General features: G+C 65.7%; 52 protein-coding genes and 4 pseudogenes (2 of these 56 cut by a window edge). 27 read left to right on the top strand and 29 right to left on the bottom strand.

Annotation, left to right across the window (positions count from 1 at the left end; all coding sequences use genetic code 11):
- Positions 1 to 782, bottom strand: partial view of a UDP-glucose/GDP-mannose dehydrogenase family protein gene (locus tag AB0L53_RS12110; RefSeq protein ID WP_363992948.1) — the 5' portion only. 532 nt of this gene lie to the left of the window's left edge; only the first 782 of its 1,314 coding nucleotides appear in the window; its start codon is at positions 780 to 782; its stop codon lies off the left edge, out of view.
- A gap of 124 nt (positions 783 to 906) precedes the next feature.
- On the opposite strand from AB0L53_RS12110, the gene AB0L53_RS12105 reads away from it, so the two are divergent.
- Positions 907 to 2,070: an acyl-CoA dehydrogenase family protein gene (locus AB0L53_RS12105; protein ID WP_363992947.1), complete on the top strand. Its 1,164-nt coding sequence runs from the start codon at positions 907 to 909 to the stop codon at positions 2,068 to 2,070.
- Positions 2,071 to 2,365: 295 nt separating this feature from the next.
- Here the strand turns inward: AB0L53_RS12105 and AB0L53_RS12100 are convergent, their stop codons facing one another.
- The 9 genes from AB0L53_RS12100 to AB0L53_RS12060 all read right to left on the bottom strand — a co-directional run bounded on the left by AB0L53_RS12100 (position 2,366) and on the right by AB0L53_RS12060 (position 8,945).
- Positions 2,366 to 2,872, bottom strand: a complete 507-nt coding sequence (locus AB0L53_RS12100) for a hypothetical protein (RefSeq protein WP_363992946.1) — start codon at positions 2,870 to 2,872, stop codon at positions 2,366 to 2,368.
- 104 nt (positions 2,873 to 2,976) lie between these two features.
- Positions 2,977 to 4,296: a site-specific integrase gene (locus AB0L53_RS12095; protein ID WP_363992945.1), complete on the bottom strand. Its 1,320-nt coding sequence runs from the start codon at positions 4,294 to 4,296 to the stop codon at positions 2,977 to 2,979.
- A gap of 3 nt (positions 4,297 to 4,299) precedes the next feature.
- A complete protein-coding gene (locus AB0L53_RS12090) occupies positions 4,300 to 4,476 on the bottom strand; it encodes a helix-turn-helix domain-containing protein (protein ID WP_358548455.1) in 177 nt (58 codons plus the stop codon).
- Positions 4,473 to 5,780 carry a replication initiator gene (locus AB0L53_RS12085; RefSeq protein WP_363993203.1) on the bottom strand — a complete coding sequence of 436 codons (1,308 nt, stop codon included), beginning with the start codon at positions 5,778 to 5,780 and terminating at the stop codon, positions 4,473 to 4,475. Before AB0L53_RS12085 ends, AB0L53_RS12090 begins: the two co-directional genes overlap by 4 nt.
- 247 nt (positions 5,781 to 6,027) lie before the next feature.
- On the bottom strand, positions 6,028 to 6,189 hold the full coding sequence (locus AB0L53_RS12080; RefSeq protein ID WP_363992944.1) for a hypothetical protein: 162 nt from the start codon (positions 6,187 to 6,189) through the stop codon (positions 6,028 to 6,030).
- An 18-nt stretch (positions 6,190 to 6,207) separates the two neighbouring features.
- On the bottom strand, positions 6,208 to 6,534 hold the full coding sequence (locus tag AB0L53_RS12075; protein WP_363992943.1) for a hypothetical protein: 327 nt from the start codon (positions 6,532 to 6,534) through the stop codon (positions 6,208 to 6,210).
- A 13-nt stretch (positions 6,535 to 6,547) separates the two neighbouring features.
- Entirely contained in the window at positions 6,548 to 7,261 is a 714-nt protein-coding gene (locus tag AB0L53_RS12070) for a DUF2637 domain-containing protein (RefSeq protein ID WP_363992942.1), read from the bottom strand.
- 27 nt (positions 7,262 to 7,288) lie between these two features.
- Positions 7,289 to 8,623: an FtsK/SpoIIIE domain-containing protein gene (locus AB0L53_RS12065; RefSeq protein ID WP_363992941.1), complete on the bottom strand. Its 1,335-nt coding sequence runs from the start codon at positions 8,621 to 8,623 to the stop codon at positions 7,289 to 7,291.
- Entirely contained in the window at positions 8,616 to 8,945 is a 330-nt protein-coding gene (locus AB0L53_RS12060) for a hypothetical protein (protein ID WP_363992940.1), read from the bottom strand. Before AB0L53_RS12060 ends, AB0L53_RS12065 begins: the two co-directional genes overlap by 8 nt.
- A gap of 152 nt (positions 8,946 to 9,097) precedes the next feature.
- Here AB0L53_RS12060 and AB0L53_RS12055 point away from each other — a divergent pair, with 152 nt between their 5' ends.
- From AB0L53_RS12055 to AB0L53_RS12045, 3 genes are all read left to right on the top strand, one after another.
- The gene (locus tag AB0L53_RS12055; RefSeq protein ID WP_363992939.1) at positions 9,098 to 9,490 is read left to right on the top strand and encodes a winged helix-turn-helix domain-containing protein; all 393 of its coding nucleotides are present in this window, start codon (positions 9,098 to 9,100) and stop codon (positions 9,488 to 9,490) included.
- 280 nt (positions 9,491 to 9,770) lie between these two features.
- On the top strand, positions 9,771 to 10,766 hold the full coding sequence (locus tag AB0L53_RS12050) for an AAA family ATPase (RefSeq protein ID WP_363992938.1): 996 nt from the start codon (positions 9,771 to 9,773) through the stop codon (positions 10,764 to 10,766).
- Positions 10,763 to 11,329: a guanylate kinase gene (locus AB0L53_RS12045; RefSeq protein ID WP_363992937.1), complete on the top strand. Its 567-nt coding sequence runs from the start codon at positions 10,763 to 10,765 to the stop codon at positions 11,327 to 11,329. Before AB0L53_RS12050 ends, AB0L53_RS12045 begins: the two co-directional genes overlap by 4 nt.
- Before the next feature lie 285 nt (positions 11,330 to 11,614).
- Here AB0L53_RS12045 and AB0L53_RS12040 read toward each other — a convergent pair whose 3' ends face one another.
- Entirely contained in the window at positions 11,615 to 11,824 is a 210-nt protein-coding gene (locus AB0L53_RS12040) for a hypothetical protein (protein ID WP_358548431.1), read from the bottom strand.
- Positions 11,825 to 11,964: 140 nt separating this feature from the next.
- Here AB0L53_RS12040 and AB0L53_RS12035 point away from each other — a divergent pair, with 140 nt between their 5' ends.
- From AB0L53_RS12035 to AB0L53_RS12020, 4 genes and pseudogenes are all read left to right on the top strand, one after another.
- The gene (locus AB0L53_RS12035) at positions 11,965 to 12,204 is read left to right on the top strand and encodes a winged helix-turn-helix domain-containing protein (protein WP_363992936.1); all 240 of its coding nucleotides are present in this window, start codon (positions 11,965 to 11,967) and stop codon (positions 12,202 to 12,204) included.
- A gap of 29 nt (positions 12,205 to 12,233) precedes the next feature.
- A pseudogene (locus tag AB0L53_RS12030) lies at positions 12,234 to 12,708 on the top strand (NUDIX domain-containing protein).
- An 828-nt stretch (positions 12,709 to 13,536) separates the two neighbouring features.
- Positions 13,537 to 14,181 (top strand): hypothetical protein, encoded by a 645-nt coding sequence (locus AB0L53_RS12025; RefSeq protein ID WP_363992935.1) that lies wholly within the window; start codon positions 13,537 to 13,539, stop codon positions 14,179 to 14,181.
- Positions 14,181 to 19,229: a type IV secretory system conjugative DNA transfer family protein gene (locus AB0L53_RS12020; protein ID WP_363992934.1), complete on the top strand. Its 5,049-nt coding sequence runs from the start codon at positions 14,181 to 14,183 to the stop codon at positions 19,227 to 19,229. Before AB0L53_RS12025 ends, AB0L53_RS12020 begins: the two co-directional genes overlap by 1 nt.
- 7 nt (positions 19,230 to 19,236) lie before the next feature.
- Here AB0L53_RS12020 and AB0L53_RS12015 read toward each other — a convergent pair whose 3' ends face one another.
- Positions 19,237 to 19,539, bottom strand: a complete 303-nt coding sequence (locus AB0L53_RS12015; RefSeq protein ID WP_363992933.1) for a trypco2 family protein — start codon at positions 19,537 to 19,539, stop codon at positions 19,237 to 19,239.
- Positions 19,540 to 20,204: 665 nt separating this feature from the next.
- On the opposite strand from AB0L53_RS12015, the gene AB0L53_RS12010 reads away from it, so the two are divergent.
- From AB0L53_RS12010 to AB0L53_RS12000, 3 genes and pseudogenes are all read left to right on the top strand, one after another.
- A complete protein-coding gene (locus tag AB0L53_RS12010) occupies positions 20,205 to 20,516 on the top strand; it encodes a hypothetical protein (RefSeq protein ID WP_363992932.1) in 312 nt (103 codons plus the stop codon).
- A 256-nt stretch (positions 20,517 to 20,772) separates the two neighbouring features.
- Entirely contained in the window at positions 20,773 to 23,670 is a 2,898-nt protein-coding gene (locus AB0L53_RS12005) for a tetratricopeptide repeat protein (protein ID WP_363992931.1), read from the top strand.
- A gap of 566 nt (positions 23,671 to 24,236) precedes the next feature.
- Positions 24,237 to 24,308, top strand: a pseudogene (locus tag AB0L53_RS12000) (hypothetical protein); the annotation flags it as partial.
- 100 nt (positions 24,309 to 24,408) lie between these two features.
- Here AB0L53_RS12000 and AB0L53_RS11995 read toward each other — a convergent pair.
- Positions 24,409 to 25,605 carry a helix-turn-helix transcriptional regulator gene (locus AB0L53_RS11995; RefSeq protein WP_363993202.1) on the bottom strand — a complete coding sequence of 399 codons (1,197 nt, stop codon included), beginning with the start codon at positions 25,603 to 25,605 and terminating at the stop codon, positions 24,409 to 24,411.
- 2 nt (positions 25,606 to 25,607) lie between these two features.
- Positions 25,608 to 25,904, bottom strand: coding sequence for an antibiotic biosynthesis monooxygenase (locus AB0L53_RS11990; RefSeq protein ID WP_363992930.1), 297 nt, complete (start codon positions 25,902 to 25,904; stop codon positions 25,608 to 25,610).
- Positions 25,905 to 26,091: 187 nt separating this feature from the next.
- Between AB0L53_RS11990 and AB0L53_RS11985 the strand changes: the two genes are divergently transcribed.
- Positions 26,092 to 26,520: an ATP-binding protein gene (locus tag AB0L53_RS11985; protein ID WP_363992929.1), complete on the top strand. Its 429-nt coding sequence runs from the start codon at positions 26,092 to 26,094 to the stop codon at positions 26,518 to 26,520.
- Positions 26,521 to 26,842: 322 nt separating this feature from the next.
- Entirely contained in the window at positions 26,843 to 27,379 is a 537-nt protein-coding gene (locus AB0L53_RS11980; RefSeq protein ID WP_363992928.1) for a hypothetical protein, read from the top strand.
- Between the two features lie 130 nt (positions 27,380 to 27,509).
- Here AB0L53_RS11980 and AB0L53_RS11975 read toward each other — a convergent pair whose 3' ends face one another.
- Positions 27,510 to 28,034 carry a hypothetical protein gene (locus AB0L53_RS11975; protein WP_363992927.1) on the bottom strand — a complete coding sequence of 175 codons (525 nt, stop codon included), beginning with the start codon at positions 28,032 to 28,034 and terminating at the stop codon, positions 27,510 to 27,512.
- A 390-nt stretch (positions 28,035 to 28,424) separates the two neighbouring features.
- Between AB0L53_RS11975 and AB0L53_RS11970 the strand changes: the two genes are divergently transcribed.
- The 5 genes from AB0L53_RS11970 (at position 28,425) to AB0L53_RS11950 (ending at position 33,432) form a co-directional block, all read left to right on the top strand.
- The gene (locus AB0L53_RS11970) at positions 28,425 to 28,694 is read left to right on the top strand and encodes a winged helix-turn-helix domain-containing protein (RefSeq protein WP_363992926.1); all 270 of its coding nucleotides are present in this window, start codon (positions 28,425 to 28,427) and stop codon (positions 28,692 to 28,694) included.
- Positions 28,695 to 28,871: 177 nt separating this feature from the next.
- Entirely contained in the window at positions 28,872 to 29,138 is a 267-nt protein-coding gene (locus AB0L53_RS11965) for a type II toxin-antitoxin system prevent-host-death family antitoxin (protein ID WP_363992925.1), read from the top strand.
- Entirely contained in the window at positions 29,135 to 29,395 is a 261-nt protein-coding gene (locus AB0L53_RS11960; RefSeq protein ID WP_363992924.1) for a Txe/YoeB family addiction module toxin, read from the top strand. Before AB0L53_RS11965 ends, AB0L53_RS11960 begins: the two co-directional genes overlap by 4 nt.
- 1,002 nt (positions 29,396 to 30,397) lie before the next feature.
- Positions 30,398 to 31,009: a DUF6879 family protein gene (locus tag AB0L53_RS11955; protein ID WP_363992923.1), complete on the top strand. Its 612-nt coding sequence runs from the start codon at positions 30,398 to 30,400 to the stop codon at positions 31,007 to 31,009.
- A 29-nt stretch (positions 31,010 to 31,038) separates the two neighbouring features.
- Complete coding sequence (locus tag AB0L53_RS11950) at positions 31,039 to 33,432, top strand: tetratricopeptide repeat protein (RefSeq protein WP_363992922.1); 2,394 nt, start codon at positions 31,039 to 31,041, stop codon at positions 33,430 to 33,432.
- On the opposite strand, the gene AB0L53_RS11945 is transcribed toward AB0L53_RS11950, so the two are convergent.
- Complete coding sequence (locus tag AB0L53_RS11945; RefSeq protein ID WP_363992921.1) at positions 33,419 to 34,411, bottom strand: formyltransferase family protein; 993 nt, start codon at positions 34,409 to 34,411, stop codon at positions 33,419 to 33,421. The two genes, AB0L53_RS11950 and AB0L53_RS11945, sit on opposite strands and share 14 nt — an antisense overlap.
- Positions 34,412 to 34,551: 140 nt before the next feature.
- Here AB0L53_RS11945 and AB0L53_RS11940 point away from each other — a divergent pair, with 140 nt between their 5' ends.
- Entirely contained in the window at positions 34,552 to 35,397 is an 846-nt protein-coding gene (locus tag AB0L53_RS11940; protein WP_363992920.1) for a permease-like cell division protein FtsX, read from the top strand.
- On the opposite strand, the gene AB0L53_RS11935 is transcribed toward AB0L53_RS11940, so the two are convergent.
- Positions 35,370 to 36,242 carry a LysR substrate-binding domain-containing protein gene (locus AB0L53_RS11935; RefSeq protein WP_363992919.1) on the bottom strand — a complete coding sequence of 291 codons (873 nt, stop codon included), beginning with the start codon at positions 36,240 to 36,242 and terminating at the stop codon, positions 35,370 to 35,372. The two genes, AB0L53_RS11940 and AB0L53_RS11935, sit on opposite strands and share 28 nt — an antisense overlap.
- A gap of 111 nt (positions 36,243 to 36,353) precedes the next feature.
- On the opposite strand from AB0L53_RS11935, the gene AB0L53_RS11930 reads away from it, so the two are divergent.
- Positions 36,354 to 37,247, top strand: a complete 894-nt coding sequence (locus AB0L53_RS11930; protein WP_363992918.1) for an MBL fold metallo-hydrolase — start codon at positions 36,354 to 36,356, stop codon at positions 37,245 to 37,247.
- A 28-nt stretch (positions 37,248 to 37,275) separates the two neighbouring features.
- On the opposite strand, the pseudogene AB0L53_RS11925 reads toward AB0L53_RS11930, so the two are convergent.
- Together AB0L53_RS11925 and AB0L53_RS11920 are read right to left on the bottom strand one after the other, a co-directional pair.
- Positions 37,276 to 37,386 (bottom strand): annotated as a pseudogene (locus AB0L53_RS11925) (IS982 family transposase); the annotation flags it as partial.
- Between the two features lie 36 nt (positions 37,387 to 37,422).
- The gene (locus tag AB0L53_RS11920; protein ID WP_363992917.1) at positions 37,423 to 37,719 is read right to left on the bottom strand and encodes a hypothetical protein; all 297 of its coding nucleotides are present in this window, start codon (positions 37,717 to 37,719) and stop codon (positions 37,423 to 37,425) included.
- Between the two features lie 97 nt (positions 37,720 to 37,816).
- Between AB0L53_RS11920 and AB0L53_RS11915 the strand changes: the two genes are divergently transcribed.
- From AB0L53_RS11915 to AB0L53_RS11905, 3 genes are read left to right on the top strand one after another with little or no spacing between them, the layout of a single operon-like run.
- The gene (locus AB0L53_RS11915) at positions 37,817 to 38,185 is read left to right on the top strand and encodes a YbaB/EbfC family nucleoid-associated protein (protein ID WP_363992916.1); all 369 of its coding nucleotides are present in this window, start codon (positions 37,817 to 37,819) and stop codon (positions 38,183 to 38,185) included.
- A 19-nt stretch (positions 38,186 to 38,204) separates the two neighbouring features.
- Positions 38,205 to 43,421, top strand: a complete 5,217-nt coding sequence (locus tag AB0L53_RS11910) for an amidoligase family protein (RefSeq protein ID WP_363992915.1) — start codon at positions 38,205 to 38,207, stop codon at positions 43,419 to 43,421.
- Positions 43,418 to 43,954 carry a hypothetical protein gene (locus AB0L53_RS11905; RefSeq protein ID WP_363992914.1) on the top strand — a complete coding sequence of 179 codons (537 nt, stop codon included), beginning with the start codon at positions 43,418 to 43,420 and terminating at the stop codon, positions 43,952 to 43,954. Before AB0L53_RS11910 ends, AB0L53_RS11905 begins: the two co-directional genes overlap by 4 nt.
- On the opposite strand, the gene AB0L53_RS11900 is transcribed toward AB0L53_RS11905, so the two are convergent.
- From AB0L53_RS11900 to AB0L53_RS11885, 4 genes are all read right to left on the bottom strand, one after another.
- Positions 43,951 to 44,844: a TIGR03620 family F420-dependent LLM class oxidoreductase gene (locus AB0L53_RS11900; protein ID WP_363992913.1), complete on the bottom strand. Its 894-nt coding sequence runs from the start codon at positions 44,842 to 44,844 to the stop codon at positions 43,951 to 43,953. The two genes, AB0L53_RS11905 and AB0L53_RS11900, sit on opposite strands and share 4 nt — an antisense overlap.
- A gap of 122 nt (positions 44,845 to 44,966) precedes the next feature.
- A complete protein-coding gene (locus AB0L53_RS11895) occupies positions 44,967 to 45,308 on the bottom strand; it encodes a metalloregulator ArsR/SmtB family transcription factor (RefSeq protein ID WP_363992912.1) in 342 nt (113 codons plus the stop codon).
- Between the two features lie 81 nt (positions 45,309 to 45,389).
- On the bottom strand, positions 45,390 to 46,349 hold the full coding sequence (locus AB0L53_RS11890; RefSeq protein WP_363992911.1) for a hypothetical protein: 960 nt from the start codon (positions 46,347 to 46,349) through the stop codon (positions 45,390 to 45,392).
- The gene (locus AB0L53_RS11885; protein WP_363992910.1) at positions 46,346 to 46,894 is read right to left on the bottom strand and encodes an RNA polymerase sigma factor; all 549 of its coding nucleotides are present in this window, start codon (positions 46,892 to 46,894) and stop codon (positions 46,346 to 46,348) included. Before AB0L53_RS11885 ends, AB0L53_RS11890 begins: the two co-directional genes overlap by 4 nt.
- A 107-nt stretch (positions 46,895 to 47,001) precedes the next feature.
- On the opposite strand from AB0L53_RS11885, the pseudogene AB0L53_RS11880 reads away from it, so the two are divergent.
- Positions 47,002 to 47,073, top strand: a pseudogene (locus tag AB0L53_RS11880) (hypothetical protein); the annotation flags it as partial.
- 20 nt (positions 47,074 to 47,093) lie between these two features.
- Positions 47,094 to 47,279 (top strand): hypothetical protein, encoded by a 186-nt coding sequence (locus AB0L53_RS11875; protein ID WP_363992909.1) that lies wholly within the window; start codon positions 47,094 to 47,096, stop codon positions 47,277 to 47,279.
- 36 nt (positions 47,280 to 47,315) lie between these two features.
- Here AB0L53_RS11875 and AB0L53_RS11870 read toward each other — a convergent pair whose 3' ends face one another.
- The 4 genes from AB0L53_RS11870 to AB0L53_RS11855 all read right to left on the bottom strand — a co-directional run bounded on the left by AB0L53_RS11870 (position 47,316) and on the right by AB0L53_RS11855 (position 51,131).
- A complete protein-coding gene (locus tag AB0L53_RS11870; RefSeq protein ID WP_363992908.1) occupies positions 47,316 to 48,479 on the bottom strand; it encodes a serpin family protein in 1,164 nt (387 codons plus the stop codon).
- Positions 48,480 to 48,613: 134 nt separating this feature from the next.
- Positions 48,614 to 49,054 (bottom strand): hypothetical protein, encoded by a 441-nt coding sequence (locus AB0L53_RS11865; protein WP_363992907.1) that lies wholly within the window; start codon positions 49,052 to 49,054, stop codon positions 48,614 to 48,616.
- 214 nt (positions 49,055 to 49,268) lie between these two features.
- Positions 49,269 to 50,417 carry an NAD(P)/FAD-dependent oxidoreductase gene (locus AB0L53_RS11860; protein WP_363992906.1) on the bottom strand — a complete coding sequence of 383 codons (1,149 nt, stop codon included), beginning with the start codon at positions 50,415 to 50,417 and terminating at the stop codon, positions 49,269 to 49,271.
- 9 nt (positions 50,418 to 50,426) lie between these two features.
- A complete protein-coding gene (locus tag AB0L53_RS11855; RefSeq protein WP_363992905.1) occupies positions 50,427 to 51,131 on the bottom strand; it encodes a TetR/AcrR family transcriptional regulator in 705 nt (234 codons plus the stop codon).
- A gap of 36 nt (positions 51,132 to 51,167) precedes the next feature.
- Between AB0L53_RS11855 and AB0L53_RS11850 the strand changes: the two genes are divergently transcribed.
- Positions 51,168 to 52,742, top strand: coding sequence for an ATP-binding protein (locus AB0L53_RS11850; RefSeq protein ID WP_363992904.1), 1,575 nt, complete (start codon positions 51,168 to 51,170; stop codon positions 52,740 to 52,742).
- A gap of 21 nt (positions 52,743 to 52,763) precedes the next feature.
- On the opposite strand, the gene AB0L53_RS11845 is transcribed toward AB0L53_RS11850, so the two are convergent.
- On the bottom strand, positions 52,764 to 53,522 hold the full coding sequence (locus AB0L53_RS11845) for a hypothetical protein (RefSeq protein WP_363992903.1): 759 nt from the start codon (positions 53,520 to 53,522) through the stop codon (positions 52,764 to 52,766).
- 114 nt (positions 53,523 to 53,636) lie between these two features.
- Between AB0L53_RS11845 and AB0L53_RS11840 the strand changes: the two genes are divergently transcribed.
- Complete coding sequence (locus AB0L53_RS11840; RefSeq protein WP_363992902.1) at positions 53,637 to 54,509, top strand: hypothetical protein; 873 nt, start codon at positions 53,637 to 53,639, stop codon at positions 54,507 to 54,509.
- Positions 54,510 to 54,550: 41 nt separating this feature from the next.
- Here the strand turns inward: AB0L53_RS11840 and AB0L53_RS11835 are convergent, their stop codons facing one another.
- Positions 54,551 to 55,174, bottom strand: the 3' portion of a protein-coding gene (locus AB0L53_RS11835) for an LLM class flavin-dependent oxidoreductase (protein WP_363992901.1). 201 nt of this gene lie beyond the right edge of the window; the window shows 624 of its 825 coding nt (coding positions 202-825); its start codon lies off the right edge, out of view — the gene reads right to left on this strand; its stop codon occupies positions 54,551 to 54,553.

The following is a 55,174-nucleotide window of genomic DNA, read 5'->3' as shown; positions in this document are numbered from 1 at the left end:
CCGAACCCGAGCCCGGCGTTGAGGTACCGGCCGCCGATGCGGTCGTCGTACGACAGCGCCTCCGACAGCTTTGTGACGTCGGCGTGGGCGGCCTCGCAGACCTCGGCCATCGCGTTGATGAAGGAGATCTTGGTGGCGAGGAACGCGTTGGCGGCCGTCTTGACCAGCTCGGACGTCGCGAAGTCGGTGACCACCATCGGGATCTCCCCGAGCGGTTGGTAGACGTCGCGCAGCACCTTCTCCGCCCGCTCGGAACGCACGCCGATCACGATGCGGTCGGGCTTGAGCGTGTCCTCTACGGCAAAACCCTCACGCAGGAACTCGGGGTTCCAGGCGAGCTCGACCTCGGCTCCGGCCGGGGCGAGCCGGGCCAGCTTGTCGGCGAGCCGCTCCGCGGTGCCCACCGGCACCGTCGACTTGCCCACCACCAGGCACTCGCGGTCGAGGTGCGGGGCCAGCGACTCGATGGCGCTGTCCATGTAGGAGACGTCGGCGGCGTACTCGCCGCGCTTCTGTGGCGTGCCCACACAGACGAAGTGCACGTCGCCGAAGGCCGCCGCCTCCTCGTAGGAGGTGGTGAAGCGAAGGCGGCCGGAGTCGAGTCCACGGCGGAGAACGGGTTCGAGCCCCGGTTCGTGGATCGGGAGCTCACCGCTGTTGAGCCGGCGAACCTTGTCGGCGTCTATATCGAGGCCCAGGACGTCGAATCCTAGATCCGCCATGCAGGACGCATGCGTGATGCCCAGGTATCCGGTCCCGATCACCGTGAGGCGATATGGCACGAGAGAGCTCCTTTCGAGTGCCAGGCATGTTACCGGCCCGCGCTACCTCGTTCTGTGCCACCTGGGCATTTCCGCAAACTGTACCGCCTAGTAACAAGATGGTCGGACGTCCTAGTATTTCGCCATGGACTTCCCTTTGTACGCGCCCGCCGAAGAGCACGACATGCTCCGGGAGACGATCCGAGCCCTCGCTGACGAGAAGATCGCCCCGCGCGCCGCCGAGACGGACGAGACCGAGGAGTTCCCCTGGGACGTCTACAAGGCGCTCGTGGCGGCCGACCTGCACGCCGTTCACGTACCGGAGGAGTACGGGGGCGCTGGGGCGGACGCGCTGGCCACGGTGATCGTGATCGAGGAGGTGGCCCGCGCCTGCGCGTCGTCCTCGCTCATCCCGGCGGTGAACAAACTCGGCACGGTGCCCCTGCTGCTGTCGGCCTCGGCCGACCTCAAGGCCCGTTACCTGGCGCCGGTGGCGCGGGGGGACGCGATGTTCTCGTACGCGCTCTCTGAGGGGGAGGCCGGCTCGGACGCCGCGGCCATGCGCACCCGGGCGGTGCTGGACGGCGACCACTATGTGCTCAACGGCACAAAAATGTGGATCACGAACGCGGGCGTCTCGGAGTACTACACGCTGATGGCGGTCACGGACCCGACAGCCGGCCCTCGCGGCATTTCCGCATTTATCGTGGAAAAATCCGACGAAGGCGTCTCTTTCGGGCCAAAGGAGAAGAAGCTGGGGATCAAGGGCTCGCCCACCCGCCAGGTGATCCTGGAGAACGTCCGCATCCCCACCTCCCGCATGATCGGCGACCCGGGCACCGGCTTCAAGACCGCCCTGGCGACCCTCGACCACACCCGCATCACCATCGCCGCCCAGGCCCTGGGAATCGCGCAGGGGGCGCTGGACTACGCCATCGGGTACATCAAGGAACGCAAGCAGTTCGGCCGGCCGATCGCGGACTTCCAGGGACTGCAGTTCATGGTCGCGGACATGGCGATGAAACTGGAGGCGGCGCGGCAGCTGACGTACCACGCGGCGGCCAAGTCCGAACTGGCCATGCACGGCCGGCCCCAGAAGGACCTCACGTTCCTGTCGAGCGCCGCGAAGTGCGCGGCATCGGACGCGGCAATGGAGATCACCACTGATGCGGTGCAGTTGCTGGGCGGGTACGGGTACACGCGAGACTTCCCGGTGGAACGAATGATGCGCGACGCCAAGATCACCCAAATCTACGAGGGCACCAACCAGATCCAGCGCATGGTGATGGCCCGACAGTTGCTGAAGTAAGGGATGACCAGCGAAGACCCCGCCTGCTGGGCTTGCAAGGCGGGGTTGGCTACTGCTGGGTTCACGCTGAACGATCACTGTTCCGTGGCTGTTCCGTCAGATCTCGCGCACGTCGGCCAGGTGATCGCTGCTGCTCGCAGGGTGTGGGTGATCTGAGAAGCATGGTGCGCGGCCGGCGTGAGAAGGACGCTCGGCTGAGACTTCGGCCGCACGAGGTTGACGTGAGGGCGGGTCAGGGCGAGTCGGTTGGCCCCCGTCCATGCGAAGGCGATGCTGCCTCACCGTACTTGCGAAGTCAGACTTTGCTTATCCTGCTCCAATAGCCGGGCACCAGGTATTCTGATGCCTCGTATCTCTTGACCAGATACTCGAAGTGGACGCTTTCGAGTGGTGTGATCGACTGGCGCCTCTTCTTGATATATGGACTGATAGAGTTCCAGACCATGGGGGGTGACCTGTGGAAACTTGCCAACACCAACTCGAAGTCGATCAATTTTCGTTTGGTCAGGACTCCCAGGACCTCCAATTGGTCGTGTAGCTGCCAAAACCTGTGAAGATCGTCTTCTTGAAGATCTTCAGGGTCGAAGTGGTCGGGATCGCCAAAAGCTCCGGAAATCAGTTTTCGGCGAAATTCGCGAGACTCGATCGAATGGTAGCTCTGCTGAAAGGCTAGGAGCAGCGTCACATGTCTTACTTGTCGCGCTTCTCGTACCTGTTTGCCAGCGTAAACGCAAGCGGCGATAACCACTAGTGTGCCTATCGCGGTACTGATGGCTTCTAGCGCCGCCCAAAACTCCGACATGGTGATCCTCGCGTGTGCATATCGCTCGGGGTTTGGGAACCGGTCGGTGGTCGTCGATGCTTATCTGCCTGTGAGGCTCCGTTCATTGGCCTGTTTCACGGGCGTCACCCTGGTCTCACTGGGTCGTGCAGACTTGGCGGATCCCTTGGGCGATCCGCCTCGGTGTCTTTATACGCCGTATTGGATAACTCTGGTAGCCCGGGGTTGAGCAAGCGATCATCGATCGCCTTGCGGGCTCGTTCGTGAGAACCGGGCACCAAGTGCGCGTACACGCGGAGGGTGAACCCTGGGTCTGCGTGGCCTAGGTAATCGGCGAGCTCTTTGACCGAGACGCCGCCGGCCAGCATGACACTGGCGTAGTAGTGCCGGAGCTGGTGCAGTCCCTCTTTGCGGGAAGTGACGTAGCGGCTTCGCTGGCGGGTGTCCTTGTCCGGTGCCGGGATCACGCCCGCTTCCACAAGGGCGGGCTTCCAGATGGTTTCGCTGTAGCTTCTGGCCTTGATGAAGCAGTCGTCCGTCCAGCGGAACAGCAGGTTGTGCGTACGGAGCTGGCCGTCCACCCTCTCCCAGGGCAGCGAGCAGGCCAGCGGGGGATAGGTCGAGACGTGCCGTTTGATGGCCTCGGCCGCCCAGCCAGGCAGCGGTACGACGCGCTCACGGTCGTTCTTCGGCAGGGCGAAGACGTGGTCGGCTCCCAACTTCTTGATCTGCCGTCGTACACGGAGAAGGCGCTCCTCGAAGTCGATGTCTTCGAGGGCCAAGCCGAACAATTCACCCTGCCGTAGCCCGCATGCGGCTCCGAGCATCGGGAGCAGACGGAAGAGGGCGGGGTGAGCGTCGATCAGGGCGTGGACCCGTTCGTCCGACCACGCCGTGATCTCTTCGGTGGTGCGCTTCGGCACCTGGACGATCGGCGACTTGGCGGGACTTCGCTTGATCGCCTCGTCGGCGACGGCCAGGTCGAGAATGCCCTGAAGGACCAGAAAGGCCGTCTGTACGGTCGAGGTCCCGAAACGGCTGCTGAGGTCACTGATCCACGCCTGGATCTGGGATGGCTTGATGCTCTTCACCTGGCGCTTGGCGTAGGTCGGGGCGACGTGCAGGCGGTGGATGTACTCGTATCTGATCTTCGTTGATGGGTCCACGATGCGGGAGGCGAGCCAGCGTTCGGCGAGGTCGGCGAAGAGCACCTTGCCGGCGTTTGGGTCGATGTAGTCGCCACGGGCGATGTCGGCGCCCATGGTGGCGATCTTTCGCTCGGCGTCGGCCTTGCGGTCGTACGCGGTCGAGCGCTCGTTACCATCGGGGTCCACCCAGACGGCGAGCCAGCGCTTGCCTTTGCCATGGCGCGTGGTCTTGACCTTCTGCGGCTTGCCGTCCGGGTTCCGGACTGTCTTGGTCCACAGGTCCTTGACGAAGGCCATGGGCTACTCCTGGTCCTGGACCCAAGACATGACGTCCTCGGGCATGTAGCGCAGGTGTCGGCCGATCTTGCGGCCTCTCGGACCCGTCCTGTGGTGTCGCCACTGGTAGAGCGTCGCGATCGGAACACCGAGGAAGGTGGACACGTCTTCGACCGTCCAGAGCTTGTGTAGGGCGTTCATCGATAACCTCCCTCGATCGCCGCAGCGAGGATCGCCTCACCGAGGGACAGCCCTTGCCCGGAGTACTGCCAGTGGGTGACGACGAGGACGGTGTCCTCGTCGAAGAGCGGGAGCCGTCCGGTGGTGATCTGTTCGGTGCGCATGTGTTCTTCGCGTGCGGCGCGGAGCGCGCCGAGCGTGGTGGAGTAGTGACGACTCTTGGTGGAGAAGTGGCCGCGGAAGCCGAGCATGTGAGCCCAGTGAGTGAGCCGCAGGTCGGCCAGGCCGGGGTGCTCGCCCAGGCGCATGCAGGCGGTGATGAGTCGGCGGGCGTGGTCGCGGATTGGTAGGGCGTCGAGGTTGTCGAGGGGTTGGATGCGGCGGTCCAGGGTGCCGACGCATTCGGCGGCCTTTGTTGCATATTTGGCGATGTAGGCGGCGACTGCCTGTTCGGTGAGATCGCCGTCCATGGTGATGCGGCGGACGTCGAGTTGGGTGCCCCACTGGAAGGTGCGGCTGAGCGGTTTGACCTCCGCTGTCACGGCTGCTGCCGCGTGCTGGACGGCTTGGGTCAGAGCATCGGCTGTTGCCCAGGTCGGTGGTGGTGAGGTGGGGCCGTCGGGTCCGTCGAGACGGATGACGGCGTGGAAGTGGACGACGCCACGTCGCTGGTATTCGGCGACCTTGGCGAAGGCGATGGTGACGTGTTCGCGCAGGGCCTTGACGGTCAGGCCGTTGAGCTTGGCGAAGCGGTGGCGCAGGGCGAGCGTGAAGCGGCGCCACAGCTCCGGGCTGATGGCGTTGAACAGAACTGAGCCGTCGTAGTCGTAGCAGTCGGGGCACAGCGGTTCGCCGAGCCGTGGGTCGTCGGGGCTGTGCCGGTCGGTGCAGGACATCACTTGCCCGTGTGGGCAGGTCTGGGCGTCGCGGCGGGCGTGGCAGGGCAGGACCTTGCCGTTCTTCTCCCGCCGGGTGTGGACTGCTCCGAAGGAGGGTGCGGTGAGGGTGATGAACAGGCACGGGTGGCTGCTGACGGTGTCGGGCACGCCTTTGCCGCCGATGAGGCCGGCGCGTACGAGCTGGTAGGTGTCGGCCCGGTAGACCTCGGCGCAGGCCGGGCAGCGGGAGGCGCGGCGGGTCTTGCACGGGACGCGCAGGATGCCGTTGGGTTCGGTGGTGGTGCTGTAGCGGTGCAGGAGGTGGCCGGTGGCCTGGTCGTAGTGTTCGACCTTGCCGCGTAGGTGGATGGGCTGTCGGCAGCCGCCGGTGCGCTTGATCTGGCTGGCCCAGCGGTCGTAGTCGGGTTGGTTGAGCCGGTCGATCATTCCGGCGACGGCATGGCTGTGGGCAAGGTGGGGCACGATGGGTTACGTCCTATCCAGTGACGCTGGTGGGATGGCCTCCGGCCTGGCGCGGATCTTGGCGGATGTGTGGCCAGGCGGGGGGCGCTTGCGGCTATGCGCCGTGGTTGTCGATGCCGCTGCCGTGGCAGTCGGCGCAGTTCTGGTCGTCGGTGAGGCCGGTGCCGTTGCAGGTGCAGCAGCGGTAGTGGGCGAGTGCGGCGTCCATGGGTCAGTGGTCCTTGCGCGGGATGATGTGGACGTAGACGCGGTAGGTGTGCGGGCGGGAGCGGGCGGGGTAGGCGCGTGACATCGCGGTGACGGTGAACGCTTCGCGCAGGTGGATCATGCCGAGGGTGATTTCGGCGCGGTTTCCTTCGAGGCGGAGGCGCATGGTCGGGTTCTCCTTGGTTCAGTGGGTGTCGGGTGTGACGCAGCCGCGGTAGCTGTCGTGGGCGGCGTAGCGGGCGCGGGCGGCGGACAGGATGGCCACGGCGCGGTATTCCACGGGGCCGAAGGTCAGGGAGGTCGTCACGTGGCCGCCGTCGCTGTCGACAGGCGTGCCGAGCAGGGCGGCGAGGTGTTCGATTCCGGCGCGCATGTCGGCGTCGTCGGCTCGCGGGATGAAGTGGTGGACGATGACCCCGTCGGGGGTGGGGATGTCGGGGCGTACCTCCAGGAATCCGGCCAGAGCGTGCAGGCCGATGATGAGGTGAAGACGCGGGTGTGCGACGGGCATGGGGTTCTCTCTTTCAGTGGATGTCGGTGGTGCCGAGGGTGTGGAGCAGGTCCGCGGCGAGTTGGCTGGACACGCCCAGGCGGGCGCGGAGCTGGTCGCGGGTGATGGGCTTGCCGTGGGTGGTGTGGTGTTCGCCGGCGACGCGGCGGGCGTAGTCGACCAACGCGGGGTCAGGAGCGGGGCCGTCGCCGGAGGGGCCGTCCTGGTCGTTGTCGTTGTCGTGGCCGGGGATGAGCGCGGGCCGGTCGGCTTGCGGGACGGCTTGGGGACGCTCCGGGACGGGCGGGGACGCCGTCGTCCAGGGCGGGGGCGTCTGCGTGACGTCCGAGGGCGGCTCGGGAGGGGCTGTGGTGGCGCGACGCTCCAGCATGGAGATGGCGACGATGAAGGCGGCGGCTGGGGTGGCGGCGGTGATTCGGCCCCAGGCGGTCGGGTCGGCTTGTTGCAGGTTGGCGGCCAGGGACAAGACGATGCCGCCGGTCAGTACGAGTACCGGCCAGGACACGGGCCCGTGCCGGACGCGGCCGGTCTTCTTGTCGCGTTGGCGTTCGCGGGCGGCCATGACGCAGGTCAGGTCGATGCACACCGCGATGGCCCAGGACATCCATCCGTGCTGGCCGTGTTCGGTGGCGGTGTCGCGGATGTGGGTGAACGATCCGGCTCCAGCGATGAGGGCCAGGACCAGGATGGGGCCGGTGTCGAGTAGTCGGGCGGCGAAGTGGCGCATGGTCTGTCCTCCTCTCAGTAGTTCCGGTCAGGCTGTTTGCTGGTCGGGCGTCTCGTATGGCTGGCCGGCCATGACGTCGGTCCAGGCTGGGGCGAGGTCGGCGTGGGTGTGGGCGGCGTGTTCGGCCGCTTTCTCGCTGACGTAGAAGGAGCGGGCGCGGTACCACTGGCCGTCTTGGCTGGCGACGATGGCGACGCCAGGTGTCTCGGCGGCGATGGCCCGTGCGGAGTCCAGCGCAGCGGGGTCGAGGTCGCCGAGCGTCATGGTGGCGGTTTCGGGGTCGTTGACCCGGTGGCAGATCCGGCCGGAGCACTGGGCGCGCAGGGCGGTGACGCCGGGGCCGAGGTCGGAGCCGATCCGTTGGCCGCAGCAGAACAGGTAGATGCCGAACGCCCGCCCGAGTTGGGCGACCCGCAGCAGGGCAGTGGAGGTTTTGGCGATCTCGTCTTTCTCGGACTTGTCGGCCATCAGGTAGAGCTCGGCCAGCTCGTCCACCAGGACCACGACGGGGACCGGGCGCAGGGTGGGCGGGAGTTGCCAGATGTTGCGGGCGCCGGTCATCCGGCACACGCCCATTCGGTCGGCCATCAGCGTCACCAGGTCATCGAGCAGCCCGCCGCATTCAGCCCTGCTCGTCGCGAGCGCGGACAGGCGGGGAGCGTACGGGGTGAACTCCACCCCGCCTTTGAGGTCAAACCCGACCAGCGCCACCGGCTGCGGCGCCAGGCCGACGATGAGGGCGTTGGCCAGGTTGGACTTGCCCGACTGCGTCGCCCCGGCATTCAGCCAGTGCGGCACCGTACGGAAGTCGACGACCCACGGGCGGCCGGTCTCCAGACGGCCCACGGTGATCTTGAGCAGTTCGGTCGAAGGCGGCAGTTCATCGACCTTGACCAGCGGGTCGCGGATGGTCGCGGCCAGGCGTACCCGGCCGGGTTTGTCGGAGGTGACGCGGACGGCGTGCACGCCCCAGGAGTGCGCCAGCCGTTCGGCGACGTCGGCGTAGTCGGCCGGGATCTGCCCTTCCAGGGTGTGCAGGGTGACCCGCCAGCCGTGCCGGGTGGGCAGGGGCAGCCCCATGAACGGCTTGGTGTCCACGGCGATGCGCTGCCACTTGCGCCGTACCCGGACGACGCCGGTCGAGGCGACCAGGCCGGGGACGGTGGTGAACCAGAAGCGCTGCCGCTTCTTGGTCAGGCCGCAGCCGAGGGCGACCTTGCGCCATGAGGCCCGCACGCTGATCGCTGTGAGGGGGAACCCGACGACGAGCCAGAACGACGGGTAGTGGAGGCGGCGCCAGGCCCAGAGCCCGGCCGCGACAGCGGCCAGGACTCCGAGCATCGACATGAGCTGGTCAGACATCGGCGGCCTCCCGTAGCGGGAGGAGCGCGGTGGCGCGGTAGGAGATGCCCCAGCGGCCGGCGATCTCCCAGACGTAGCCGAGCAGGCCGACCGCGTTGACCGGGTCTCCGGCGGTGATGGGCGGCTCACCGGTGATGCCGATCTTGACGAGTTCGATCCGGCCGAACTCGTCCTCCACGGAGACGGTGACCTCGTAGACGGTGTTGCCGTTCTTGTCGGTCTTGATCTCGCCGGTGTCGCGGTTGAGCACGCGAGGCCGCGGGGCCTTCACGCAGGTGATGGTGAGCTTGCTGGTGTCCACGGGGATGGGGACGGTGCGCATGATCGGTTCCTTTGAGTAGTCGAGACGTCACTCTATGAATACATAGAACGCTTAGGATTCTAAGTTGTCAAGGGCTTCCACGCAGACTTGGTTGGCATGTCAGGTGGGCTGTGCTGAACTGGAGGAGGTACACACCCCACGGAAGGCGTTGGATGGTCGAGAAGACCGGTCGGCCCGGCTATCTCCAGATAGCCGATGACCTGCGCACACAGATCAGGACGGGCTCACTCGCGCCCGGTGCCGCTCTGCCGTCGACCGCCCAGCTCTGCCAGCGCTACGACGTATCCGCCAGCGTGGTCAAAGCGGCCATCAGCGTGCTGCGCACCGAGAACCTGATCGTGGGCCAGCAGGGCAAGGGCGTATTCGTCCGCGAGGACGCCGCCGCGGTCGCCGCCGCCGTCGAGGCGAGGGCCGGCGATGAGGGGGACGGCTCGTCGGCGGTCATGGAGCAGCTCGCTCAGATGCGGCACACGATGGCGGTTCTCGGAGACCGGATCGCCGATCTGGAGAAGGCCGTGTTCCAAGAGCCGAAGCGATCTCGCTGACCCGGCAGGCCAACTCCTCCATTTCAGACCGGATGGCCTGAAGCTCGTCCAAAATCCGCTCGTTTGTGGTCACTCCCGGCACCCCTTTTCTGGTCGGTCGTTATCCCGGCGGGGATGCCGTAAGTTCATCGCGAATTCGCACTGTCGAGTATCACGGAGCGTTAGCTAAGCTTCTGCATTGCCGCCTGCACGGCGGTTACACATGCGCTTACACGCGCCTGCCCCTCAAAGCGCGCAAAAGGATGCGATGAAGACAATTCACCGCCCCGGATGGCAACCCGTGATCCTGCGCCGGCACCGCGAAGCGCACGGCCTCACCCTCGAAGCCGCAGGTGACCAGCTCCGCCAGGTCGCCCACCGACACGGCCTGACCGCGCCGGCCGCCAACTTCCAGACACTCTGGGCACACGAACAGGGATCGGTATATCCAGGACCTCACTACCGACGCGCCTATTGCCTCCTATACCAGGCGAATGAGCCGACCCTTGGTTTCCGCCTGCCGCTTCCCGGCGAAATACCCGAAGTGGAAAATTCCATCTCGGATTTGCCTGCCCCCACCGACCCCGCCGCGGACACAGCCGCCGCCCAGGTCATCGAACAAACACTGATCAAAGTTTCCGGCGCACCCTCGAATGGCGAGCAGAACGCACTGCTGAATCGCGTCGTGGACGCGTGGCGACGCCGTCACGGTCAGGGCAGCCCCAAACCGATCCTCACCCTCGTCGGCGGCTACGCCGGATGCGGCAAGACCGAGTTCTCCCGCTTCCTGTCCGACATCACAGGATGGGCATTCCTGGACAAGGACTCGCTGACCCGCGCCATGGTCGAACGGCTACTCGTCTCCCTCGGCGGCGATCCGCATGACCGGCACACCGAGTTGTACCTACGCGAGGTCCGGCCGCTGGAGTACCGGTGCCTCATGGAGACCGCGTTCGACAACCTGAAGGTGGGGACATCAGCCATCCTGTCCGCACCCTTCATCGCCGAACTCGCCGATCCCGACTGGGTGTCACGGCTGACCAACCGGTGCGCGGCCAAGGGCATCGACGTGGCAGCCGTGTGGGTCCGCTGCGATGTCGCGTCCATGCGCGAGTACATCGAGTTCCGCGGAGCCCCTCGCGACACGTGGAAGCTCCAGAACTGGGAAACGTACGTCAGCGGCATCACCACCGACACGAGCCCCGCGACCGCGCACATCACCGTGGACAACCGTCTGGGGGCCGCAATCAGCCTCGCCGACCAGACCCGCGAGACGCTGAAGCGGATCTTGTCGTGATCGGCATCATCCTGTACGGCCCGCCCGCCAGCGGAAAGAGCACCGTCACCGCCGCCCTGACCGCACTCGATCCACGCTTCACCCTGCTGCGAAAACTCAAGGCCGGCAACCGGCGCGGCAGCGAATACGACTTCGTCACCATCGAGCAACTGGGAGAGCTGCGGGCCACCGGACGACTGCTGGTCGAGACCCACCGCTACCGCAACACCTATGCCGTCGACCGCCACCAGGTCGAGCAGATGAGACAGGCCGGGCAGGTGCCCATCGTCCACATGGGCAACGTCCCCGACATCCGGCGCCTCATGGAATCCCACCCGTGGTGGGTCACCCTGCTGTGGATGCCTCGCGAGATCTGCGAACAGCGCTCCCACCAACGAGGCGACCACAACACGGGCGAACGCCTGCGAGTCTGGGACGAAACGCTGTCCGACCTCCAGGCCCACGACGGCGACATCTTCCCCCTGCGCATCCGCACCGACCAGACGACACCTGAGGAGGCGGCACGGCTCATTGCCAGCGGCTTCTTCGCTTGGCAAGCGCCGGCACCGAGTCATACGGCCTGACCAGTCAAGATCCGCAACCACAGGTCTCGGGCGGCCTTGGCGGACATCCACGTACTTTCGACAACCTCTGAGGGACGTCCACCAGAAATCCGCCGGACGAACCACAACCCGCCCGCGGTACACAGCTCGAAGACCGGACACCGACAGATACAGGTGTGCTCCCGGATCCGCACCCGCGAGGCACGTGGCAGGCTCCGCTCCCACGCAACCCGCTCAGCCTCCGCTTGCGCAGCAGCCGTGTGCAGGCCGTGATAGTCCGTCACGAACTCCGAGGCCGCCACAACATCACCCCCGGGCCCGCTGCTCTTGCAGCAGCGCTACGAACGTCGCCATATCATCGGCGCTCACCGTCTGCTGGAGACCCGCGTCAATCTCCGCGTTACGCAGCCGCACCCCACGCCTGGTCGCATAGAACACGCCCGCGTCGCTGCGGAAGAACGACCAGCCAGGGAACGTGACGCGAAGCGCGTCGAGGTCATAGGTGGGCGTCGACATGGCATCAGGCTAGAAGCGCGACAGTGAGCCTGTCTACCCCTAGGGATCCCATTAGATCCGAGGGGACGGCGATCGATCCCAATAGATCCCGAGAGGCGAGTGAAGGCGGGTGGCGCCCCCTTTCTACCCTTAGACACGTGATGGACTTCGAGCCAGACCGACCCCGCTGGCAGCAGATCGCCGACGTGCTCCGCACACGCATCACCAGCGGCGAGTACCAGCCCAAGTACCTGGTGTCCGAAGTCCGGCTCGTCCAGGAGTTCGGCGTAGCCCGCGAAACCATCCGCAAGGCCATCCGCCAACTCCGCGAAGAAGGCCTGCTCTACACCGTGCCCAACCTCGGCAGCTTCGTCAGCCCAACCGACTCCACGGACTCCTGAGCTCTCCTACCAGGGCTAATCCCGCGCTCATGGCCGGCAGGGTCGACGTCTACAACGATTCCGACGCACCAGCCGCAAACAGCCTCGCGCCCTCGGCCAATCGTCGTGGTCACCAACGCCTCCGGCGACGTCCTGTTGATTCGCCGCTCCGACAACGGCAACTGGGCTCTGCCCGGCGGAGCCATCGACCTCGGCGAGTCGATCCCAGCCGCTGCCATCAGGGAAACCCTGGAAGAGACCGGAATCAGCTGCGAGATCACAGGATTCGTCGGCACCTACAGCGATCCCAAGCACGTCATCCTCTACACCAGCAACGGCGAGGTTCGACATGAGTTCTCCATCGTCCTGACGGCCCGAGCCATCAACGGCGAACCGACACCCAGCCAGGAGTCACGCGAGGTCCGATGGGTGCCAAGAGGCGAAGTAGCGCAGTACCGCATGGACCGGTCAATGCGCCTACGGATCGACCACTACCTCAACGGGGACGAACCGTACATCGGCTGAAGCACAAGACCACCACACCGACCCCGAGCGCCAACGTCAAGCATCATCCGATACTGACTCCGGACCGCATCGCCACAAAAGACCAGGTCAGATAGTATGCAGTTCGAATGGATGAGAACTTTCTCTACGATTTCAAGGGCAGCCCGCCTGTGGCGGCCTGCCGCACGTGGGCGGTCGCTGGCCGCGCTGCGGCTCTCCGGCCGGTCGCGGCCAGCACCGCCCACGCGTTCGAATGCAACGCGCATGGTCTGGTTGAACGGCAGTCGCTGGCCTACCACGCTGTTAATCGAGGCCGGTAGGCATCACCAGATGGTGGAGGTGGGACACCGTGGCAGGGTTGCGAAGGTGGCTGTCTTTCGTGGATGAGCGCATGTAGTTGGAGCTATGTCGGTGTTGAATGATCGCTGCTCCGTGAGAAGTCCTTGCGCGGCCGGAACGGCGAGTGCCAGGCCGGTCGCCTTGAAGGGCCGGTTGTGCGACCCCGCGCCTCAAGTGGGCGTAGACACGGAATGTGTACCCCAGGTCATGGCCGCGGCACTCCGCGACTTCCCTCCCTAGCGCCTTGAATCACAGGTCACAGGCCTGATACAGGTGGCCAACGTTCTCGCGTTGCTTGTGAAGCGGTTCTTGAAAGCGAGTTGTAAGCCCCTGACAAGCGGTCATGCCTTGAATCACCATAGGAGGCTAGGGGTCGGCGTACAACGAGGCGACGTTGAGTTGATGCGGTATGAACGGGCTGTAAACCTGTGCGGCTCTCTGGACGTCTATGGAACGTGACACTGGGCGCCAACAGATGTCTTGCCGACTGAGCGTGGATTGCGAGACTCGATGATCGACCTTGTGGACTTTCTATCCCAGCATCTCCCGCTCGCCCGAGACGTCATCTCCAACATGCTGCTCATCTTTATCTCGTTCTCCTTCTGGACCATGGTCGGCGGCCGGCGCAGACGAATCGAGGAGATAAAGGAGTTGAGGGAACAAGCCATACGTCACCGCGAACTGGAGAAGGAAGGTCTGATCGCCATCAAGGCCAAGCTCGACGAGGTGGACGGGCTCAAGGAGGACTTAGCGAAGCTCTCCGATCTGGCTGCCATGATTGGAGAGAAGACCGTAGACGGTTACTCTCGCCTGGATGAGCGGATGCTTCGACAACGGACGGTGGTTAGGGTTGAGCTCACCCGATTCTTTCCCGGCGAGATCGAGCAGGGCATCAGCGGGTTCGTATTTGCGCTTCTCATCAATCCCAGCGAGGACCCAATTTTCGAGTGCCTTATCGACCTCTGGATCGATAAGGAAAAGTGCGGCTCGGCACGGGTGAGTTACCTGGAAAGCCGCGCCCAGGCAGACCTTCGCTTCCCGTTGGCGAAGGCGTTCGACACCGAGGTCGAGCCGACCTTCGAGATCACCTTCACAGACTACTTCCAACGTCGATGGCATCTGACGCCAGGGCTCGCACCCCAGGAGGCCGTGTAATGCTGACCTCTCAGGTGGTACGAATTCGACGCATTCCCGGAGATGGCAAGCCCAGAACGGGTACTGGATATCTGATCGATGAGCAGACGGTCATCACCACCGCGCACTGCGTAGCGTCCGGCTCCAACCTGGAAATCTTCTTTTCGGACGGAGAAGATCGGTTACCGATCGCCCGAACCCATCTGCATGCAACACGTGACCTGGCCATCTTGAAACTGTCCGTCGGACACCGGGTCGAAGGCGTGCTGACGCCCACGTTGGGCATGATTGGCGGACATGGAGACGTGATCCTTCCTGTCGAGTTCGCCGGCTTCCCCCGGGTGCAGCGCCGCGTATCGGGAGAGCGGCTGATGGACTGGGTTCCCGGTGACCTGTACCCCCTTGCCGCGCAGGACGACATCGTCTTCTCCATTGACGTACGTTCAGCAATACCGCGAAGAAGGGACGAAGAAGCGAGTCCGTGGGGTGGAATGTCGGGTGCGCCGGTACTAAGCTTCGAGTCTTACTTCATTGCGGTAGTTGCCCACGATCACACCGGTTTCGACGGCCGAGTTCAAGCGATTGCCGTTCAGCCCGCGCTGCTTGAGGACGACGATTTCGCCTCGCACTTGCCTGAGGAGTGGCGTACCCCCGGCGCGACCGATCTTGCCGGGCTGGTCGGGCGCGTGATCGATGATGAGATGTCGATAAAGATCAAGCCCCCCACGGAGTCGATCAGCAAGATCGTAGAGGAGCGCCTCGACAGATCGCCCGCCGAGCTAGTCAGCGCCCGGCACGCGATTGTGGAATTCAGGGAACGTGTGGAAGTAGAGGAATTGCGCAGCGGCTTCCTCGATACCGAGCAGCGCCTCCAAGTCGCCCTGCTGCACGGCCCAGGCGGGGGCGGCAAGAGCCGAATTGCCGCCAGGCTGTACGAGATCGCCCGCGCCGCGGGGTGGACCGCCGGCCAGGTCACATCGCAAACTCCCGGAGCCACTGACCGGCCCTTCCGGGTCAACCGTCCGCTGCTCCTCATCTTTGACTACGCGGAGACCGAAGTGCAGGCGATCAAGCGGCTGCTCACATACTTTATGAACCAGGGGGCGCTGCCAAAGATCCGAATCCTATTGGTCGCCCGAAGTAAGACCGGCCCGTGGCTGGTCAAGCTAAAGGCGCACCGCCTTGGGGGCACCATTCCCGACGTGCTGATCCCATTGCGGGGGGATCAGTTAACTGACGACGCCCGGCTTGATCACTACGGCTTGGCCGCCGCAACATTCGCCAGGTGCCTCCGGATGCCGTGGACGCCACCGGAAACGGCTCCGGACCTGTCGGCGGACATCTTCGAGTTGCCGCTCCTCATCCACATCCGAGCACTTCTTGATGTGTTCTCGGGCTCGGTCGCCACCGATGACGTCCCTGGCGAGGAATTGCTGGACCGTTTACTGATTCGAGAGTGGGAGAAGTATTGGCAGCCGAGCCTTGCAGAGTTCGGCCTCGACGCGGAGCAGGCCGGGGAGCTTGTCGCACTCTCGTCGCTGACCGCAGCGGAGAACCTCGCGGAGGCCACCGAGTTGCTGCGTGCGGCGAAACGATCGAGCGGGCTATCTGACGACGTCCGCGAGAAGATTGCCGAGGCGCTGTCCGGCCTGTACCCAAGTGGTGGCTCTTACCTGTCTCCCGTCCAGCCGGACCTGCTGAGCGAGCAACTCATAGCAACACACCTGCTGGATGTTCGCCGGCTGACGGACGTGCTGGCGCGGTGCTTAAGCCCACGGCAAAAGGCCCACCTGCTCCAAGTGCTCCAGCGGATGACCAATAGTCCCCTGGCCGCGACCGCCGAGCGAAGTCGGTCGACCCTGCAATCACTGTTGGAGCATGTCCTTCCCGACTTGGTCGGAGAGGCCGTCGCCACCGCGACGAAACGAAGCGAAAACCCTCCTTCTGGAGCGCGCACCGGTTTGTCCCTGGCCAGAACTCTGGCAGAGGTCATGGATGTACAACCGGTACCCGCCACGGCAGCTCAATTGGTGGAGTTGCCCATCCCTCAGCTTCCGGAACTGCTCGACCTGGCGGTCCGACTTAAGACTCAGGGCGCAGAACATCTTAAAGGAGAAGGGGAGGTCCTTCGAGCCACCAAGGCGTGGCGGGAGGCGGCCGACATTCTCATTCGACAGGGGAACATGCCCGGGGCGCTGGCCGCGGTATCCCAGAGCTCCCGCCTTGGCGCACTCCTGCCGTCTGACGGACCAGCGCCAGCGCTGCTGGCTGGCACACATGCGGCGAGGGCGAGTATCGAGATCAGCCTAGGCCACCTGACCGAGGGCCGTGAACTTGCCAAGAAAGCGGTAGACGGTCTACGGACTCAGGGTATCGACACTGCGGCCGCACGAACCGAACTGTCCAGAGCCCTGTCGGTCCTTTCCATAACATTGGTCAATTCACGCGACTACCCTCAAGCGCTCGATGTCGTGAGCGAAGCGATACACGTCGCCGAAAAGGCAATGGAAAACGACGATCCAGACAGCGACCTCAGCCTGGCCGGCGTCCTGATGACACAGACGATCGTCCGGCAACTGGGCGACCCGTCTGGTTCTGTAGATAGCGCTCGGAGGATGGTGCGGTTGCTGCGTGACCGCGCCACCAAAGACAACAGCGCTGAGGTTTCCATCGACCTCATCCCCGCTGAATGCCTGCTCGCAGATGCACTGGCCGCCGATGACTGCCTTGATGAGGCGGCGGAGGTGGCCCAGGCGGCTAGAGCCCACGCCGAGGAGTTCGTGTCCGCAAGCGCCGGAGAAGTGTCCCATGTGCTCGCGGGTGCACATATGGCGATTGCTACTGTCGCCGCCAGGCGTGACGACTGGTCGAACGCGCTAGAGTCTGCTCAAGCCGCCCAGGAGATCTATGAGGAACTCTCTGTAAAAGACCCCGCGATCTTCACAGTGCCGTTCCTGATCAGTCACCTGATCTCAGGGAGTGCCCTGCGAGCAACGGACTGTTATGACGAGGCTATAGATCAGCTCGCCACGGCGGTGCAGATTGCGCAAGGACTTGTCAAGAACAACGCAGGCGCTTACACACCCTTGCAGGCCCTGGCCATGATGATGCTCGCGGAAGTCTACAACAGAGCAGGCCAAGATGATCGTGCCGACGAGATCGGCCGTTCCGCTCTAGATCTCAGCCGTGGACTCGTCGAATCCGATCCAGCGACCTTCCTCGCTTTTTTCACCCAGGTCCTTGTCGGGATGGCGGAACTAACGGCCGACAACAGCCCGAGAGAGGCAGAAAGTTTCTTGACGGAGGCACTGGATGCGTGCCTCAGCACGGGAGCTGAATCGACTGAATACGGCGGTCCGCTGACGCAGTTTCTGTTCGCTCAGAAGCTCTATTTCCAAATCGATAATGAATGGTACAATGACGCTGTCAAAACGGCCGAGAAAGCGTCCCACCTAGGGCGACGGGTCATGGGCCGTTCTCCTGCATCGAAGATGCTCATGGTTCTCACGTTGCAAGGGCTTGCTGACGCCCATCGCGAGCTGCACAACGAGTCCAAGGAACTGGCGACCGGCTACGAGATCGTCGGTCTGCTGCGGGACTTTGCGAAAGAGAACGTCGAATTCCAGGACCCTCTCGCCGAGGCGCTGGAGGAGCTTTCCAAGCGATTGCGCGAGGCCGGCTTGGGGGGTCAGGCGGCCCCGTTCCTGCTTGAGGCCATCCAGGTACGTAGAGGTCATGTAAATTCGGACGAAGAGGTGCTCGAACTGCCCACCGGGGTCCCAGTGAACGAGGCGGTGAGCCTTAAAGACCTCGCCATGAATGCCGGCACGCCAAACAGCGTTGTGATCGGGCGATACCTGGACATGCCGATCGCGGCGGCCCCCTATCGCCCGGTTCTGGTTCTCGGCCCGCAGCGTAGTAGGAAGACCACCGGGGTCGTAATCCCCACCTTACTCGAATGGGATGGCCCGGCCGTAGTCACATCTGTGCGCACCGACGTCCTTGCGAGCACGATGGTCAGGCGAAGGGACATGGGCACCGCGCAAATCTTCGAGCCGACCGGCAAACTCTATGAGGGACCTGCCACCTGTCGATGGGACCCCCTGCAGGACTGCCGGAACTGGAGCGGCGCAGTCAGGGCCGCACGCTGGCTCACAGAGGCAGGAGCCAAAGGGCATCATGACGGAGAATTCTGGTATAACCTGGCTGCACAGTTGCTCGCTCCCCTCCTCTATGCGGCGGCAGTAAGCAACAGGTCCATGGACTATGTCTACAACTGGGTAAAGAGTGGTGAGTGGCGAGAAGTAGAAGTCGCATTGTACGACTCCGACGAGAACGCGCGCAAAGCATGGATGGGCATCAGTGCGTACGAGGACCGCATGCGTACCAGCATCTACGGCACCCTCTCCACAGCGCTAAGCGTGTACGAGTCAGACAATGTTAGATCATCGCAGAGCAAGCTGTTCGACGTGAATGCGTTCTTCGATGGCCGCCCCAACACGCTCTATCTATGTGCTCCCCCCGATGAGCAAGAGGAGCTTTCCACGCTTTTCGTCGCCCTTGTCCGGCGACTTTTGCAGGAAGCTTACGACCGTCATTCCGCAGGAGAGGAGCATAACCTGCTTGTCCTCCTCGACGAGGCCGGAAACATAGCTCCCCTGCGCAATTTGGACACTCTGGCGACCACCGCTGCGGGCACCGGGATCCAGTTGGTGACCGTCTTTCACGACCTCTCGCAGATGAATACCAAATACAGACCTTCTGAAGCGAAGACTATCGCCAACAATCATTCCGCCTTCCTACTGTTGCCTGGTAACCGAGATCCCGAGACCGCCATGCTGGTGCAAAACCTGCTCCAGGAAGACCCGATTGAGGGCGAGGACGGCTCGGGCCGGAAGGTTTTGCGGCGACTCAAACCCGGCACAGCGTTGTGCTTCTACGAGCACTATCCCCCGGCTGTGATCGAACTGCGATCGTCCAGCCATGATCCGGACCTCAAAACAATCGCGGCACCGGTCGAGGATGACCCCCTAGGACGCTGGAAGCGCCGACGTCCTTGGAGGGCCTGAGCGCATGTCATTCCTCGTCATCGACCTCTACGGGATCGGCTGACCCCGCCAGTTTCGGGTCCAGGACGAGCTTGATCTGATGAACGTCGGCCTTCGCCCGATCGACTCCTCCGTCTACGGTGACGACGTTCCACAAACCTGCCTTGACCGAACCCTTCGCCGTAGTGGTCACCGTCACCTGGAGCTGAACCTCGACCGACTTACAGATGAAGGTCAGCTCCTCGCCTTGCGCACGACGTACCGCCTCCTCCAACTGACTTCGCAAGCTGGACAGCGCCTCAGTAAGTGACAGATTCCCCGGTTGATCCATCCACCCTCCGACCCGCTGCCTCTGAATTCGAAAGCCTTTAGCGAACATCCTCCTCCGTGGGAAGCCACGTGTCGATGTGGCCAGTCTTCTCCCGTCGTGCAGCATGGAAGTACAGCAACGCGCTCATACTTCAGATCATCTCGCCTGCCGTGCATCATCACATGCTTGACGAGCGCACCGAGCTTCTAGCACGGCCCTGCCGTTGACTTGTAATGTTGTGTCCGTAGCGGAGGCCGTGACGATCGCCGACTTCGGACCTCCCCGTAGGCGGCTGGGGCGATCGGCTGCCGCGGCCCTCCTTCGTCGGGCCTTGCCACCGAATATCTCCGGCCGACGTGACAGCAGGGCTGACAGCAACGTCCCCACACTCCGACGCATCTCAGCCACCTTCCACACGCGTGTGATCAGGGTGGTTATCAACCGAGAAGGATGATCGATCCGCCTGAAAAGCGGACGGTCGGGCCGGGTCGTCCACCGGATCACCTGGTGAACCGCCGCCGCCAAGCAGGAAGGGGCGATTCGGTCGCTGAATCGGTATCAGTGGTGAACCGGCCATATCCGGTAATCGGGCGCTGGCTGGTGGACGGTGGTTCATTATGAACAACATGAGAGGCGGGCGAATGGTGGCGTGCGCCGGCGCGGCGGTGGCAGGAGCCGGTTGCGGCTTGGCCGGTGTGCTGTTGGTACGGGCCGGGCTGGATGACGCCGACAAGTGGGCGAGCATTATCGGCATGTGTATCGCGGCAGCCGGGTTACCGCTGGCGGTCTACAGCATCGTCCTAACCCGCCGCTCCGCCACCGGCCTCCCCTCTGCTAGGGAGGAACTGCCGCAGACCGAAGCCCAGGTTCAGGCTCAGCCCAAACTGCCCCAAGAGGAGGCCGGAGGCGGACCTGTCGTGTCCAACTCCACCATCGAAGGACCCAACATCCAAATCGGCCATGCTGATGGAGATGTGGACATCCGCTATGAGCGCTGAGGCCGTATCCCTTCCCGGCGGGTTACCCCCCGGCACACCGTCGGTGACCGGCTCGCTGATCGGGGGGCCCAACATCCAGATAGGGCATGCTACTGGGGATGTGCTGATCGCTCTCGATCGGCCCAACTACCGACTGGAGATGCTCAGGGATGCTCCGGCCGTGCGTCTGCCACGTTCGCGGCGAGGTCCCAGTTATCTGCTGGACGTGCAGCGTCAGATAGTGCCCTACCGGTCCCGCCCCGCCGAGGAAGAGGCCTTGACCGCTTGGCGGGATGACCCGGATGAACCCGTGTCGGTGATCTTGTTGCATGGCCCCGGAGGGCAGGGAAAGACCCGCCTGGCCGCCCACTTCGCCTCCAGAAGCCACGCCGCAGGGTGGGCGGTGGCCCAGGCGGTGGAGAAAACTCCCCGCCTCCGCAACAGCAGCAGCGCCGTCGAGTTGGCCGACGGGCAACCGCTGCTGGTAGTGGTCGACTACGCTGAACGCTGGAACTCGTCCACACTCGCTCAAATGATCGACGGCCTAGCCTGGGGCCTGCCTGGCCGCACCATCCGCCTGCTGCTCCTGGCTCGTCCGGGAGAAGACCTGTGGCAGAGCCTATGCGCCCAACTGGACCGTGGTGGCGCCGACTTGGCCGACCCCATCGCCCTGGGCGACTTCACCCCCACCACCGACCGGCCTCAGGCCTACTTCCAAGCCGCCACCGCATTCGCCGCACACTTGGAGCACAACGGCCCTGTGCCAGGGCCGCCGGCGGACCTGAACCATCCCGATTATGCCTCAGCACTGACCTTGCACATGGCCGCCCTGGCCGCCATCTACGCCGTCCAGCAGGAGGCTCCCGCCCCCGATCGTCCAGGTCTGTCGGACTATCTGCTTAACCACGAGATGCGCTACTGGCAGGCGACAGCACCCGCCTTCACCTCCCCCGTCGTCATTGAGCGCATGGTGTTTCTAGCCACTGTGTTTGGTCCCCTTGAGGACACTGCCCAGGCACGTAGCTTGCTGCACCGCATCCACCTGGCCGACGGCTCCGCCCAAGCCGGGCTGCTCCTGGACGCCCACCGCCGCCTCTACCCCCCTGCAACACCGGCCCGTCCCGACCACGAGCGCAGTGAGCGGCTGGGCCACAATGGCGGCCCTGCTGGAGGCGAGATTCTCCTGCCCCTACGCCCCGACCGGTTCGGCGAGGACTTCATCGCCCACCACCTGCGCCACCATGCCACCGAGGCGGCCCAGACCCTGACCACCCTCACTGCTGTTACTGCTGGTAGTTCCAACGACGGGCAGAGGGAAGCTGACAGGCTGTCCCGGATGTCGATGCGGCGCTGCCTAATCGTGCTCGCCGCAACCGCAGCCCGCCATCCTCAGGCTCGCACACTGCTACTAGAGCTATTGGAGCAGCGGCCGGAGCTGGCCCGGTACGCCACTGCCGATCTGGTCGGATTCATCATCGATCACGCCGAGCACTCCCTTGCCACGCGCCTCCATGACGCCCTGCCCGACAAAAACACCGACCTGCTCCAAGCTGCCGGCAACCTCGCCCGCCACCTACTGCGTACTCTGCCCGCTGATGCGTCCCCCGCGTTGCGGGCCTCTCGGCTTTCGGCCCTAGGGATTCGTCTGTCGTACGTGGGGGATATCCGGGGGGCCTTAGAGACTTCGAGGGAAGCGGTGAAGCTCTACCGTCGGTTGGCTGAGGTTCAACCAGAAGCCTACCTGTCCAACCTTGCAAACAGTCTGAACAACCTGGGGACCCGGTTGTCGGCGGTCGGAGACATCCGTAATGCGTTGGAAGCCTATTGGGAGGCGGTGGAACTCTATCGTCAGCTGCATCAGGCAAATCCGATGGCTCACCTACCCGGCTTCACGTTGAGCCTGAATAATCTGGCGACCCAATTGTGGGAGGTGGGGGATAAGCGGAGGGCGGTGGAGCTCATACGGGAGGTGGTTGAGTCCTATCGTCAGTTGGCAGGGGCAGAAGCAACGGCCCATCTTCCCAATCTCGCGATGAGCTTGAACAACCTGGGGAATCTCTCGTCGGGAATAGGAGACATCCGAAGAGCGGTGAAATCGGTGCGGGAGTCGGTGGAGCTTTACCGTCAGTTGGCCGAGGTGGAACCGGAGGCCCATCTGCCTAGCCTCGCGATGAGCTTGAGCAATCTAGGGGGTTGCTTGTCGGAGGTAGGGGACATCCGCGAAGCGCTGGAGGCAGTACAGGAGGCGGTAAACATCCGGCGACGGTTGGCCGAGGCAGAGCCAAAAGCCTACCTGGCCGACCTGGCGAGAAGCCTGACCTCTCTGGGAGCCCGACTGTGGGAGGCGGGGGACAAACAGGAGGCAGTGGAACCAGCGCGGGAGGCGGTCGAGCTTCACCGTCGGTTGGCCGAGGTGGAGCCAGCAGTCTATCTGCCTGGCCTCGCGATCAGCTTGATCAATCTAGGGGGTTGCTTGTCGGGAGTGGGGGACAAACGGGAGGCGGTGGAGTCGGTGCGTGAGGCGGTGGAGGTCTATCGTCAATTGGCTGGAGCGGAGCCAGCGGCTCATCTGCCCAACCTCGCAATCAGCTTGGCCAATCTGGGGACTCTCTTGTCCGGGGTGGGGGACAAACGGCGGGCGGTAGAACTGGCACGTGAGGCAGTAGAACTACACCGTCAATTGGCCGAGGCAGAGCCGGAAGCCTACCTGCCCGATGTCGCAAGCAGCTTGGGCACCCTGGGGATCTTCTTGTTGGAGGTGGGGGACAAACGCCGGGCGGTGGAACTGGCACATGAGGCGGTGGAACTAAATCGTCAATTGGCCGAGGCGGACCCGCAGGCCTACCTGCCCAACCTCGCGCTGAGCCTGTGGACGTATGCACGGGCATGCAACGAGTCTGAAACAGACCTCCCCGCAGGTCTCTCGGCAGCGGAGGAAGCCGTCAGCCACTACCGCTGGTTGGCCGGGAAACTCCCTGAGGTCTTTCGCAGCTTCCTGAACACTGCCCAGAGCACGGCAGCGGAGATCCGGGCCCGGCTTACGCCCGTCATCCACCGCGATGGCATCGGTGACCTCCTCCGCAACGCCCCGTGCCTGTGCGGATCAGGCAAGAAGTACAAGCGCTGCCACGGCACGACTGGTGGTGCCAGTCTGGCGCCGGACAGCGGCGTCTGACCACGTTCTCGATTGGCTGAGCATGGTGATCACTCGCCTTGTGAAGCAAACGCTGCGATTGCTCAACCCATTGACGGACAGCCTCACCGGGCAGAGCGTGGACGGATGAAGTCCACTATCGTCAAGATCTTCCAGAACCATGACCCGAGCCGGTTCCCCAACGATACGGACGGGGCCGCGGGCCGGTGCAGCGCACATGGGGAAGCGGGGGCCTGTGCGGGTGTCGGTCAGCATGACGTGTTGCTCGAAGAGATGGACGGAACCCGGGTGCATTGGGCGGTCTGCACGCAGTGGACGAAGACTCACTCCGACGCGATCGCGCACCTACACCGTCACGGATTCTCCAACTGACGGGACCGCCCTGGCCACGCTAAGGACGGACGAGGCCGCTCGTTTGATCAGGCACTCACAGAGGCCCGCCCAGACCGGTTCTACGCCGCCCTTGTTCCGTGGCTGTTCCGTGGGAGTACCGGAACCTGTGAGAAGTGATGCGAAAGGTCCAAAGCCTTAGCTGCTGCTCAGCCGCATGGTCCGGCTATTTTCGGAGATGATCGCGTCGAGGGTCGGAGATCACCCAAATCTACGAGGGCACCAACCAGATCCAGCGCATGGTCATGGCCCGGCAGCTTCTCAAATAGCCCTACAAGCATCGTCTTCGCGGGGCTCAGGCTGTGACATTGGGGGGCGCGGCCCCCCAAACCCCCAGCCAAAAGGCCGCTTCGCCGATTCGTTAGACGATTAGGCTCCCACTCGCTCGGCCAATTCCCGCAGTTCAGTTGAAGCCTGATCTTGCATCGCCAACAGGTCGGAGGTGAGCTGGCGGACGATCCGATGGTTACGGGTCTGTTCGGGCGTGATGCTCTCGGCTTCGAGGAGCTGCATCACCGCCTCATCCACCTGGCGACGCTGTGCATGCGCCCGTGCCAGATCTATGGCCAGCCGCGCCCGCCGCTCCGCCGACAGCGACGAGGTGTCGACCGCGGCCCCAACACGTAGCGCATGACCGGCGTCGCCCACTTCCACCGCTACGGCCACCTCATGCAGTGCGACGTTGGCCGGGCCGAACTCGGTGTTGTAGTCGTTGCGCCCCTCGCCGACCCGCGCCGCCATCTCACGAGCGCGCGACAGATGCTCGTACGCCACGTCAGCCTGATTGAGCCGCGAGGCCGCTACCGCCCGCTGCAAGGTCAGCCCGCCCCACAGCGACATGGCCTCCACGCTGCCCTGATCGGTCAGGAACCACAGCGCTTCAGCAGCCGTGCGCGCTGCCTCCTCCACCTGATCGAAGTGACGCGCCCCCAGGAACACGAAGCCCAGCCGGAACGCCCCGGCCGCCATCATCAACGGCTTGCCTGCCCGCTCGGCCGCGCCGATGGCCCGGTCCGCCGCGATCCACGCGGCCTCCGGCTCGCCCAGCTTGGCCAGCGACGCCGAACACGCCTGATAGATCACTGCCAGCAGTTCAAACAACTCGGCCTGGCGTTCGGCGGGCGCAGACCGGACTGCGTTCTCCAAGGTGGGCACCAGGCCGCGCAGCAACTCGGTCAGCTCGACATAGCGGCTCTGATGCGTCAGCTCCCACGCGTGATCCACTCGCGGCTTGAGCTGCTCAGTGGCCGGCACCGGCGTGGTGTGCAACATGGCGTGCAGCGAATGGGCGCCAGAGAGCATCAGACGCAGCCCGGCCGTCCCCGGCATCTCCTCATTGGCGGCGGCGACCACGGGCGCTTCGGCGGCCAGCTCCGACAGCGGCACATCCAGCGTCTCGGCGACCTTCTCCAGCACGGACATGCGATCGACCTTGCGCACGCCTCGCTCCACCTGCGAGATCCATGCGACCGACCGATCGACCAACCGGGCCAGCTCGGCCTGCGACAGGCCACGTCGCTTCCGCTCCTGGGCGATACGCCGTCCGAGCGCCCGCTGATACTCCATGCTCACGACGTCGTGCCCTTCCCGCTTTGCAGTTCCAGCCAGTCGACCTCGACCGAGGCCAGCAGTTCTTCGCGAGCGGCCAGGAAGCGCCTGGTGTGCTCGGTCTGCTCGTGGGCGTCGAAGGCGTCCCGGTCCTGGTACAGCTCGTAGAAGATCCGCTGGAGCGGCTGACCGTCCACCCGGTGTGAGGCGTACACGATCGTTCCCGGCTCGTGCCGACGGATCGCCTCGATTGTCTCACTGACGAGCGTGTCGAACGCCGAAGCACTCGCCTCGTCCTTGCAGGTGAATCGAACCATTAGTCCGAACAATGTGCACCCTCCTGGGTCGCCGCCGGTGTCTGGGGATCTCGGTTCTTTACTCGATCAGTACTTATTGTGCGGCGCAAGTACAACAAGTCGCTTGTACTTGAAGTATAGCACCAGTACTTTAAGTACTGATAGCGATTGGCAGCGCTTTGACCTGCACGAACGCGAGGAACCCGCGATGTCCCCAGCGCTCAACAGCCCCGCAGAGATCCACCGGTGGTGTCGCCACTTTTCCGGCACGAGGAGTCAGATCCGCGAGGCGCGCCAGTTCGTCAGCAGCTACCTGGGTGACCGCTTCGAAACCGACACGGCGCAACTGATCGTCTCCGAGCTGGCCACCAATGCCATCCGGCACACTCGCAGTGGACTGTCCGGCGGTCGCTTCGGCGTCACCCTGCACGCAGGCAGCACCCTGCTGATCCTCGCCGTCCTCGACGAAGGCGGCCCCGCCACCCCGCACCTACACCAGGTCGAAGATGAGGACCAGAATGGGCGCGGCCTGCACCTGGTGGAGACCCTGACCACCCGCTGGGGCGTACACGGCGACGACGCCGGCCGCACCGTCTGGGCGCTCATCCCGCTCACCCCCGCGAACCCAGCCATATGAGCGACTGCCTATCCCCGCACCTCCCCGAGCCGCAACCGAACTGCACGCGGCTGGTTTGGCTCATCGCACGAAACGAGCCGCGGCGTAGGGCGCTGTCGTGGACCTGCCACTGCGCCAGCACCGTCTACGAACTGTGCGCCACGGGCGGACAAGCGTTCCTCCGGCGCACTGACCCGAAGACTGGGAAGGCCTTCGAGACACACCGCATGAGCACGCGAGAGGGACAGGCCACATGGCAGGCTCTACTTTCTGGACTCGTCCGATGAGGCTTCCCGCTCTGATCGCCATGGGGCTTGTCGCGGAACGCCTTAGGTTGACTCGCATGAATGATCGGAGGCGCACCTATCGGTACGTGGGGCCGGCCGATTTGAAGGCCACCATCCGGTCTGGCGGCGAAGGCCAGCCGATCCGTTCGGCGGCTGACCTGGACAGTTGGATTGCGCAGCGACCGGCGGCGGAACTCGCAGAGCCTTTCACCTTCGTGATCGACACACATGACCTCTTGAGGCTCACGCCACGCCGCAGCGAGCATGTCGCTTGTGCTGGAGGAGACGCCGTAGCGAGCGCCGGCGAGATCGGCTTCCGCCGAGAGTGCGACCACTGGGTGGTGAGCGACGTCAGCAATCACTCAACCGGGTACTGCCCGGACGCCACCTCATGGCCAGCGGTTGCCCAGGCTCTCGCCCAGGTCGGCCTGGAGCATCCGTCCAGCTTCACACACGAGGTGGTGTTCCGGCGCTGCGTCACCTGTCAGGAGCACAACATCGTGCGAGAGGACGACTTCGTCTGCGTCTTCTGCGGAGATGACCTGCCTGTGGCGTGGAACGTGGACCCGTTCGATGAAGGCAGCAGACCATAACCACCCATTGATGACTAAGATGGGCATCCTGTTGCTGGAATGTATTTTCAAGATCACGCAGAGCTTCGAGTGTGCGACTGATGTTGATCAGATCCTCGACATGTCGGGGCGGCGGGCCTGGAAGGGGCTGCTATCCGACTGGCGTGAATGGGTTCACCTCGAAGATCGCGGAGTCGGCTACGCAATCCTTCGGAAGTTTCAGGCCGGGCTTCCCGTCGACGTATCCTCCGCCGATCTGCACGTTGGCGCCTTCCAGGAGCACGGGTCCGTTGCCTGGCAGGCGTGCGCCTCGCTTCCCGTTCTCCAGGAGCGGCTCGGTGCCCTCCGGCCAGAGGAGCACGACGATATCCGGGTTCTTGACCACCAGGCACTTGGTCGCCGATATGTAGACCAGTTTCCCCGTGAGAAGGGCCTGCATTCCCATCTCGGAATGGTGGTGGACCAAAATCTGCGGGTCGCGGCCTGCGACGGTGATGCGATCCGGATCGGATCCGCCGCCGGCGCCACAGCCGACCACGGCAGCAACGATCGCGGGTAACGCCAGCCGGCTCATTATCCTTTTGATGCGTGGCTCCCTAACGTAGGACTGTGCGTCGGGGGCGGATCCTACCTCCAACGAACAGTCGAGTCTCAGGTCCCTGGAGGTGCCGTCCATACGCTCCAGGAAAGCGAAGGTCCGGGAAGAGCGGCGCCGATCAGGCGCGCAGGGGTGAAGCGCGAGGTTTGCTCGACGCCGTAATCACAGAGGCCGAGGTGAATTCCCCAGGCGGTTGGTACTTGTACCACGGCCGCCGCTGTCCCCGCTGATGGTGATGGATCTGTCCATGGCGATGACACCGGCTGATCCTGGATAGGAAAGATCTATTTCTTTGATGTTCGCGCAGGCTGCGTATTGCCGGACGTGCCCATAGTTGCAGATATTCTGGCCTTTTGCGGGATTGTCTCCGACGTAATACACGTATCGTGGCTGGTTGTGGTCGTAATAGAATGTTCTCGTCAGCGTGAACGTGCCACGGCTCCAGGCCGCGATGTCATAGCTTGACGAGTGCTAGCCAGATATGTCGAGCACGCCCGTATGTGGGAGGTTGGTGAGGATCGTTCCCGCTGGGAGCAGATCCTCGAAGTTCTCCAGGCGCGGATCGACTCAGGGGAGTGGGGACCCAAGTTCAAGATCTCCGAGGTCAAGCCGATGGAGGAGTTCAGCGTCGCCCGCCCAACCATCCGCAAGGCCATGGAACGCCTCAGAGGCGCAGGCAGGGTGTACACCGTCCCCAACCTCGGCAGCTTCGTCACCGCCGAGCGCGCGGACGAGTAATCGCCGGCCCATCGTGGCGTGGTGGGTGAGGCCCGAACCCGTTCATCGAGGGCCCGCCCTGCATGCGTCTGGGCAACCACCCCGGCCTGGCCGACCTGAGACCTGTAACGGCCCCGGAGCCGTGCCATTGCTTGGCATGCCGCACCCTTGATGTACATCATCACGTACACTGATGGCATGAAGGTGATGACCATGTCCGAATCGCGGGCCAACTACGCCGCCACCCTCGACGCCGTCATCGACGACCAGGAAGAAGTCCTCATCACCCGTCCCGGCGGAGAAGGTGTCGTGATGGTGTCGCAGCGCGAATACGAATCGATGCGCGAGACGCTCTACCTCATGGCCTCTCCCGTCAACCGCAGACGGCTGTCGGAGGCGGTCGCCCGTCTGGAGGCCGGAGGCGGCGCCGTCCGCGAACTGGCCGATGAGGACACCACCTCGTGAAGATCCTTTTCGACGAACTCGCCTGGGAGGACTACTGCTACTGGCAGCGAGAAGATCGACGCATCCTCAAAAGGATCAACCAGCTGATCGCCGACATAGCCCGGAACGAGAACGAAGGCATCGGCAAGCCAGAGCCGCTGAAGTATGAGTGGTCCGGCTACTGGTCCCGGCGCATCACCTCAGAACACCGGCTCGTCTACCGAGTCAACGACGACACCATCATGATCGCCGCCTGCCGCTATCACCATGAGAAGTAGCGGCCGTCCGGCCGGCAAACCCTCGTTTAGAGGGACGTGGAGCTCTGCGTTGCCTGCGGCGCCCCTCTAGATGATTGATACCAAGGTCCCGCGCAACATATGAGACGGGCTTGCCGGTCTCCTTGAAGATGTGCACCGCACCAGCTCGGAAACTCCGGATCAAACCGGCGCCTGGTCACTCCCGCGACCCAAACGCACCTCATGTTCGGTCTCCGCGGTATGAGGGAAAGCGCACCTGCACCACACTGCCTTCGACGGTGCAGGAGACGGTGTCGACCACGCCGCCGTCGCTCGCGCTCAGATGCGGCACGATCTCTCGCCAGAGGCCTCGAAGATCCGTCTCGAACGCAGGATCCTCTGTAGCGACCTGCGCCAACTGCTGGCAAAGGCCACGACTCTGGCTTCATTTTCCGGATCGGCTTAGGCATTGCCGTGCGGAATCGCGGCCTTCGAATTCGCGCCGCACCAACCCGACCAGCGCCTCGAACGCGGCTTTTGCGACCCTCGGTAAGCCCTTCGGCTGCCTTGGTCGCCAAGGTTGTCGCGATCACGGCTAACATTTGCTGGTCTGTCACCATGACTCTCGCGATGGGCGTTTGTGATGCGATTTCGCTTGCATGCTAAGGGAATCCCAGGTAACTATAGGTGTAGACCCACGATGAGAACGTTTGCCTGTCGCACATCGATTACGCTACCCTCGCTAAGGGTAATAGCGGTCACGATCTCTCAAGGGAAATGTCATGACCGAAAAATGGGAAGCGGATTCAACCGCATCTTTCCTTCGGCGCATAGGAAAGTCATCCCACGAACTCGGGCAGACGTCTGGCAATTCGAGCTGCCCAGATATCTGGGAGCTTGACAATGGTGACGTCGCGGTCATCGGGTCGGACCTGACGGCGTCATATGAAGGTCGCCTCCCTAGTGGAGTGAGTGTCGATCCCGGGGAACGGCTGGTTATTATTCCGCGGAAGACGATCCTCGCGGCGAAAGCGGACATTCCCGATGCCTAATCTGCTCGACGGCGCCGACGGCGAGCGGATGGAGCTGCCCGACTATTACGCTGACTTTGAGCAGAACTTCTGGGCGATCGACGACCTGGGCTTTTGGAAGCTGGAGCGGCAGCAATGCTTCAAAGAGCCGGGGTATGATAGTTGGGAAGCATTCGCAAAAGGCGACTGGGAAGAATCGCTGCGCATTCTCGAAGCCGGACGTGCCGATATGGCCGACTATCACCGCCGCATCGAGGAACACGGTTTCGCTGCCCGCCGGGTCCGGGTCGTCGAAGAACCGATCACCCCGTACTTGCAATGGGAGCTGCATGCGCTGAGAGTCCGCGATCAATGCGGCGGTAGCGTGCGAATTGTGACTCCGGACCAGGTCGCAGAGTTTGAGTACGACGCTCCGCTCCCAGAGATATACACCCTTGGTGACGCCGTGATGTACGAGGCTGTCTACGACAATGATGGAGTGCTGGAGTCGGTACGCCGATTCGTCGACCGCGACCTCATCGTGCGCTGCCAGCGGTTTATCCAAGACCTGTACGAGGTGGGTCAGCCCTTGGAGTCGTTCTTCGTCAGCCACGTCGCGGTGCTTCCACCGCCCCGTCAACCGTAGCTGTCGCAGAGTCTGACCGGGGTACTGTGATGCCAGGTAAGGAGTTCGACGGCCAGGACGATGCGGCACGCCACATCAACCGGCTGGAGGCGTCCGGCTCGGGCGATATCGTCCAGGCCCGGGACGTCCATGGCGGGGTGCACTTCCACCAGGCTGCGCCTTCCTTCGCGGTGACGCCCTCGCAGCTTCCCGGTGATGTGCGGGGGTTCGTCAATCGACACGCCGATCTGGAAAACCTCAGCAGGGTGATAGCCGAAAACCACGAGGACCCGCTCGCTCCAGCCGTCACTGTCATCACCGGCACCGCCGGAGTGGGCAAGACATCTTTGGCGCTGCATTGGGCGCACAGCGTCCGCGCCCACTTTCCCGATGGCCAGTTGTACGTGAACCTGCGCGGCTACGACCCTGGCCAGCCTGCGATACCGGAACAGGTCCTCGACCGATTCCTCCGTGACTTGGGCGTTCCCGCGACATCGATACCGGTTCATCTGGAGGACCGAGCTTCGCTGTACCGGTCACTGCTGGCCACCCGCAGGATGCTGGTGATCCTGGACAACGCGGCGACCGCCAGTCAGGTTCGGCCGTTGCTGCCGGGCGCGGCCACGTGCTTGGTCGTGGTGACCAGCCGGAGCCGGCTGTCTGGTCTGGTCGCCCGCGATGGTGCCTTCCGCCTCAGCCTGGACATTCTGCCGGAAGAGGACGCCGTTGCTTTACTGTCAACCCTGATCGCCCGATACCGAAAGCTCGACCAACGCCACGAGTTGGTCGAGTTGGCCAGGCTTTGTGCCCGACTCCCGCTCGCGCTGCGTATCGCCGCCGAACGTGCGGCGAGCCGGCCTATGATGCGGCTCGTCGAGCTGATCGCCGATCTGCGAGACGAGTCAGCCCTGTGGGACGCTCTCACCGCCGAGGGCGACGATGATGCCGACGCGGTCCGAACCGTGTTTGCCTGGTCCTACCGGGCTCTGCCGGAACCGGCGGCCCGGCTGTTCCGTCTCCTCGGCCTGCACTCAGGAAGCGAGTTCGGGCTGCCAGCAGCCGCAGCAATTGCCGGAATCAGCGCCCTGCACGCCCGGCAGCAACTCGATGTCCTAGTCGGTGCGCACCTGTTGGAACAGCCGGCGCCGGGGCGGTACGAGTTCCACGATTTGCTGCGCGCCTATGCCGTCGACCAGGTTCGCCATCTTGAATCTCCCGAGACTCGCGCCGAGTCATCGCAACGAGTTCTCGGCTGGTACCTGCATACCGCCGACGCTGCGCAGACGCGCATCGCTCCATTTGACCGCTACAAGCTGACCGAGCCGGTCCCGACCGACGTGATACCGCTCGCTTTCGACAACTACGACGCCGCACTGCGGTGGTATCAGCTGGAAAGGGCGAACCTCGTCACGGCGACCCAGGCCGCCGCCGAGGCGAACTCGCACGCGACCGCGTGGCAGCTTGCTGCCGTCCTCCGCGCCATCTTCATGCACCAGAACGCCTTCGACGACTGGCTCACCACCAGCAGCATCGGAGTCGACTCGGCTGAGCGAGACGGCGATCGCAGTGGCCAGGCCGAAGCGCTGGAAAGCCTGGGTAGGGCGTACTTCCAATCTCGTCGGCTTGAGGAAGCGGAGACCAACCATTTGGCGGCGCTGGCCATCCGCCGAAGCATAGGCGACCGGTTCGGTGAAGCCGTGTCTCTTAACACGCTGGGCTTGATCGGGCTGCGCCGCCGACAACTGGACGATGCCCGATCGTTCTTTGAGCAGGCTGGTGAGATCTTCTCCAGTCTCGGCGAACGCCGCTGGGAAGCGCTGATGCGGAGCAACCTCGCCGAGACACTTTGCGAGATACAACAACCACAGGCAGCGATCGACATCCTGGTCGAGGTGCTTTCCGTGTTCCGCGACCTCGCGGACCAAGCCAGCGAGGGTAACGCGCTGTACCACCTGAGCTGGGCACAAAGGGAACTCGGCGACATCGCGAGCGCCCGTGATTCCATCGATCAGGCGCTCCGCATCGCGGAAGATGAGGACAACCAGGTGTGGCGGGCTCACTGGTTGGTCGAGTTGGGAAATGTGCAGTGCGCCGCCGGGCAGCCCGAGGAGGCGCTGGTGGCCTATCAGCGGGCCGCCTCAATCCAGCGGCGACTCGGCGACCGCAGCCGGGAAGCCTTTGCGCTCGATGGCGCTGGGCAGGCCTATCAGCGAATGGGTCGTTTTGAAGAAGCTGTCGACTTCTATCGCACGGCCGCCAGCACTCACCAGCACCTGGACGACCAGTGGAACCTGGCCCAGACGCTGCACCGCCTCGCAGGTGCTTTGGACCATATCGGTTCCGCGGAGGAGGCACAGACGCTGCGGGGACAGGCTCTCGACCTGCTCTCCGGCTTTGCCGATCCCCGAACGGCCGTGCTGCGTCAGCGCCTTAGCGAGGCGTAGCGGGCGTCGAGTCCACAATCCAAATCGGGGCGTCTGCGCACTCGACCCGCAAACCCTCCGCTGGTTCCAAGCGTGTGCGGAATACCCGCAAATCTCGGTCGCCTACCCGGGCCACCGGTGCGTGATCACGACCCATGAACGCGTACATCCGCACTTGGTTATGCACTTCTCGCGCTGACCGAGACCAGTCCACTACCGAGAACGCCGGCTCGATGAATCCGGCAGTGGATCTGCCGGCCTCATTCTGCGGCACTCCGGGAACACGCCGTACCACCTGATCCATGGCGCTGGTGAGCAGGTCGGTGAGCACAGGATGGATCCGCGACCACAGCGACTGGGGAGTGACATCCTCATCGAGTGGGATACCGCCGCGCTGAGCCAGAATCGGACCGCTGTCGAATCGCTCGTCCATTCGATGGATCGTCAGCCCGATCTCAGGATCGCCATTGCGGATAGCCCACAGCACTGGCGCCGGACCTCGGTACTTGGGCAACAGCGAGGTGTGGATGTTGATCACGCCCAGCCGAGGCGTTTTAAGAACGGTAGTGGGAAGCTTCCAGTTGAAGCCATAGACCACCAGCAGGTCCAGGTTGTATCCGGCCAACTCGTACGCCAGTCCTTCCGGATTACCTGGAAGCAAGAAATCCATCCCAGGTGGCAACGCGGCAACGATCTGACCGACCGCCGCAGCGGCATGGGCATCCGTGCTGCTGTTGGGCTTCATGGAACGGCAGTACACATACGCAGCGGGAATGTGGCCGGCATCGACGCATGCCGCGTGCAGGACAGCGAACTCTTCAACGCCAAACGTTGCAAGCGCAACGCGCATTGGGTCCGACACGTTCGCGATGGTACCGGAAACTGACAATCTTCGGTTCGGTCCGGAGCGATTCGGCAGATCCTCCCACGCCCGAGGAAACACTGCGGTGGAATCGGTGCGATCATGCAATGTCGGGAACTGTCGGCAGTGAATGTCCATCCGCAGATCGTGGTCGAGGCGATGATGCTGGCCTGCGTTTCTGAACCCCTGATCGTCAAGCGAGGAGTGCGGTGAAGCGCTGGTTATGGCGCCTGACGGTCTCGGCCGTCGTGGCGCTCTCAGGAACGATCGGGCCGGTCATGGCCGCCGAGGCGGTGCCGACCTCGGAGATCAACGTCAGCGACGACTGGGAGATCGCTGTCTTCCTGTGTACGCCGTCCGCGGACGGGTGTCACAAGCGGTATGCCACGGCGAAGCAGAGGCGGGACGTTGAGACGTTCCTGAAGGCCACGCCTGAGGTGACCGAGGTGCGCTTCGTGAGCCGGGCCGCGGCGTACGCGAGCTTCCGCCAGGAGTTCGCCGGTCAGAAGAAGGTGCTGGCGGGTGCGCGTGCCAAAGACCTGCCGGAGTCGTTCCGCGTGCGGGTGCCGGAGGCGGCCGACCGAACCCGGATCACGATCCTGGCGAACCGGAGGCCTGGGGTGGGGCTCGCCGTCGACCAGGCGAAGAATGGCGTAGAGGCTCCATTGAGGCCGGAAATATCCGTGTTTCTATGTATGAAGGGCTCGTCGGTGCCTGCCTGTCTGCATGGACGGGGCGAGGCGAACAGGTTGGCCGCCACGGTCAAGGAGAAGAAGGCGATCGTCGCCGTCATCAAGCGGATCCCCGGGCTCGAATCGTACGTCTACGAAGACCAGAGGACGGCATACCGGAACTTCGTCAAGACGTTCGCGGACAACGAAGCGCTCATCGCGGTCACCAGGGTGTCGGACATGCCCGAGTCGTACCGGGTGTCGATGCGGCCCAAGGCCGACACGGATTCACCGAGCCGTCGGCTGGCGCGGATGCCGGGGGTGAGCGAGGCGTACGACGTGAGGTGCCTGTTCCAGAAGGCGCGACTGTGGTCGGAATATGGGCTCCAGAAACTCGGGTCTCAGGAATGCGGGAAGAGCTCCCGTCAAGAACTCCAGCTAGCTGGGCGGTAGACAACGGCGGCGATCTGCCGGAATGAGCGGATGAGCGGGCTTGAGTCAGTGCTGTTCCAAGCGACCACCAGACGGCTGGGCGGCATGTCGAGCAGCGGAACCGCGACGAGACCCTCGGGAAGGGCATGGGCGAGCGTGGTCAGCCCGACTGTTCCGTTCCACAGAACCGCCTGAAGACACTCGTGGACGGTTCGCACCACTGGACCGTCCTGGCCCAGGCCCATGGGGTGGCTCCAGAACGCTCGCCAGACAGGGTCGATACCTTCCGGTAGCTGGAACCAGCGGCGGTCGGCGAGATCGTTCAGGCGCAGGCGGTCACGGCCGGCCAGTGGGTCGTCGGCGCGTAGGACCACTCCGACCGGGTCGGAGCGCAGGACATGGGTGCTGATGCCGGTTTCGTCGAACGGTGCCCGGGTCAGGGCGACATCGACGAGGCCGGAACGCAGTCCGGTGGTCGGATCGGTGAAGTCGGCTTCGCGGATGCGGACGTTCAAGCCTGGATGGCGCTGCCGAAAGGCGGCGGCGAGTTGGGTTCCGGCCTGTTCGGCGCTGTCGGCGAGGGTGCCGATCGTTATCGTGGCCGGGCCGGCTGCGGCGGCGACCCTGGTGCGGGCCTGGTCGGCCTGCTCCAGCAGGGTGCGCGCCTCGTCGTAGAGTGCTGCTCCGGCCGGCGTGAGCGAGACTCCGGTGGGTGATCGGTGCAGCAGGACGGCGCCGAGGTCGGTCTCCAGTTGCTTGATGGCCCGGCTCAGTGGCGGCTGTGTCATGTGCAGGCGTACGGCGGCGCGGCCGAAGTGGAGTTCTTCGGCGACGGCCACGAAGTAGCGCAGCGTGCGTAGGTCCATCAGCGGCGACGATACCCGTACGGCATCGGGCGTGCGGAATCGGTGTTGGACGCCTCCGAGCGTCTCGCGGTGGAGTGGTGAGACCGAATCTGCCGCTTCTGAGGAGTCCGTATGGCCGAATTTGTGTTGCCCGACCCCGTTGTACAGGTCACGGACGTACAGGAGCTCGCCCCCGATCTGGTGGTGATTCCGAACCGGCGGGTGCCGCTGGTGCCGAACATCGGTCTCATCGGCGGTACGCATTCGGTCCTTGTCGTCGATACCGGTATGGGTACGGCGAACGCCGAAACCGTGCTGAAGTTCGCGGCCGACTTCGCCGACGGGCGCAGGCTGTACCTGACCACGACGCATTTTCATCCCGAGCACGCGTTCGGCGCTCAGGTGTTCGCCGGGGAGGCGACGTTCCTGATCAACCGGGCGCAGGCGGAGGACCTGAAGGTGAAGGGGCCTGGCTATATCGAGATGTTCAAGGGGCTTGGGGAGTCGGTCGCGCGTCGGCTTGAGGGGGTCCGATTGGCGACTCCCGATGTCGTCTACGACCATGAGCATGACCTGGACCTGGGCGGTCGGGTGGTCGAGTTGCGGGCCACCGGCCGGGCTCACAGCAAAGGTGATCAGGTGATCACGGTCCCGGACGCGGGGGTGATGTTCACCGGCGATCTGGTGGAGGCCGGGCAGTTCGCCATTTTCCCCTGGTTCCCGCCGCATGACACCGATGTGTCGGGCACCCGCTGGCTGGCGGTGATGGATCGGCTGGCCGCCGAAAGCCCGCGGGTGGTGGTGCCCGGCCATGGCGACGTGGGCGGCCCTCAGCTCCTGGCCGACGTACGGGACTATTTGCAGTTGCTGCGTGACGAGACCTGGGTACGCCGCGACTCGGCCATGAGCGAGGAGACGATCGCCGAAGAGGTGGCGGCCCTGATGATCGCGCGGCATCCGGAGTGGGACGGCCAGGAGTGGATCGAGAAGGGGGTCGGCTGTCTGTGCTCGGAGCACATCGCCTAGATGATTGATGCCAAGGGGCTGGCTACGGTTAGTGGTCGTATGCGATCAGGGATCGCTTGATCGGCTGGCCGGGCTTGTCGTTGGGCCAGATCACAGCGGTCAGCGCGAGGATGCGTGCCGGCACGCGGATGATGACGCCGGCATCAGCCCGGGAACGCCTCGACTCCGGGAACGCTCAGCCGTTGGTGTCATCGGTGGAGCGGTAGGTGGCGGAGGCGCTGCCGAGGCGCCCCTCCTCACGCTGGGCGGCCTGGGTGAGGAGCTTGAGGGCGGTGCCGATCGCTTCCAGCCGCTGCCCGTTCGCCTGCCAGTACGCGCGCGCGTAGTCGTCGTCGCCGAGCGCCTTGCGGGCCGCCTCCTTGTGCGTCTCGTACCGGTCTTCCACGCCCTGCAGCCTGTCCGCGAGATCGCCCATCGCCCCCGCCAACCCTTTGATCCGGCTGGCGCTGTAGCTGACGCCGTCGAGTTCCATCCGGCCGCACCTTCCCTGACTCACCGACTTGATCGATAATATGCGAGCATCCTGATGGCTTCGTGGGGTTGATGAGACGATGGGCGATTCATGGGATTTGCTCCGACAACTCGTCCAGGACGTCGATCGGCAGACCGAACAGGTCAAGGAGATGCACCGCAAGGTGCGCGACCTGACGGGCTCCGCGCAGTCCGACGACGGGATGGTCACCGTCACCGTCGGGCCCAAGGGTGAGCTGCGGGCCGTCGACTTCGATCCCCGCGTGTACCGCAAGCTGACGCCCACCGAGCTGGCAGCGTGCGTCGTCGAGCAGGCCGCCATCGCCACTCAGAAGGTCTCCGCGGAGCTCAGGACCCTGGCCGGGCCGATGGTCGCCGAGGACGTCCCGTTCGAGGATCTGTTCGGCGAGGGCACGAGCTTCGAGTCCTTCCTGCCGGGCGCCGACCGGCGCGGGCCGGGCGCGTGACGGTCCGGAAAGCCGGCTGATGGGGCTGGATCTGGGGTTGGTCCCCGAGCTGGTCAGGCATCTGGCGTTGCCGCTGACGGCCGGCGCGTTCCCGGAGGCCGTTCCGGACGCGCTGGTGCGGGAGGCCGAGGCGCTGGAGGCGCTGGCCGACGAACTGGCCGCCATCCGCGTCGAGGACGCCGAGCCGGTGCTGCGCTACCTGAAGGGCTCGGAGTGGGACGGCGCCGCCAAGGACGCGTTCCAGCGGGTCCTGAACCTGCTCGCCGGTGACGGGCGGATGGCGCCTCAGCTGGCGGACCTGGAGGGTGACGCGCTGCTGAAGCGGGTGGAGAAGGCCATCCGCCAGGAGGCCCGGCGGCTGCGCGGCCACGCGGAGGACATGGAGCACACCCAGTGGATGCAGTACGCGGCGCTGACGCTGCTCGCGCTGGCCATCGCCCGGCTGCTGGTGTGGGTGTACCTGTACGGGCCGTCGGTGCTGAAGCTGATCCAGGTGCGCACGCTGATGACCCGCATGTCGATCCAGGCGCTCAAGTGGCGGCTGCTGATGAACATGCTGGGCTTCGCCGCCGTGATGGGCGGCCTGGACCTGGCCGTGCAGGCGGCACAGATCCTCTTCGGCAACCGGGACAAGCTCGACCTTGACTCGTTGCTGCTGTCCCTGGGCAACGGGGCGCTGACCGGCCTGGTGTTCACCGGGGTCGACTTCGGGCTGTCGCGCCTGGCCACCCGGGAGCTGGTGTTCATCGTGTCGCGGGCCGAGCTGGGGGTGCGCGACCAGATCGCGGCCATGGGGCAGAGCGTCTACGGGCGGGCGCTGGTCGGCGGCGTGTCGGGCACCGTGGGGTCGATACCCGGGCTGGCCCTCAGCGACCAGCTCGACCCGGCGCACCTGTTCTACTCCTTCGTGGCGGGTACGGCCGGAGGCATCGGCATCCCACAGAGCGCCCGGACCCACTACATGCCCATGCCGGCCGGCGAGCTCACAGCCGGGCCGGTCCCGTCGGGCCATTCCCCGTCGGGACATTCCGCGTCCGCTCCTTCCCTGTCCGTCCCTCCCCCGCCCGCCCCTCCTCCGTCGGGCCACATCGCGTTACTGGGGGCCGGCGACACGCCGGACCTGGTGCACGGCGCCGAGCCGGTCGCGGGCGGGCGGTCCACCGGTACGGACCTGTCCGCCGCCCGGCACCCCACCGGTCCGGACCCGCTCTCCGGCGGGCACCCCGCCGGTCCGGAGCACGATCTGACGCACGGTCAGGGGCGCGGCCCGGGCGGAGAGGCCGCAGGGGTCAGAACCGCGGACGGCTCCGAGCCGCGGCGGGTCGTCGAGCCGACCCAGGTGGTGCTGAGCGGTGAGAGGCCCCAGACTCCGGCCGGGCCGGAGCAGCGGATCGGCCCGAGGGACGCGCGTCCGGCCGGGGACGACGGCTCTGTGCAGGCTCGCCCGCACGAGCCGCGGATGATCACGGGCGAGGCCGTCCGCGCGCCTGACGCGCCGCCGGAGGGCAGGGGCAATCCGTCCCCGGGCACGCGGGCCTTGCCCGGCCCCGCCCACGAGCCCCCTGGCGGCGCCCCGAAGGCGGGCGACGGCTCACCCGGCCAGGCCGGAAACACCCAGCCGACCGGCCAGGTCGCTCGCCCGGCGCTCGGTCCAGCAGACGGACAGGCGGCCCACCAGGTGCCCGGTCCGGCAACAGGCCAGATGGCCCACAAGGCGCCTGGCCAGACGGCCCACCAGGTGGCCGGCGCGTCGAACGCCACGCCAGGGCACCCGCAGCCCCTCTACGACCTCCCGCTCCGCACGCCGTACGTGCCGCCCACCGCGCCACCGCCTGGCCCGGACGCGCAGGACGGTCTCCCCGACCAGGCGGACTCACAGCAGGACGCCGACCACAGGGCGCAATCCCCGGACGCCCACCACAGGACGCAGCCCCAGGACGCCGACCGGGCCGCCGGCTCGCAGCAGGGAGACGGGGGGGTCGTCGTGCGGGGCTCGGACCGCCCGGCCGCCCTCGACCAGGCTCGGGATCCGGTGAACACGGCTCCGGAGCCGGCGACGCACGCCCAGGACGTCGCCTCCGGGCGGACGGCGGACGGGCACGGCGGCGTCCCCGCGCACGGGACCGACGACGGGCCGGGCTTCGCCGCCGGACGCGTGGGTGACGGGCAGGAGGGCGCTCCCGGACGCACCGGTGACAGGCACGGCGCGGGCGGCCCCCGGACCGGCCAGGCCCAGGACGGGCCTGTCGTCCCCATCGGCACGGCACACGAACCGCCCGCTCCCCGCGGGGAGACCGCTCCAGGAGACGGCGCCCGCGACACCCCGCCCGCCCGCACCGGCGACCAGCGCACCACGCCGCCAGCCGGTGACCGGCACACCGAGCCCCACTCCGCTGCGGACGGCCAGCGCACCACGCCCCCGGCCCGCGCCTCCAACGCCCATGACGGGGCCCCCGCACCGCGCGAGGGCGCGCCCGCCGGAGCCCACCACGCGGACGGCGACGGCAGGGGCCGCATCGACCAGCTCATCAACCGGGACGGCATTCTCCCGCCGCCCCTGGATCCCGACGTGATCTCCTTGGGCCGCCGCGTCGCGGGCAGGCTGCGGATCGTGGTGCCGGACGAGGCGTTCGCGCATACCTTCGGGACGATGGTCCGCACCGTGACCTCCACCATGCACAACCCCACCACGGGAGACATGGTCACCCACGTCCACAAGCTGTCGCGTGCCGTGGGCATGCCTGCCGCCTTCGACGGGCTGGTACGCGTCTTCGACGAGGCGCAGCGGCTGGGATTCGATCCCGCCGGGGCGACAGACAGGTTGGACCTGATCGATCGGCTGGAGCGGTACCGGCAGACGGACCCACTGCTTTTTCCCGGCCTGTGGCTCGCCGGCGAGGAGCTCGCGCGCCCCTCCTTCCGGCTCGCGCGGGCGCTCGGCCGGATAGACCTGGCGATCGGCTCCGCCAACGGCACCACGCGCGAGATCCGGGTCAACCAGCTTCGCAGCCTCACGTTCGACCTGGGTCTCGGGCTCTACTCGCTTGATCACTTAGGGCGCCTGTTCCTGGACGCCGAGGCGAGGAGCGTGGACGTCCACAGCGTGGCAGGGCGGCACGACCTGGTGCGCGAGCTGAAGCGGGCCCGGGAGAACGACTCCGAGCTGTGGGACGGGCTGCGGATCGCGGACGAGCACGCCATCTCCGGGCTCGGCGACCCGGCCGCGCGAGCGATGAGCCGTACCGACCGGGCGCTCCGCTCGGTCGCGCCCGATGGTCGGCTGCGTACCCTGGCGGCCGAGGTGGGATTCGCGCACGCGCTCCGGACCTTCTCCGAGATGCTCGTGGAGGTGGACACGCACGGTGCCCTCCCGGAACGGCCGGCGACCCACGGGGAGCTCGTGGAGAGCCTCACGCGGTACCGCGAACACGACATGGACGGCTGGGACGTGCGTGTCATGGACGAGCGATTCCCCGCCGCGGGCCTGGACCCGGCGAAGGCTGCGCTCCTGGGCCGGATGGACCGCGTCATCGTCGGCGACGGCGCGCCGCGTCCCCCGCTGGACCCTCTGCTCGGACTGTCGCGCGAGCTGGGCCTCGGCGACCGGATCGGCCGCCTCGCCCACGTGGCCGAGCGCGCGCAGCGGCTCGGCTTCGACCCGGTAGGCGCTCCTGACCGGGCGGCGCTGGTGGAGGCGCTGCGGGGATACATGGACACCACCCCGGACACCTGGGCAAGGCTGCGGGTGTCCGACCGGTACGGGATCAGTCTCGGCGAGCCCGCAACGAGCGCACTGGCGCGCATGGACCGGATCGTGGGCTCGCAGGGCGACGCCCCGGCGTGGGTCCTCGATCCTCTGCGGAAGCTGGCGGGCGACCTCGGCCTGGAGCACTCGGTCAAGCGGCTGGCCCACGTGTTCAGGGGGGCCGAGGAGCGCGGGCTGGACCCGGCCGGCGCCGCCGACCGGGCCGACCTCGTCCACCGGCTGAACTCCTATTACCGGGGGCCGGCGGAGGAGCCGTACCGCTTCACGCCGACCTTGATGCGCCAGGCCGAGGAGGTGCTCACAGACCAGCTCCGCCAGGCGGCCGCCCGTGACGCTGCCGCCGCCGGCGCGTCGACGGTGAGGGCCCGCGACCTCGTCTCCGACCTGGAGGCGGAGCACGCTCGTGCGCTGGAGGCCCGCGCCCGTGCCTGGGACAGCCGGCCCCGCGAGCCGGAGGTCTCCTATCGGTGGAACCCCGAGGTGTTCGAACGCGACCTCGCGGAGGCGTTCGCGCGGGCGGAGCGCGGCGAGCCGGTCGTGCCCTACCTGACCGAGGATGCCACCGGCGGACTGGCCGCGCCTGGGAGCGGGTTCAAGTTCGGCCGGGAGATAGAGTACGACCTGCCCAAGTCGCTCAGGCCGCACCAGGACGCGATCAACCAGGCCATCGCCCGCGACCTGTACGACGCGGGGCTGACCCGGGATCCGTGGACACACCCGTACCACACCGGCCACGACGGCGGCTACTACGAGGGCGACAACGGCTGGCGGCTGGAACAGGACGGATCGGTCGCCGGAGAGCTCGTCTCACCACCGCTGTACGACACGCCGCGCACGTGGGAAAGCATCCAGCTCGTGTGCGAGATCATCAAGTCGCACGGCGGCGTGGCAACGCGGAGCACGGGGGGCCACGTCCACGTGGACACTTCCGCGTTCGACCACATCCCCGCCTTCTACCAGCGGCTGCTGAGGCTGGTGAACAGAAACTACTTCGACACGTTCCTGCGGCTGATGACGAACCCGGAGCAGGACCGCCACCGGGGGCTCCTCTACTGTATGCCCAACGTGTTGGACTCCGCCGGGTACGTCACACTGGACGAGCTGGTGAGCTCGCAACTCGAGCGCGGCTCCGCGGTCAACGTGGAATCGGTCGAGGGCGGCCGGACGGACCACACGGAGATCCGCCTCCCCGACGGCTCGTTGGACCCCGGCGTCATCCAGACGCAGATCAAACTGGCGCTGGGAACGGTGGGGCTGGCGCTGCGGCTCGGCGACGACCAGTTCCCGCTCAACCACGACGACAAGGACGTCGCCGGCAACCATACTGAGCACCGCAGGCGCCTGGACTACTCGTCCTATCTGGAGCTGGCCGACCACCTTTACCACCGGGCGGCCGACAAGGCGCAGCTCACGGCCCTGTTCGCGATCACCCGATGGAACGAGAAGACGGAAGAGCCCTGGTGGCGATGAGTGAAGCGAACCGCGCGGCGGTCGTCATCCGCAATACCTCGGCGGCGGACCGGCCGCCCGCCATGCCTGTCAAGGTCGACGGCTCGTTGTACCGGTACGAGATGATCTTCTCTGGCGGCGGCTCGCGGGCGTACGCGGACAAGCCGGACGAGCTGGTCGGCGCGCTCAGGCCCGGCTACGACGCGCTCGGCACTCCGGAGGAGCGACGCGAGGCGCGCGAGCGGATCGCGCTGGACGCCCAGGTCAGGGCGCAGGCGGAGCTGGCCGCGGCCGGGCCGCTGGAGGAGTGCACGCCCGAGGAGCGGGCCGTGCTGCTCGGCGGCAGGCACATGCCGCCGGCTCCGGAGGAGTGGGCCGCGCCCGTGCCGCTGGTGCTGGTCACGTCGTTCTACGAGCCGGCCGGGTCATTGCCCCGGCCGCGCGGCCCCGAGGAGCTTCAGGTATGGCTGGACCCGGCGGACGACTGGACGCTTCTGACCAGCCTGCACGCCGCCGGGACGATCAAGGTCGCGATCCTCCAGGACTCCCCCTAGTAGGCGGCGCGCTCGGGCAGCAGCGCCTCGGCCAGTCGCCGCCATTGCGGCATCGCCGATTGGCCGGGTTCGATGCCGAGAACCTGGATGCCGATGTGGTCGGCCCCGGCGTTCAGGTGGTCGTGCAGCTTGCCGACGATCGTGTCGAGGTCGCCCCAGTACACGAGGTCGTCGACGAGCCGGTCGCTGCCCCGGCCGCCGTCGATGTCGGCTTCGGTGTAGCCCAGGCGGAGGAACTTGGCGATGTTGTACTTCGTCGTGAAGTACACGTGCAGATGCTCGCGCGCGATCGCCCGCGCCTTGTCGGGGTCGCTTTCCAGGAGCACCGCCTGCTCGACGCCGAGGAACGGGCCGTCGCCCAGCACCTCCCGCGCCTGCGCCGTGTGCCGCACCGTCACGTGGTAGGTATGAGCGCCTTCGGACCGATCGCGGGCCATTTCCAGCATCTTCGGGCCGTACGCCGCCAACAGGCGTCGAATCGGCGCCCGCGGCGCGGGATTGGCGCTCGTCGTCGCGTCCATTTCGTCCAGATAGTCGCTCATCGCCTGCAGCGGCTTGGTCCCGGGCCGCTCGCCCCCGAAACCGAGGCCGAGCAGGTGGCGGTCCGGGTAGGCATCGGCCAGGAGCAACGCCGCGCCCTGGGTCCACCGCGGCTCGCGGGACCAGATCCGGGCGATGCCGTTGATGACGCTGATGCGTTCGGTGCACGACAGCAGGAATCCGGCATGCGTCATCGCTTCACGTCCGTCCCGCTCCGGGATCCAGAACGCCGGCCAGCCGAGCTCTTCGAGCTCCTGGATGGACTCTCGCATCAAGCTCGCGGGCTGGTCTTCGAAGTCGAACGTCCAGACCCCGAAGCGCCCCAGATCCATGCCATCGATCGCGCCCATGTCTCCTCCTGCCTATCCGACGGTACGTAACCGCCTCATCCATGACCAGGAACGCAGCGAAGTATCGCATATTGTCGATATGAGGCAAAACGTCGCTGCGCGGGGAGTGTTTGCTGAGGTCGTCAGAGCGAGCGTCCGAGCACGTCGACGAGCTGGGCGATGCGCTCCTCGTCGCGCCGGTAGTGCGTCCACTTCCCGACGCGGGTGGCGCGGACCAGCCCGGCACGCTGCAACGATGCCATGTAGGCGGAGACGGTCGACTGCGCTAGCCCGGCCTTGGCCTGGATGTGGCTCACGCACACGCCGACCTCGTGCGGGTCCGCGATCGCCTGCTCCATCGGGAAATGGTGCTCGGGGTCGCGCAACCACTGGAGCACCTGGAGCCGTACGGGATTGGCGAGCGCCTTGAACACGTCAACCAGCTGCGCGGAGGCGTCTTGTGAGAGTTCGGCGTGTGTCGTCATAGGTCGTCGAGCCGATTATAGGGTCAAACCACGAGGAAGTGCCGGGCGCGGTCCTCCCTCAGACCTCGCCCGGCCACAGCGTCAATCGGTCGGGATGACGGCGTCTCGGGGGCCTCCGTACACGGGGTTCTTGTCATAGCGTTTGTCCGTGACGAGCAGGCGAATCACGCCCTTGGCGTTCTCCTCCGCCTCCCAGACGATCCAGTCGTCGCCGACGGGCTCGGTCTGCGTACGCTCCTCGCCGTAGCCCCCGGGGTTCCCCGGCGGGATGGACATGATCAAGAAGATGACCTGCTTGCCGCGCCGCTTCAGCTCCGGCAGGACCTCGCCGACGGTCTTCTCATCCACGCGGAATCCCTCGAGCGAGCGCCCCTTGTCAGTCGCAGGAACGAATTTCCGCTCCTGCCTTTTCGGCATGGGGGCGGGCACGGGTTCGCAGGGCGCCACCTGGCCCTCCATGAGGTAGGTGGAGGTGCTGCTGCCTTCCCCGTTCGCTTTGGCGCTGATTGTCCAGACGAAAGTCTGGCCAGGCCTGAACAGCTTGGTGTCGATCCGCATCTGCCAGCCTTTCGCTTCGCCGGGGATGTTCTCCGGGAGGCTGTACAGACCTTGGGGAATGTCGCGGACGTCCTTGCCGCGTGGTTCGCGGCACATCTGCCCGTACGGAACCTGGTCGACGATGGCGGGAACCCCGAGAGCCTGCAGCCGCTTTCGCAGGCCCACGGCATCATGGAAGTCACGGATCTGGATGGTCACCATCCCGTCGGCGGTCTTGGTAACGGCGTAGGACGTCGGCACGCCGGAACCGTCCGCCAGCATGACCGGGCCCACCACCACACCTGCGGCGAGCGCGACCACGGCCACCAGCCCCAGGGCCAGCTTGCGGGGCTTTCTCACCTTGCCCGGCAGCGGGCCGGGCTCTTCCGACGTGATGGCGGCCAGCAGCGCCCGCGCCCCCGCGGCGGACGGACTGCCCCCTTGTCCACCTGGCTCGATCCTGGCGAGCGGCTTCATCGCGTCGATCTCGTCGATGTTCTTCACAGTGGCCTCTCCGCCGGAACGAACCGGCTCTCTGACGTGAAGTGGACATCCGCCTTGGCGAGCGCCCGCGAAAAGCGCTTGCGGGCGCGATGGAGCCTGATGCGTACGGCATTGCGCGACAACCCGAGCGCCGTCGCGATCTCCTCGCGATCCAGGCCCTCCCAGGCGACCAGCGACAGCATCTCCCGGTCATCGTCGGACATGCTCTGGAGGACCTGACCGATCGCCGCGAGCTCGACCCCGCTGTCCGGGGACTCTCCATAGAGATCGGCCATCTCGGCATCGAGCTCGACGCTGTGCGCCCGCCGGCGGTTGTCACCTCGGTAGTGGTTGGCCAGCACCTTGCGCGCCACCCCGTACAGCCAGAGCGTGGCTTCCTCCCCCTCCGGCAACTCCTCCACCCTGCGCCAGGCGACCGTGAAGGTCTCCGCCACCACGTCGGCCGCGTCCTGCGGCGACTCACAGCGGCGAACGGCGTATGCCGTGATCTGGCCATAGGTGCGGTTATAGACGGCCTCGAACCTGGCCGGCCGCTCGTCATCCACGGGCGGTTCCCATCGCAAGTCTCCTTATCAACTCACTTGACGGACAACCATGCCTATGTACGAGATCGGCCCATCATTTCTAGACATAAGGAAAAAGGTGGCGGCGAGGACTTGCGCCTGTCAGGGCCATGTTCGTGGGGATCCGATGTCCCCTGGAGGAGGTGGAACGGCGTGGCGAGGACGAACCGACAGGAACTCGGTGCCGCCACTTGATGAGCCGGTCCATGCGCACGGCTGCTATGACGTGGAGGTGGATACCTCCGTCCAGAGGCCGACGGAAGTGGCCGAGCTGATCGTCACCGCGCTGGCGGACCCTCCGGTGGTCTCGGCCTTCGATCGGTTGCGTACGGCCAAGACATGTCAGTCCCAGGCGACCGGGCGTTGACGGTTACGCGACGTTTCGAGGGTCGTTTCAGCGTTCTTAGCTCCCTTCTAGGTGCTCGGTCTCGGGTTCCGCGACCCAGCCGGCGGTCAGGATGAGCCGGCTTCGACGGTCGACGGTGAGGAAACCGAAGGGACGCGTGAAGTCGACGTCAACTCTTCTGGCTCGGTAAGGAGGCCGTGGTGCTATGCCAACTGCGATGGCACCCATCCCGGTCACTGCGGCGGCTTCGAAGCCGTGCGCTTGGAACGTGGCGGTGGCGTTCTGGCGGGCTTGGGCGATGGCAAGTGGTTCAGTACTGATCCCGGGGAAGTGCCCCCGGGCGGGGTTGGTCACTGTGGCCAGGCCGAACACGTCCGGCAGAGCGAGCAGGTCCAGTGAGGCGGTTGCGGTGAACTGGGGCACGGTGACCGTCAGGAGGTCGTCAGGCTGGTATGCCGGGACGGTGCTGATGCTGATTCCGGGACCGGGGCTTCCTGTGGGAAGGACATCGACATTGACGCTGGGGTAGCGCTTGGCCAACGTGTCGATGCCTGCGGTGAGCACGTCGGCGGCCTTCCGGAAATCGTGACCGAGCAGGAGGTGCACGTCGATCCCGCCGGTGCCCATGACGCGGAACATGGTCAGCGGACCGGCCGGTGTATCGGCCACCTGGACACGGTTGAGGACTCGCGTGCTGCGCCGCAACACGACGATCTCCCGGTCGACCCACGGGCCCGCCTCGACGAGCGTGGCACCTTCGGTGAATGGGCGGAGCCAGGTGGTACGGACGGTGAGTGCGCTGGCCAGGACGAGTAGCGTCTCGTCGGTCACGGAGACGGGCATGGTGGGGATTGCTCCATCGGTCTGGCGAGCCGCCCACGCGTCGAGCTGGAGCTGATCCGCGGACGTGTCTCCTGTCAGCTCGCCGCGCATGCCCGCGGGCAGCGCCGCGGACCAGGCTGGCCGTAGCGGCAGGTCGTGCCTGGTCCACAATCCCAATGCCGCCTTGATCGCTGGCGAGGCGTTCAGAGCCGTCAGAACGGCTCGCGCTGCTGGGGCGGCTGCGGTGGCGTCCATTCCGATGGCCTCTTGCAGTTCGACCCGTCCCGGACCGTCGGCCGCGGTCGCGAGATATGCCAGCAGCGGCCAGGCGCCCACTCCGGACATGACGGCAGACTCGCCGGAGCAGGTCGACGCCCAGCGGGCGGTCAGCGCGTTCACCGCGGCCGCCAGATCCTTTTGCGATCTACCGTTGAGCGACATTGCCATCCCACGGTGAAATGATGATCAAGACACGTGATCGTCCCACCAGCGCGACGACGAGGCAACGCCAATACAGCGCCAGCACACTGCCGCTACTGATCAGAAGGCAGCTGGTCGGTTCGGCTCCAGATCTGAGTGCATCGGGGGAGGTCTTCGATACCGCCGCCTTCCGGGATCATGCCCCAGAGGAAGGGGATCAGGTATTGAGGTGATTCGCCCAGGAGGTCGGGCAGTTCGTCCTCGGTAACGGTGAGGGTGAATGGCTTGCCCTGTTGGCCGGAGTTCCAGCCCTGTTCGAGGGCTCGCTGGACGCATCCGGCGACGAGGACGGGGCGGACGGCGATTGTTCGCCCTCCTTGCCAGTTGTCCGGCCGGGCGCAGGGGAGGGACACCACAAGCACGTTCCCCGGCTGCTCGGCTCGCTCAACGGTGAAGGTGAGTGGAGGCGAGCTGTCGTAGGCGGGCTTGTGGCGGACCCGCCAGCGGAAGGCGGTGTCGCCGATGGTGATGAGCCGTGATCTCTTCTTGGGCATCGCCACTGCGGCCTCCAAGCTCCGTACCTGGTCCGTCGCCGCTCCATGGGAGTGCCGGAAGCGGCTTGATGCCCGCGCACAAGAAGTGATGCGAGACGTCGGGCAGCATAGCCGCCGCTCATCGACCAGATCGAGCAGTTTGTCGGGGCGACGACCGCTGGGGGTCCCGATGCCGTGGGTCGGTGCCTGCGGGCGGGCAGTCCGGAGTTGCGGCTCAGTGCTTCACAGGTACGCCGACGCCGCCGAAGAAGTCGACCATGGCGCGCGGCGAGTCCGGGGCGAAGCACATGTCCAGACCTTGGGCGGACCCTTCAGCCGAGGTGGTCGCGCGGGGGAACATGGCCGTCTCGTACTGGGTCAGCGCGGCCTCCACGTCGTCCCCATGGGCGACGATGGCCAGCGCCAGCTCGGCGCCGTCGAGCAGGGCGAGGTTGGCGCCCTCGCCGGCGTACGGCGACATCACATGCGCGGCGTCGCCCACCAGCGTCACGCCGGGGGTTCGGGTCCAAGAGTGGCCGGTCGGCAGGGCGTAGATCAGTCGCGGGACGATCGTGTCGTCACAATTGCGGATGAGGTCGGTCAGTTCGGTGCTCCAGCCGGCGAACTCCTTGAGCAGGGCTTCGCGGGCCGCGAGCGCGTCGGACCAGTCGACGCCGGAGGTGGCTGTCCAGTCCTGCGGCACCCGTAGCGAGGCCCCCAGGTGGATGTCGGTGCCGCCGTGGCCCATCAGGGCCTTGTCGTCGGACAGGGCGAACATGCTGCCGGGGCCGACGACGGTGGCCGATTCGGGGTGGCGTGTCGCGACATCGGTGATTTGCAGCTCCAGATAGGAGATTCCGCAGTATCGAGGGGTGGCCGGCGAGACCAGGGGGCGCACCTTGGACCAGGTGCCGTCCGCGCCGATCAGCAGGTCGACGATGGTGCAGCTGCCGTTGGCGAAGGTCAGCTCGGGTCGGCCGTCGGCGAGCCGTCGGGCCGTGGTGACCCTGTGGTCCCAGGCGATACGGCCGGGGTCGAGGGACTCGATGAGCAGGTTGCGCAGTGCGGCCCGGTCGATTTCGGGGCGCCCGCCATAGCCGCCGTCGGGCTCGTGGTGGATGAAGACCGTGCCCGCTTTGTCGAGGATGCGCAGGGTCTCGCCCTGTGGTTGGGTAAGCTGGCGGAACTGCTCGTAGAGGCCGGCTTCGCGCAGCGCGTACTGGCCGGACTCCTCGTGCATGTCGAGGAAGCCGCCCTGGCTGCGGGCATCGGCGGCGGACTCGCCCTCGTACACGGTGGACTCGATGCCGTGCATCTGCAGGACGCGTGCCAGGACCAGACCACTGAGGCCGGCGCCGACGATCGCGATGGAACGTGCGGACATGCTGGGCTCCTATGCGTGAGGAGTACGGGGGATGGCGGCGAGGATGCCGTCGACCAGGACGTGGAACGCCCAGTCGGAGCGGCTGGCCCCGTCGCCCGAGATGAGCTCGTCGCCGAGTCCGGCGATGTTCGGGTAACGAGCTGGATCCGCGGCGGCGATCTGCGCGCCCAGTGCGGAGAGGTTGGCGGCCTCCTGGGCCGCCGATCTCGGGCTGTGCTCGACGGCGGCCGCGGTCGGATACAGCAGCAAGAGGTCGAGGCCCCACGCCGCCGCCCGGCCGGTCACGCCGCCTTCGCCGAGCACGGAGAGGACCGCCTCGACCAGTGCCATGTAGTTGGGGCCGCTGGGCTGGGTGGAGAGCGCCATCCTGGCGATATCCGGATATTGGAACAGCACGTCGCGGTAGCTGTTCAGCAGGGCCTTGAGGCGGTCGCGCCAGGTCCCGGCATCGGGGGTGGGCACCGTGATCGAGCCGAGCAGGGCGTCGAGGATCTGGGCGTGCAGGTCCTCGGTGTTGCGTACGTAGACGTAGAGCGAGGCGGGCCCGGTGTCGAGGGCGATGGCGATACGGCGCATCGTCACCTTGTGCAGGCCCTCGTCACGCATGATCGTCAGCGCGGCGTCGATGATCCCCTGCCTGGTCAACGCGGGTTTGGCCGGGCGTTCCCGTCGGCTGCGGGGAGGCTGCCGCTGGGCGCTGTCGTTCGTGCTCATGGAGAGCACGGTAGCACGAACGCTTTCGTTACGAACATGTTCGTAACGGCGTTGGCGTGTCATCGGCGCGGTGTGGCCAACTCACAGAAGTACACTTCTGGGAAACGTACTTCTGTAAGATTGAAGGAACTGATGATCATAAAGCCAGAGCGGGTCTTCGGCCGGGCGAGGGAGTGGCAAGGGCTCGTCCGGTTCGTGTCCGGCGGAGATCGGGCGACACCGTCGGGTGGGGCCGCCCTCGGCGTGGTCAGCGGGCGTCGGCGGCAGGGCAAGAGTTTCCTGCTGCAAGCCCTGGCGGAGGCGACGGGAGGGATGTACTTCGCCGCCACCGAGGCGACCGAAGCCGAGTCCCTCCGGCTGTTCGCCGAGGCGTTGACGCGCCACACTCGCGAGGTTCCGGATGTTCCTTTCAGGGATTGGAACGACGCGATCGCTCACCTGCTCCGGAGCTTCCGTGGCCGGTCGGTGCCGGTGATCCTCGATGAGTTCCCGTTCCTGTCCCGGACCTCACCGGCGCTGCCGTCGATCATTCAGCGGGAACTCGGCCCTGGAGGCAGCGGGCAGGACAGTACGGCGCGATTGGTGCTCTGCGGGTCGGCGATGTCCGTGATGGGCGGCCTGCTGGCGGGCCAGGCGCCGTTGCGTGGAAGAGCGGGCCTCGAACTCGTCATTCACCCCTTTCGCTATAGGGACGCCGCGGAGTTCTGGGGAATCACGGACCCGCGGCTGGCCGTACTCGTGCACACGATTCTCGGGGGGACGCCGGCTTACCGGTATGAGTTCACGCAGGGAGATGTACCGGCAGGGCCGGCGGATTTCGATGATTGGGTCATCAGGACGGTTCTGAATCCGCAGACTCCGCTCTTCCGCGAGGCGCGCTACCTGCTGGCGGAGGAATCGGATATCCGGGATCCCGCTCTGTACCACTCGGTGCTGGCCGCCATCGCCAGCGGCAACACCACTAACGGTGGGATCGCCAATTACGTCGGACGCAGGTCCGATCAGATCACTCACCCTCTGAACGTCCTGGAGGATTGCGCGTTGGTCGCGCGCGAGCCCGACCTGTTCAGGTCCGGGCGGTTCCGTTATCGCATCGTGGAGCCGCTGATCACGTTCTACGAGGCCATCATGCGGCGGCGCTGGCCGGAACTGGAGATCCACCGGGCGGAGAAGGTGTGGGGGTCCGTGCGGCAGACCTTCCTCGCCCAGGTCGTGGGTCCGCACTTCGAATCCCTGTGCCGGGACTTCGCGCTGGACGCGGGGGAAACGCTGTATGGCGGCTTTCCGGCTGAGGTGGGGTCAGGCGTGGTGGGCGATCCCGCGAAACGGACCCAGATCGAGATCGATGTCGCGGTTCTCGCCGGGCAAGAGCCGGCGTTGCCGCGGAAAGTCCTGTCGCTTGGTGAGGTCAAATGGGGTGAGGTGATAAGCCACCATCACCTTGAACGCCTGGCCAGGGCTCGTACGCTGCTCGATCAGAAGGGTTATGACACGCGCGACACGGTCCTGGCTTGTTATGGGGGGTGTGGTTTCACGGACGAGTTGATGGCGGCCGCCGATGCCGACTCCCGGATCATGCTCGTCGGGCTTGAGCGCATTTACCAGGTCTGACGCTTGCGCGCTGTTCAAGATTTACTTAGCGATGATCCGTACGTCTCCCGTGCCGCTCTTCGCGATGATGGTCCGGTCGCTCTCCGTGCTCTTGATCTCCGATCGCTCGCGTCCGTCCTGGCTCTTCGTCGTGACCCGGTAGGCCCCGTTGGGTACGGTCGCCGTCACCCGGCCGTCCTTGGACAGCAGGTCCAGGTTGGAGGGGGGTGTGGCGAAGGACAGGTCTATGGCGCCGGTGTTCGAGCGGACGCGGACGTTGGGGGATTTGAGGCGTTCGCCGGTGATGGTGGCGTCGTCGCTCAGGAGACGGAGCTTGCCGGAGGTGTCGTACGCCTTGATCGAGCCGCCGTTCGAGACGTCCACGTCCTGGGTGAGGTTCTGGAGGATGATGCCGTCGTCGTCCCCCTCGACGACGAGGCGCGTCCCCGGTGGCACCTTGACGTGGTAGCGGGCGCCGCAGTCGCCGAAGACCACCGTGCAGTTGGCGCTCAGGCGGAGGGTGCCGTCCCTCAGGGACCACGACGCGTTGCCCTCGTTGGTCGCCTTGCCGCGGAGCCAGCGTTCCACCTGCACGGTCGCGCCGGTGCCGGGCATGATGCGGAGGCCGCCGAGTGAGGACTTGATGGTGAGCTGGGGGCCGCTGTAGGGGAAGGACTGGGCGGTGTGTACCTCTTTCGCGTCCAGTTCTATTGAGCATCCGGTCAGTGCGATGAGTCCGGTCAGCCCCGCCAGCGCTAAGGCGGTCAGGGGGACCTTGGGTGTTGCCGTGGTTCGCCTCATGTAGCGATCGTGGCTTTGCGGCCGGGCGTCGCCATCGGCCATTCGACTGATTGGGCATCCGCCGTTCGGCCGCCTTCTGCGCATGCTTCGTTGAACGGTGTATTCTTCTATGTCATGATCAAAAGATCCACTCTGGCTCTCGTGGGGCTCGGCCTCGCCGCAGGCTGCGCAGTCGCCCCGCCGGTGGCCCCGGTCGTCGTGGGGGGCGGTAAGACGGACCAGCCCCGGCAGATCCAGACAGTCGTGGCGGACTGCATGAAGCAGCGCGGCTTCAAGTACGTCGCCTGGGTCCCGGAGGTGAAGATCTCCGAGGATGCCGACAATGCCTATCTGGGCGACTGCGAGGCGATGAAGAAGGAGCGTACGGAGCAGGGCTTCGGGGTCTTCGTCGGCTTCGTCCACCCCGAGCAGCGGGAGAAGCGTGTCCTCTGGCGCGAGTCGGACAGCCCCAACTTCACCATCAAGAACCAGCTGTCGCCCGCCCAGCGGGTCGCCTACGGCAAGGCGCTGACCGCGTGCAGATCGCAGGGGCTCCAGCGGGTCACCGGCAAGGTCGTCACTTCTGACGAGGATCGGGCCAAGCAGGAGAACGAGCTGATCGCCCAGCGGCTGGACCGCGACCTCAACGCGGACCCGAAGCTCGTCGGGCTGGCCTCGGCCATGGGCGACTGCCTCAAGGGCAAGGGACACCAGGTGGTCTCTCTCAAGCCGGTGGACATGAGCCGACGGGGTGGCCAGGAGTTCGAGGCCCAGAAGCAGCGGATCGCCCTGAACGATGACATTCCCGATAAGGGGCTGCCCGCCGGGCAGTACTACGAGCCGCGTATCCCGGTGGACACCGCCCGGCAATACCTGAGCAGGGAGATCAAGGCCGCACTCGACGACCTGGAGTGCGGCAAGGACTTCTACGCCGCCTACCTGCCCAGGAGTATGGAGATCGTGCGGCGGGTGGAGGGGGAGTTCGGCAGCGGCGGCGACAACAGCTGACAGTGAATCCCCCCGGGCCCAAGATCCTTACAGCAATGGCGCTACAAGGCCGCCAAGAGTTTCGTCACATGTGACAGCGGATCCGCGCCGAACGGTCGTACCGCCACCGTCTGAGCGCCCGCCGCCCACATTTGCCGCACCATGTCGGCGGCCTCCGAAGCGGAGCCCCTGGCCATGACGACCTCCTCTGGCCGCACCTTGAGGAACCCGGCCTGTTCCACTGCGACGTCCCAGGTCGCCTCGCGCGCGTCGGGGCCGATGTACAGGTGGATGAAGGTCACCACCTCGTGGTCGGCCGGAGCGTCGATGTGGCCCAGGAGGGTGGGGAGCTGTTCGGGGCCGAAACCCTCCGGGAGGATCGTGCCCTGCGCCACCCGGCCCGACAGGGCGAGGGAGCGGGGGCCGAGGACGCCGGCCAGGACCGGAGGCGGTACGGCGGGCGGGTGGACCAGGGAGACGCCGTCCAGGTGGACGGAGCGGCCGTGCAGGGTCACCGTCTCGCCCCGGAGGAGGCTGCGGACCGAGGTGATCGTCTCCTCCAGCAGCGCCAGAGGTGACGGGGGCGCGGCGCCCACCTGGCGCATCCAGTCGCGGCCGCCGTGGCCGATCCCGGCGGCGAGGCGGCCAGGGTGGAGGCGGGCCAGGTTGGCCAGCTCCATGGCCAA

The organism is Nonomuraea sp. NPDC052129, from assembly GCF_040680095.1.
Lineage (GTDB): Bacteria > Actinomycetota > Actinomycetes > Streptosporangiales > Streptosporangiaceae > Nonomuraea.
Note: the sequence above shows the minus strand (reverse complement) of the source record. Positions and strands in the feature narration are given on the sequence as shown.

What these genes read in the sequence shown, in the direction of transcription:
- AB0L53_RS11910 (WP_363992915.1), top strand. Translation starts at nt 38,205, where the DNA reads ATGGGGCTGGATCTGGGGTTGGTCCCCGAGCTGGTCAGGCATCTGGCG.
- AB0L53_RS11840 (WP_363992902.1), top strand. Translation starts at nt 53,637, where the DNA reads ATGATCAAAAGATCCACTCTGGCTCTCGTGGGGCTCGGCCTCGCCGCA.
- AB0L53_RS11850 (WP_363992904.1), top strand. Translation starts at nt 51,168, where the DNA reads ATGTTCGTAACGGCGTTGGCGTGTCATCGGCGCGGTGTGGCCAACTCA.
- AB0L53_RS12055 (WP_363992939.1), top strand. Translation starts at nt 9,098, where the DNA reads ATGGTCGAGAAGACCGGTCGGCCCGGCTATCTCCAGATAGCCGATGAC.
- AB0L53_RS11990 (WP_363992930.1), bottom strand. Translation starts at nt 25,904, where the DNA reads ATGGTTCGATTCACCTGCAAGGACGAGGCGAGTGCTTCGGCGTTCGAC.
- AB0L53_RS12085 (WP_363993203.1), bottom strand. Translation starts at nt 5,780, where the DNA reads ATGATCGACCGGCTCAACCAACCCGACTACGACCGCTGGGCCAGCCAG.
- AB0L53_RS12075 (WP_363992943.1), bottom strand. Translation starts at nt 6,534, where the DNA reads ATGCCCGTCGCACACCCGCGTCTTCACCTCATCATCGGCCTGCACGCT.
- AB0L53_RS11905 (WP_363992914.1), top strand. Translation starts at nt 43,418, where the DNA reads ATGAGTGAAGCGAACCGCGCGGCGGTCGTCATCCGCAATACCTCGGCG.
- AB0L53_RS11865 (WP_363992907.1), bottom strand. Translation starts at nt 49,054, where the DNA reads ATGCCCAAGAAGAGATCACGGCTCATCACCATCGGCGACACCGCCTTC.
- AB0L53_RS11995 (WP_363993202.1), bottom strand. Translation starts at nt 25,605, where the DNA reads ATGGAGTATCAGCGGGCGCTCGGACGGCGTATCGCCCAGGAGCGGAAG.
- AB0L53_RS11965 (WP_363992925.1), top strand. Translation starts at nt 28,872, where the DNA reads ATGAAGGTGATGACCATGTCCGAATCGCGGGCCAACTACGCCGCCACC.
- AB0L53_RS12095 (WP_363992945.1), bottom strand. Translation starts at nt 4,296, where the DNA reads ATGGCCTTCGTCAAGGACCTGTGGACCAAGACAGTCCGGAACCCGGAC.
- AB0L53_RS11975 (WP_363992927.1), bottom strand. Translation starts at nt 28,034, where the DNA reads ATGGACGGCACCTCCAGGGACCTGAGACTCGACTGTTCGTTGGAGGTA.
- AB0L53_RS12015 (WP_363992933.1), bottom strand. Translation starts at nt 19,539, where the DNA reads ATGGATCAACCGGGGAATCTGTCACTTACTGAGGCGCTGTCCAGCTTG.
- AB0L53_RS12060 (WP_363992940.1), bottom strand. Translation starts at nt 8,945, where the DNA reads ATGCGCACCGTCCCCATCCCCGTGGACACCAGCAAGCTCACCATCACC.
- AB0L53_RS11935 (WP_363992919.1), bottom strand. Translation starts at nt 36,242, where the DNA reads ATGGACCTACGCACGCTGCGCTACTTCGTGGCCGTCGCCGAAGAACTC.
- AB0L53_RS12080 (WP_363992944.1), bottom strand. Translation starts at nt 6,189, where the DNA reads ATGCGCCTCCGCCTCGAAGGAAACCGCGCCGAAATCACCCTCGGCATG.
- AB0L53_RS11930 (WP_363992918.1), top strand. Translation starts at nt 36,354, where the DNA reads ATGGCCGAATTTGTGTTGCCCGACCCCGTTGTACAGGTCACGGACGTA.
- AB0L53_RS11855 (WP_363992905.1), bottom strand. Translation starts at nt 51,131, where the DNA reads ATGAGCACGAACGACAGCGCCCAGCGGCAGCCTCCCCGCAGCCGACGG.
- AB0L53_RS11950 (WP_363992922.1), top strand. Translation starts at nt 31,039, where the DNA reads ATGCCAGGTAAGGAGTTCGACGGCCAGGACGATGCGGCACGCCACATC.
- AB0L53_RS11895 (WP_363992912.1), bottom strand. Translation starts at nt 45,308, where the DNA reads ATGACGACACACGCCGAACTCTCACAAGACGCCTCCGCGCAGCTGGTT.
- AB0L53_RS12100 (WP_363992946.1), bottom strand. Translation starts at nt 2,872, where the DNA reads ATGTCGGAGTTTTGGGCGGCGCTAGAAGCCATCAGTACCGCGATAGGC.
- AB0L53_RS11955 (WP_363992923.1), top strand. Translation starts at nt 30,398, where the DNA reads ATGCCTAATCTGCTCGACGGCGCCGACGGCGAGCGGATGGAGCTGCCC.
- AB0L53_RS11985 (WP_363992929.1), top strand. Translation starts at nt 26,092, where the DNA reads ATGTCCCCAGCGCTCAACAGCCCCGCAGAGATCCACCGGTGGTGTCGC.
- AB0L53_RS11940 (WP_363992920.1), top strand. Translation starts at nt 34,552, where the DNA reads ATGGCCGCCGAGGCGGTGCCGACCTCGGAGATCAACGTCAGCGACGAC.
- AB0L53_RS11900 (WP_363992913.1), bottom strand. Translation starts at nt 44,844, where the DNA reads ATGGGCGCGATCGATGGCATGGATCTGGGGCGCTTCGGGGTCTGGACG.
- AB0L53_RS12035 (WP_363992936.1), top strand. Translation starts at nt 11,965, where the DNA reads ATGGACTTCGAGCCAGACCGACCCCGCTGGCAGCAGATCGCCGACGTG.
- AB0L53_RS12070 (WP_363992942.1), bottom strand. Translation starts at nt 7,261, where the DNA reads ATGCGCCACTTCGCCGCCCGACTACTCGACACCGGCCCCATCCTGGTC.
- AB0L53_RS12105 (WP_363992947.1), top strand. Translation starts at nt 907, where the DNA reads ATGGACTTCCCTTTGTACGCGCCCGCCGAAGAGCACGACATGCTCCGG.
- AB0L53_RS11860 (WP_363992906.1), bottom strand. Translation starts at nt 50,417, where the DNA reads ATGTCCGCACGTTCCATCGCGATCGTCGGCGCCGGCCTCAGTGGTCTG.
- AB0L53_RS11845 (WP_363992903.1), bottom strand. Translation starts at nt 53,522, where the DNA reads ATGAGGCGAACCACGGCAACACCCAAGGTCCCCCTGACCGCCTTAGCG.
- AB0L53_RS12040 (WP_358548431.1), bottom strand. Translation starts at nt 11,824, where the DNA reads ATGTCGACGCCCACCTATGACCTCGACGCGCTTCGCGTCACGTTCCCT.
- AB0L53_RS11945 (WP_363992921.1), bottom strand. Translation starts at nt 34,411, where the DNA reads ATGGACATTCACTGCCGACAGTTCCCGACATTGCATGATCGCACCGAT.
- AB0L53_RS12090 (WP_358548455.1), bottom strand. Translation starts at nt 4,476, where the DNA reads ATGAACGCCCTACACAAGCTCTGGACGGTCGAAGACGTGTCCACCTTC.
- AB0L53_RS11920 (WP_363992917.1), bottom strand. Translation starts at nt 37,719, where the DNA reads ATGGAACTCGACGGCGTCAGCTACAGCGCCAGCCGGATCAAAGGGTTG.
- AB0L53_RS11980 (WP_363992928.1), top strand. Translation starts at nt 26,843, where the DNA reads ATGAATGATCGGAGGCGCACCTATCGGTACGTGGGGCCGGCCGATTTG.
- AB0L53_RS12020 (WP_363992934.1), top strand. Translation starts at nt 14,181, where the DNA reads ATGCTGACCTCTCAGGTGGTACGAATTCGACGCATTCCCGGAGATGGC.
- AB0L53_RS12065 (WP_363992941.1), bottom strand. Translation starts at nt 8,623, where the DNA reads ATGTCTGACCAGCTCATGTCGATGCTCGGAGTCCTGGCCGCTGTCGCG.
- AB0L53_RS12025 (WP_363992935.1), top strand. Translation starts at nt 13,537, where the DNA reads ATGATCGACCTTGTGGACTTTCTATCCCAGCATCTCCCGCTCGCCCGA.